This window comes from Cupriavidus sp. GW822-FHT02D05, assembly GCF_058802485.1.
In genome coordinates, this window is the sequence record NZ_JBXAOE010000008.1 from 1 (window position 1) to 57,671 (window position 57,671).

Sequence of the window (57,671 nt, forward strand, 5' to 3'; positions counted from 1 at the left end):
CAGCATCATCTCGGGCTCCATCGCCAGCGTGGTGGCGATCTCGAGCGCGCGCTTGCGGCCGTACGGCAGGTTGACCGTCACCGTCTGCGCCACATCGGTCAGCCCGACCTGCTCCAGCAGTTCCATGCCGCGCGCGTTCAGCGCGTCGAGCGTGGTTTCGCTGCGCCAGAAATGATAGGAGGTGCCAAGTTGCCGCTGCAGCCCGATGCGCACGTTCTCCAGCACCGTCAGGTGCGGGAACACGGCTGAGATCTGAAACGACCGGATCACCCCGCGCCGGGCGATCTGCGCCGGCTTTTCGCGGGTGATGTCGATGCCGTTGAACAGGATCGTGCCCGTGGTCGGCTCGAGGAACTTGGTCAGCAGGTTGAAGCAGGTGGTCTTGCCGGCGCCGTTGGGGCCGATCAAGGCATGGATGGAGCCGCGCCGCACCTTGAGGTTGACGTCGCTTACCGCGGTGAACCCCTTGAATTCCTTGGTGAGGTTCCGCGTTTCCAGGATCGTTTCTTGCTGATTCATGGTCTCCTGCCCGCCCTCTTGCAGCGGCGCCGGCTTCTGGTCGGCACCGCCAAATGGTCAGAACTGTGGTGCCAGTCGCACCACCACCGCACAGGTCGCGCCAATCCAGTTGCGCTCCCCGTGGCTGTTGCGGCTCTCGCGCCGCTTGTATTTGCTTGTATTTATTTGCTGCCTGTATTGCTGCCTGGATGTCCGCCGTGCGCGCCCGTCCCGGAACGCGCGACGCGCCCTTGTGGGGGCGCGCCAATGTGAGCGGTGCTGCACGGCATCTCGGCGTCTATTGTGTGCGTCTGCTGCGTCGCAAAACATCCGGGTTTGCACTGATTATGAAACATGAACCAGATGTCAGGTTGGTGTCAGGTTTGCCGCGCGTTTGCCGCGCGTTCGCGACAAGCGGCGTACTCAGGCCTGGGTTGTGGCCCCCGCTTTGCTGGCCAGCGAAGCTCCCGCCGGGGAAACAGCGCCGTGCGCACCCCCTTGCGCCACGCCGCTCGCGCGCCGGCGCCGGTCCTCGCGGATCATGTCGCTGGCGCGCTCCGCGATCATGATGGTCGGGGAGTTGGTGTTGCCCGAGGTGATCAGCGGCATGATCGATGCATCGACCACGCGCAAGCCATCGATGCCAATCACGCGCAGGCGCTGGTCCACCACGGCCTGCGGGTCATCGGGTCGGCCCATGCGGCAGGTGCCCACCGGATGGAAGATGGTGGTGCCGATCTCGCTCGCCGCCTGGGCCAGTTGCTCGTCGGTCTCGAACGCCGCGCCCGGCAGCCATTCCTGCGGCTTGTAGGGCGCGAGCGCGGGCGAGGCCACGATGCGCCGCGTCAGCCTCAGCGAATCCGCCGCGACCTTGCGGTCCGCGTCGGTCGTCAAATAGTTGGGCGCGATCACCGGCGCGTGGCGGAAATCCGGATCGGCGATGTGCACACTGCCGCGCGAGGTCGGGCGCAGGTTGCACACGCTGGCGGTGAACGCATTGAAGCGATGCAACGGATCGCCGAACTTGTCGAGCGATAGCGGCTGCACGTGGTACTCGAGGTTGGGCCGCGCATACGATGCATCCGAGCGCGCGAAGGCACCGAGCTGCGACGGCGCCATGCTCATCGGGCCGCTCTGGTTGACCGCGTACTGCAGGCCGATGCCAAGCTTGCCCCACCAGCTGCCCGCGCGCGTGTTGAGCGTGCGCACGCCCTCCACCTTGACCACGCTGCGCAGCTGCAAGTGGTCCTGCAGGTTTTCGCCCACGCCGGGCAACGCATGGCGCACCGCGATGCCCGCCGCCTGCAGCCGCTCGGGCTGGCCGATGCCGGACAGCTCCAGCAACTGCGGCGTATTGACCGCGCCCGCTGCCAGGATGACCTCCTCGCGCGCTGCCGCCGTGAATGGCTTGCCGCCGCCGAGATAGTCCACGCCGGTGCAGCGGCGTCCCTCGAACGTCAGCGCGCTCACCTGGGCGCCGGTGACGATCGTCAGGTTCGGCCGTTCCGCCGCGCGGCGCAGAAACGCCTTCGCGGTATTCCAGCGAATGCCGCGGCGCTGGTTGACCTCGAAATAGCCCACGCCAAAGTTGTCGCCGCGATTGAAGTCATCGGTACGCGGGATGCCGGCCTGCTCGGCGGCATCGATAAAGCGCTCCAGGATGTCCCAGCGCAAGCGCTGCCCTTCCACCCGCCATTCGCCACCTGCGCCGTGGAATTCGTCGCCGCCGCGATGATGGTCCTCGCTGCGCTTGAACAGCGGCAGCACATTGTCCCAGCGCCAGCCGTCGTCGCCCGTCAGGCGCGCCCAGTCGTCATAGTCTTCGCGCTGCCCACGCATGTAGATCATGCCGTTGATCGAGGACGAGCCACCCAGCACGCGGCCGCGCGGGTAGCCCAGCGAGCGGCCGCCCAGGCCGGCTTGCGCCACGGTGCGGTACATCCAGTCGGTGCGCGGGTTGCCGATGCAATACAGGTAGCCCACCGGGATGTGAATCCAGTGGTAGTCGTCGCGCCCGCCGGCTTCCAGCAGCAGCACGCTCACCTCAGGGTCCTGGGTCAGGCGGTTGGCCAGCACGCAGCCGGCCGATCCGGCGCCGACGATGATGTAGTCGTATGTCTCCATGCTTTCTCTTGTCAGGCCTTGCGCCACGTTTGGAAAGGTTGATGATGAGCCCGCGCGGGAATATCCCGCCAGGATGGCAAATGCGTGCGTCCATACGCGGCATGCCGAACTTGGGCCATGGCTGCGCGCAATGGTTCAGGTGATGGCAGCCAGGGACACATCATGCGCGCTCACGCCGCCTGCGGCTGCAGATGCTTGCGCAGCCAGCCGGTGAGCGCGGCCAGTACCTCGCCGCGCAGCGGCTGTGCCTCGTTGAAGATCTCGTGGTAGCCGGTGTCGAACCAGAGCGCGTCGCGCAGGTCGGGCGGCGCGTTGTCGAAGAAGCGGCGGCTGCCGGCCGGATCGACGATGCGATCGTCGCCCGCCACCAGCATCAGCATGGGTGCTTCCAGCAGGGGCGCGTCGGTTTGCGCCTGCGCCATGCCGCGCACAAAAGTCTCCAGCACGCCAGCGCTGATGGTGCCCTGCACCAGCGGATCGGCGCGATACTGCGCCACCACCGCGGCGTCGTGCGACAGGTAGCGCGCATCGATCGGGTTGGGCACGCGCAGGCGCGGCACCAGCGTCAGCAGCATACGGTGCAGGGCCAGCATCGGGGCGGACAGCCTCAAGGCCAGCGCCGGCGATGACAGCACGAGCGCGCGGATGGGCCGCACGCGCGCGGTGGCGAAGCACGCGGCCACCAGCCCGCCCATGCTGTGCCCCAGCAGGAACGGCAGCTCCTGCCACTGGCCCACCGCGGCGTCGTGGATTTCGGTGAGGTCTTCGACGAACACATCCGGATGCTCCGCCACCATGCGCGGACCGCCGCTGGCGCCATGGCCGCGCTGGTCGTAGGCGCGCACACGCAAGCCCAGGCCGCACAACAGCTCCGCCACGTGCTGGTAGCGCCCGCAATGCTCGGCCAGGCCGTGCACCAGCAATAGCGAACCGGCAGGTTCCGGGAACAGCTCGGGATCGGGCTGCCAGGTGCGCAGGAACAGTTCCGTGCCGTCGCGCATGCGCTGGCGGCTTTCGATGGGGGTGACGGGCCGCGCGGGGGCCGCCGCGGCAGGGCCGGCGCCATCGGCGCCGACGTCGGCCGGCTCGGCGCAAGCAGCGGTACTCGGTCGATCCATTCGGTTGATCTCCATCTGTGTTCCGCTACGATGCCGCCAGCCTTCCCTGACTAGGAGGCCGCGGTGCTGTCCTCGCCGTGACGATGGCAGGCCGGCACCGCGCCATCGTTGTTGCCGCCCGCATCCGCTTGCTCCGCCGCCAGGCCGAATCCTGCCTGCGCCATATCGGCCAGGATCGGGCAGTCGGGCCGCGCATCGCCGCTGCAGGCCTCGGCCAGCTGGCGCAGCGTGTCGCGCATGGCGGCAAGTTCGGCAATGCGCTGCTCCAGGTCCGCCACGTGGCGCAAGGTAAGCGCCTTGACGTCGGCGCTGGCCCGCGCGCGGTCGTGCCACAGCGACAGCAGCCCGCGTATCTCGTCCAGCGAGAACCCGAGATTACGGGCACGCCGCACGAAGCGCAAGGTGTGCACCGCGCGCTCGTCGTAGCGGCGGTAGCCGCCCTCGCTGCGCGGCGGTGGCGCCAGCAGGCCGATGGACTCGTAGTGCCGGATCATCTTCGCGGAGACGCCGGAAGCCTGTGCCGCTTCGCCGATATTCTTGCCGACATTCATGCTTGCTCTCCCGCCGGCTTCCAGCGCCGCAGCAGCAGCGCATTGCCGACCACGCTCACGCTGGAGAATGCCATGGCCGCGCCGGCCACTACCGGGTTGAGCAGGCCGGCCGCCGCCAGCGGGATGCCGATCACATTGTAGAAGAAGGCCCAGAACAGGTTCTCGCGAATCTTGCGCACGGTGCGGTGCGAAATCGCCAGTGCGTCGGCCACCAGCGCCGGGTCCCCGCGCATCAGCGTGATGCCGGCGGCATGCATGGCCACATCGGTGCCGGTCGACATGGCGATGCCGACATCCGCCGCGGCCAGGGCCGGCGCATCGTTGATGCCGTCGCCAACCATGGCCACCACGGTGCCGCCCGCCTTGAGCCCGTTCACGCGCTCGGCCTTGTCGGCCGGCAGTACTTCCGCCTGCACCTCGTCCAGCCCCAGCGTCTGGGCCACGCGCGCGGCGGCGCCCCGGTTGTCGCCGGACAGCATCACCGTGCGCACGCCGGCGGCGCGCAGCCGCTCGATCGCGCGCCGCGCGCCAGGCTTGATGGCGTCGCCAAAGGCAACCAGCCCCACCACGCGGTTTTGCGCGGGCGACGCATCCCGCGCCGCGCCCGTCTCGATCAGCCAGGACACGGTGCGGCCCGCTTGCTGCAGTGCCTGCGCCTGCGCTTCGAGCGTACCCGCCGCTGCGCCCAGCGAGGCACGCAGGCGCTCGCTGCCAAGCTGCAATGCCACGCCATCGACCTTGCCGGACAAGCCCATGCCGGGCAATGCACGCACATCGGTAGCCGTCGGCGCGTGGATGCCGCGCGCGCGGGCCGCTGCCAGCACCGCGTGCGCCAGCGGATGCTCGCTGCCGGCCTGCAGCGCGGCCAGACGCGCCAGCAAGCGTGGCTCTGCATCGTCATCGTCACCGGCACCTGCCGGCACCGCCAGCGCCACCACTTCCGGCTTACCCACCGTGAGCGTGCCAGTCTTGTCGAAGGCCACCACCTTGACCCGGTGCGCCACTTCCAGCGCCTCGGCGTCCTTGATCAGGATGCCGGCGCGCGCACCCGCGCCCGTGCCCGCCATGATCGCGGTCGGCGTGGCCAGGCCGAGCGCACACGGGCAGGCGATCACCAGCACCGCCACCGCGTTCAGCAAGGCTGCCTCCCAGTTGCCGCCGAACAGGCCCCAGCCTAGCAGCGTGACCAGCGCGATGCCCAGTACCACCGGCACGAACACCGAACTCACGCGGTCGACCATGCGCTGGATTGGCGCCTTGGCCGCTTGCGCGTGCTCGACCATGCGGATGATGCGCGCCAGCACCGTCTCCGCGCCCACCGCCACCGTGCGCGCCACCAGGCGGCCTTCGTAGTTGATGGCGCCGCCGGTCAGCAGCGCGCCGGGTGCCTTCGGTACCGGCAGGCTCTCGCCGGTCAGCATGGATTCGTCCGCATGGCTGCTGCCTTCGATCACCTTGGCATCCACGGGCACGCGTGCGCCCGGCAGCACCACGATCTCATCGCCGACCCGCACCGAGCCCAGCGGCACGCTCATCTCCGCGCCGTCGCGGCGCACGATCGCGCTATCGGGGCGCAGCGCGGCCAGCGCGCGGATGGCGTCCGCCGTCTGGCGCTTGGCGCGGGTTTCCAGCCACTTGCCCAGGCGCACCAGCGTGATGACCACTGCCGCGCTCTCGAAGTACAGGTGCGGCATATCGTCCGCGCCACGCCACATCAGCCACAAGGACAAGCCATAAGCCGCCGAGGTGCCGAGTGCGACCAGCAGATCCATGTTGCCCGCGCCCGCGCGCACCGCCTTGAAGCCAGCCTTGTAGAAACGCCAGCCAAACACGAACTGCACCGGCGTGGCCAGCAGCCACTGCACCCAGGCCGGCAGCATCCAGTGCACGCCGAACCATTCGGCCACCATGGGCGCCACCAGCGGCAACGATAGCGCCGCCGAGATCGCCACCGGCCATGGCCCAGACCAGAAGCCTTCGCCAGGCACCGCCCCAGCCGGCAATTCGCCGGTGACCGGCACCGCGCCATAACCGGCGCGCGCCACCGCAGCGGCCAGCGCATCGGCATCCACGGCACCACGCAGCACGGTCACCTCAGCCTGCTCCGTCGCCAGGTTGACCTGCGCATCCACCACGCCGGCCACGGCCTTCAGCGCACGCTCGACGCGGGCCACGCAGGAAGCGCACGTCATGTCGCTGATGGACAAGGTCATGGCCTGGTGCGGCACCTCGTAGCCGGCAGCCCTCACGGCCTCGGCGGCGGCCGGCAGCACGGCAGCGCTATCGGCCTGCAGCGTGGCTTCTTCGGTGGCGAGGTTGACGGCGACCTGGCGCACGCCAGGCACCTTGCCCAGCGCGGTCTCGACGCGCCGCACGCACGAGGCGCACGTCATGCCGCCGATCGGCAGCCGCCATTCGGAGGGCGGCGCGCCTGCTGCTGCGCCGGGTACGGGAAGGAGTTGGGTGTTAGCGGGCATGGCAGGGATCGGGTCCACAGTGATGACAACCACATCATGGACCTTACCATGTTGGGAAGGTCAAGCCCGCGTGCAAGCAACGCATTCATCACGTGCCGAACGCGAGAACGTCTGGAAAAGGCCTTGCGCTTCCCACGGTGGGAAGGTGCAAACTTCAGGGGTAGACCGAAGTCCGGCCCGGCCAGCGCAGCGACAGGTACGCTTTTTGGACGGCCGGATGCTCACCTTGATTCCTTACCCCAGGTACCAACAGGAGATTCCAGATGATCCAGTTCCAGGTTGAAGGCATGTCGTGCGGCCATTGCGTGGGCGCCATCACCCGCGCCGTGCAAGCACTCGATCCCGCCGCGAAGGTGTCGGCCGACATCCCCGCGCAGGCAGTCACGGTAGAAGCCACCGCCAGCGGCCAAGCGCTGCGCGAAGCCATCGAGGCTGCAGGCTATCCCGTCAAGGGCAGCACCCAGGCCGCGGGCTGAGCCAGAAGCGGCACAAAGCAAAACGGGCGCCAGCAATGGCGCCCGTTTTGTCGTCTGGCGAGCCGCTTAGAAGCGGTACCCGACGTTCAGGTAGGTCACGACCGGATCGATCTTGATCTTGGTATGCGACACCACGGTAGCATTGCCTGCCGCGCCCGCGTTCTGCGTGGTAAGCGTGGCCGTGCTGGATAGCGGCAGGTAGGACACCGACAGGCCAACGAACCAGTTATCGGTGATGGCGTAGTTCGCGCCGACATTGAACACCGGATTCCACGAGCTCTTGGCGCTCGCGGTCATCTTGGCGTTCGGACCAAACTCGGAGCGCACGAAAGTCTGGTTGTTGATGGTCTCGTCGGTGAACCACGTGTAGTTCACGCCAAGGCCCACGTAGGGGCGGAACTTGGTCTTCGCTTCCCCGAAGTAGTACTTCACCAATACCGCCGGGCTCCATTGCTTCACATTGCCCAGCGTGCCGTATTTGGCAAACGTGCCAGCGCCCTCTACATCGTGCTTCGGCGGAATTCCCGCCACAAATTCGCCTGCGATATTGTCGGTAAAGAAGTGCGTGAACGCGATGCCAAGCGTATCCGCGGACTTGATCTTGGCACTCGTGCCGGCTTCGGTCTGGTTGACGGGGAAGCCGCCGATGCTATCGACGACCAGCGCATCGGCCGAACTCGTCGGCATCACGCGGAACCAGCCCAGGCTGACAATATTGCTGCCGGCGCTCTGCGCTTGCGCGGCGCCAGCAATCAGCATGGCTACGCTGGCCAGCAGGATCTTCTTGGGGGACATGCCTCTTGCTCCTTATTAACTCTCTACCCGAGGCAGGCATTATCCCGTCTGGTGTGACCCGTCTGTTTCAAACGCTTAACACTTTTGTAGAAGCCCGCCCCTAAATCACGGGTTAACCATTAAAAAAGCGGGCAAACGAGCCAAATCGGTCGGCGAAACCGTATGCAATTTGCGACGCTCGCCGGACAAAAACCTACTGCACGGTATAGGCCTACTCGTGGCAAGGGAATTACGCTGTGCCGGCGCTCGCCAGCACGCACGCGGCCAGGTCCCACAGGGCGTAACCGACACTCTTGAAGACCAGCGGGCTGCCGCGGCGCGCGCGCAGTGCGTCCGCGACGAGGATCGCGTGCTCGAACGGCTGCACGGTGGACCAAGCGATGCCCGCCTGCAGCAGGTCGCCCGCCTCCTCCTCGATGCCGAACAAGGTGTCGGCCAGCAGCCGGCCGTGCGCCGAGGCCGCCTGGCAAAGCGCCGGCGGCAGCTCGCACATCTCCGGGCGGAACGCGCCCACCGCGGCGATGAAATGATCGTCGCGCCACAGCCCGCTATCCAGGTCCGGCAGCACCGGCACCAGGCTGGACGTCACCGTCACCACCATCGACACGCGCGGCAGGACCGTGCGCACGTCATCCACCGTCTGCGCCTCAACGCCCAGCGTGCGCGCATGCGCGGCGAGGGCTTCGGCCTTGGCGGCCGTGCGCGAATGCAGCCACACCCGGCGCGGCGAGAGGCCGGCGGCAAAGGCTTCCAGATGGGTCAGCGCCTGCACGCCAGCACCGACGATCAACAGCTCGCCAGCGGGATCCGGCGCGAAGCTCTGCGCCGCCAGCAATGACACGGCGGCGGTGCGCCGGCCCGTCACGGTGGGCCCGTCCAGCAGCGCCAGCCGGCGTCCCGTATGGGCGTCGGCCACCACCACCTCGCCGAGGATATTGGGCAGGCCGCGTTGCGGATTGCCGGGGTGCACGGTGATGTTCTTGGTCATCACCAGCTCCCGGTTGCGCGCCGGCATCACCAGCAGCGTGCCTTCCCCGCCGGCGGGGTCCCCAACAGGCAACGCAATGCGCGGCGGCGCCATGGCCGTGCCCGCGCGCAGCTCGGCCAGCATGGCGGCAATGGCGCCGGCCAGCGCGGGGTAAGGCAGGCGGGCCGCGGTCTGGGCGGCGTCTAGCAGGGCAACGGACATGACGGGTGACTCCGGAGGCGGTTCGCGATGCTGGATTATCGGCGAACTCGCCACCGGCCCCCCACGCTCCACAGGTTCAGCCGGTTCAGCGCGCCAGCAAGGACATCACCTGCCCCGGATAGCGCGTACCCGCTACTGCGTCTGCCGGGAACACGGCGTCGATGGCCGCCATGTCGGCCGCGTCCAGCACCACGTCCAGCGCGCCAAGGTTGTCGTCAAGGTTGGCCACGCGCCGCGTGCCGGGAATCGGCACCAGCATCTCGCCACGCGCCAGCACCCACGCCAGCGCCAGTTGCGCCGGGCTGCAGCCCTTGTCGCGCGCCAGCGCGTTCACTTTGTCGACCAGCGCCAGGTTGCGCGCGAAGTTCTCACCCATGAAACGCGGGCTGGAACGGCGGTAATCGTCCTGCGCGAAATCCTCAGGACTGCGGATGGCACCGGTCAGGAAGCCCCGGCCCAGCGGGCTGTACGGCACGAAGGCAATGCCGAGCCGCTGGCACGTAGCAAGAATGCTCTGGTCGCCACCCGCCTCCACGTCGCGCGTCCACAGCGAATACTCGCTTTGCAGCGCCGTGATGGGATGCACGGCATGCGCGCGCTCGATGGTCTGCGCGCCGGCCTCCGACAGTCCCAGCCAGCGTACCTTGCCCGCCTTCACCAGTTCCGCCATCGCGCCCACGGTTTCCTCGATGGGCACCTGCGGATCGACCCGGTGCTGGTAGTACAGGTCGATATGCTCCACCCCGAGCCGCTTGAGGCTGGCGTCGCAGCTGGCTCGCACATATTCGGGCCGGCCATCCACGCCGCGCGCCACCGGGTTGGCGGCGTCGCGCACGATGCCGAACTTGGTCGCAAGCACCACGCTGTCGCGGCGATCCGCGATGGCCCGGCCTACCAGGCTCTCGTTGGTGTACGGGCCATAAATATCAGCCGTATCGATAAAATTAACACCATTATCAATGGCGTAATTGATAGTGCGAATAGATTCGGCATCATCATGCGCGCCGTAGAACTCGCTCATGCCCATGCAGCCCAGGCCAAGCGGGAATACTTGTGGGCCATGCCGGCCCAGCTTGCGTAGTGCGGTCATGCGGAACTCCTTGGTTGAGGAACCTCGGCAGTATCGCCAAGGCCGGGGCGCGGAAACAGCCGGCTACGCTGCATGCGTCATGAAGCGCAGCTTCACAATCGGGCTACCCTCTTAAGCTGGACACCATGGGCGATGGGAAGGGCCATGGGCTCTCATCCCGGGTTCTCCCCGCGGGACAGGAAGTCAACCAGCACCCGCAGCTTAGGCAGCATGTGCCGGCTCGATGGCCACAGCATCCAGAAGGTGCCCTGCACCACGTTGAACGTGTCCAGCGCCGTCACCAGCCGCTGGTCGTGCAGCGCCTCCCGCGCCACGAAATCCGGCACGTAGCAAATGCCCAGGCCGCCGATCGCCGCGGCCAGCACGCCTTCGATGTTGTTCAAGGCGAACGTGCCCGGCAAACGCACTTCCTCGTCTTCGGCATCCTGCGTCAACACCCAATCCTGCAGTTTCCCGCTGGAGGGGAAACGATAGCGCAGGCAAACATGCTGCTCCAGGTCCTTCGGCCGCCTGGGCATGCCGCGCCGCGCAAAGTAGTCCGGCGCGGCGCACACCACCTGGCGAAAAGGCCGCAGGCGCCGCGCCATCAGCTGGGAATCCACCAACTCGCCGCTGCGGATCACCAGGTCGAAGCCCTCCTCCACCACGTCCACCATGCGGTCGCTGAAATCCAGGTCGAACTCGATCTCCGGATAGGCAGCGCAAAACGTGGCCAGCTCGGGCAGCAACAGGCGATAGCCGATCGCCGGGACGCTGATGCGCAGCCGGCCGCGCGGCGCCTCCTGCAGCCGCGACAACTCCAGTTCCGCGTCGTCGATTTCCTCGAGGATGCGGCGGCAGCGCTCGAAGAAAAGCGCGCCCTCTTCCGTCAGCCGGATCTGCCGCGTGCTGCGGTGAAACAGCCGGATGCCAAGCCTGGCCTCGAGCCGCATCACGCTCTTGCCGATGGCCGATGGCGAGACGCCGAGAAGCCGTCCCGCCGCGACGAAGCTCCGGGTCTGCGCCGCGCGCACAAAGGCGTACAGGCCACTAAGACTGTCCATGACGATCCATGACTATCTATACCGCTTCATTAGAGAATTTTTGTCCGCAAAACACGGAAATCCAGGTGCTTTAAGACGTATTAATGCCATCCTATCATTAGTCCACTTTCGCGATTGGCCACAGCCACGTGCTATCGGCGCCAGCAACGTGCGACGCCCGCCCCGCCCTCCAACCCGGACTCCCGATGCCCAAAGCTGCACCTGACGCCGCGCACACCACGGCGCAAAAACTATTGATCCTTGGCGCGGTCTGTCTCGCCGCGCTGGCCATGCCCCTGAGCTTCACCGGCCCGGCGGTGGCCTTGCCAGCGATCGCTGCCGATCTCGGCGGCAGCCCCATCGCGCTGAACTGGGTCACCAACGCCTTCATGCTGTGTTTTGGCAGTTGCCTGATGGCAGCCGGCGCGCTGGCCGACCGCTTCGGGCGCAAGCGCGTCTTCCTCGCCGGCATTGCCGGCTTTGCGCTTAGCTCGCTCGCCCTCACGGCAGCGCCCGACATCGCCTGGCTGGATGGCCTGCGCGCAGCGCAAGGGGTGGCTGGCGCCGCCGCCTTCGCCGGGGGCATGGCAGCGCTGGCGCAGGAGTTCGAGGGGCAGGCCGCCACCCGCGCGTTCAGCTTGCTGGGCACCACGTTCGGCGTGGGACTCGCTTTCGGGCCGGTGCTGGCGGGATGGCTGATCGAGCAAGCCAGCTGGCGCAGCGTCTTCCTGAGCGCGGCAGCGATCGCCATTTGCGCCGTGGTGCTGGGCGCGTGCTGCATGCGCGAGTCGCGCGACCCCGCCGCCAGCGGGCTCGACTGGCCAGGCGCGGGCACCTTTACCGGCGCGCTGAGCTTGTTCACCTATGCCGTGCTGCGCGCACCGGACAGCGGCTGGGGCAGCGTGCCGGTGGTCGTGCTGCTGGCCAGCGCCGCCGTGCTGATGCTGGCGTTCGTCATGATCGAGCAGCGCGTGCCTGCGCCTATGCTGGACCTGTCGCTGTTTCGCTATCCGCGCTTTGTCGGCGTGCAATTTCTGGCCGCCGCGCCCGCGTATTCGTACGTGGTGTTGCAAGTGCTGCTGCCGGTCCGCCTGATCGGCATCGAAGGCTACAGCGCGATCGAAGCCGGCCGCATGATGATTGCACTGTCCGCACCCATGCTGGTGGTGCCGCTGCTGGCCGGCCATCTGACCCGCTGGCTCTCGGCCGGCCTGATCTGCGGCCTGGGCTTGCTGGTGTGCGCCGGCGGCCTGCTATGGCTGGCCCAATGCGCACCGGGCCAGCCAAGCGCCAGGCTGGCGCTGCCCATGCTGGCGATTGGCCTTGGCATCAGCCTGCCCTGGGGCCTGATGGATGGCCTCGCCGTCAGCGTGGTACCCAAAGAGCGCGCGGGCATGGCCACCGGCATCTTCAGCACCACGCGGGTGGCGGGCGAAGGCATTGCCCTGGCCATCGTTGGCGCCATGCTTGCCGGGCTTGCCCAGTCCAGGCTGCACGCCATCGCCACTGCGCCCTCGGCCGCGCTGGCGCAAGCCGCGCACCGCCTCGCCATGGGCGACCTGCCCCGCGCCATGGCCCTGCTGCCGCAGGCGAGCGAGCAGGCACTGGTGCAAGGCTATGGCGATGCCTTCCGGCTCCTGCTGTATATCCTCGCAGCGATCACCGTTGCGTCGGCGGCATTGGTATTTGCCTTGCTCAGCCATTCACGGTTGCCGCATCTGTCAGTATCCGCGCCAGAAGCCTTGCGTTAGCGACGCGCCGCCGCATGCTTCGCGGCAAGGCGCGCCATGCTACTCTCGCCGCACCATGAAGCCTGACGTCTCCCTTGACCCCGACCTGCTGCCCGCCATGGCCGCCTTCGTCCGCGTGGCGCGCCTGGGCAGCTTCACCGCCGCCGCCGCCGCGCTGGCGGTCAGCCCATCGGCCATCTCGCAGACCATCCGCCAGCTTGAGCAGCGCCTGGGCGTACGCTTGCTGCAACGGACCACGCGCCGGGTCGGCCTGTCCGAAGCCGGCGCCGCGCTGCTGGCCCGCGTGGAGCCCGCGCTGACGGAGATCGGGGCTGCGGCCGACGACGCGCGCCAGCAGCGCGAAATGCCCGCCGGCACGTTGCGCATCACCACCTCATACTCGGCTGCGGCCACCGCGCTGCAACCGGTGCTGGTGGAGTTCATGCGGCTCTATCCGTCGATCTGCGTCGACGTGGCCGTCGACGACCGCTTTACCGACCTGATCGCGGAGGGCTTCGATGCAGGCCTGCGCCTGGGAGAAGCACTGCAGCGCGATATGGTGGCGATTCCCATCACCGGCCCGATGCGCATGGTGGTGGCCGGCACGCCGGACTACTTCGCGCGCCATGGCGAGCCCAAGCTGCCGCGCGACCTGCAGGCGCATGCCTGCCTGCACTACCGCTTCGGCCCCGCGGGCCAGGTCTATCGCTGGGAGTTCATGCACGCCGCGCGCCAGGCCACGGTCGATACCGGCGTCGCGCTGATCGCCAATGACAAGGCCCTGCTGCACCAGGCAGCGCTCGCCGGGCTCGGCCTGCTTTACGAGTTCGAGGCCTTGCTGCACGCGCCTCTCGCCTCGGGCCAGCTGGTCACGGTGCTGGACGACTGGCTGCCGCCGTTCGATGGCTTCTACCTCTACTACCCGGGCCGCCTGCTGATGCCGGCCAAGCTGCGCGTGTTCGTCGACTTCCTCAAGGCGCGCGCACCGCTCGCGCCAGCGTAATCAGCGGCGCGGCGCCTTGGCTACGGCGCCGCGCACTTCGATGCCGATACGGTCAACCACCTTGCCCGCGGCATCCAGCAACTCCACTTCGTGCCGGCCCGGCCAGGGCAGCCAGGAGAGCTGGCCGCCGCGCCCCAGCGGCTTGCCGTCGATGCGCCAGCTCACGCGTCGCGCGGTCTGTCCGCTGACGCCCTCGGCATGGAACCAGACGCGCTGCGCCGCCGGCGGGATATCGGGATCGAGCGCGAACACGGTGCCGTCGGCAGGGCTGGCGATGGCAGTGACGCGATCCTTGGTGGCACGCACGCTATCCGCGCTGGCAATGTTGACAACGCGCATGGCGGTACCCGCGAGGAAGACCTCATCGCGCGCGGGCTCGAGATCGTCGGCGAAGCGCAACGGCACACGCTCCACGCCGGCGGGCATGGCCGGCGCCACGCTCGGCACCGAGCGGTGCAGCGCCTCCATGATCTCGTGCCACACCGGCGCGGCGCCGGACACACCCGAGACCTCATGCATGCTTGCGCCGCTGGCGTTTCCCACCCACACGCCAACCGTGTAGCGCTGCGACCAGCCCACGCACCAGTTGTCGCGCATGTCCTTCGACGTGCCCGTCTTGACCGCGGTCCAGAAGCGCGTGGTCAGCGGGCTGTCCAGGCCAAACGTGCGCGCCCGCGCGTGGCGATCCGACAGCACGTCGGCAACCAGATAGCTTGCCGCAGGCGACATCACCGCGCGCACGGTCACTGGCGGTGCATCGGCGCGCAGCCGCACGCCCGCAAAACGCCCACCGTTGGCGAAGGCGCGATAGGCATTGGTAAGCGCGACCAGCGGCACATCGGCGCTGCCCAGCGCAAGGCTGTAGCCGTAGTAATCGCCGGCCTGCGCCAGCGGCAAGCCGAGCGCGGTCAGCCGCTGGTGAAAGCGATACGGCGTGACCATCACCAGCGTGCGCACCGCGGGCACGTTCAACGACGACGCCAGCGCGGCCCGCATGCTCACCCAGCCCGCATACTGCCGGTCATAGTTCTGCGGCACATAGAGGCCCCCGCCGCCGCCCGTGGGCAGGTTGACTGGCCGGTCGTCCAGCAACGACGCCGTGGTCAGCCGCCGCCCCTCCAGCGCCTGCTCATAGAGGAACGGCTTGAGCGTGGATCCGGCCTGGCGCGGCGCGGCCGCGTGGTCGACCTGCGCGGCCGCCGACAACGCGCCAGACGAACCCACATAGGCCAGCACGTCGCCACTCGCGTTGTCGATCACCACCACGGCGCCGTCTTCCACATTGCGCCCGGCAAGCTCGCGCAGATGTCGATCCAGGCTCGCCGTGGCGATGCGTTGCAGGCCGGCATCGAGCGTGGACGTGATGGTGGCAGGCACCGGGCCGGCGACGCGGGCTTGCGATACGAGCAAGCGCGCCAGATGCGGCGCGAGGTTCGGCGTGAGGTTCTGCGTCGATGCTGAGCCTGCGGTGCTGCCGCTGCTGCGCAGCAGCGCCAGTTGCGCGAAGCCGTCCAGCCCATCGCATGCCTTGGGCAATTGCTGCTCGCGCAGGATGCCGCACGCGCGCTGCGCCACCTGCGGCGCACGCGCGTTGGGCGCACGCACCAGCGCCACCGCCAGCGCCGCCTCGCGTGCGTCGAGGCCGCTCGGATACTTGCCGAACAGCGCCTGCGACAGCGCGGACAGGCCGACCAGCTCGCCACGAAACGGCACCAGGTTGAGATACGCCTCGAGGATCTGGTCCTTGCTCCAGTTGCGCTCCAGTGCCGTCGCACGCACGGCCTGCGCCATCTTCTGGCTCGCGCTGCGGCCGCCGTCGGCTCGCCGCAGGTCCTCGTCGAGCAAGCCGGCGAGCTGCATGGTCAGGGTGGAGGCGCCGCGTGTGCGCGTGTTCCACAGGTTGGCCCACGCGGCAGCGGCGACGCCCTGCCAGTCCACGCCGCTGTGCGCATAAAAGCGGCGGTCCTCCGACAGCACGATAGCGGTGCGCACCGCGGGCGATATCTCCGCCAGCGTGACCCAGTCGCCGCGGCGCGCACGGAAATCGTCGCGCACGCGGGACAGGGTTTCGCCATGACGGTCGAGCACCACCACATCCGCGCTGCGCCAGCTGGCGCGCACGCTGTCGAAGGACGCAAGCGCAAGCGCAAGCGCATGCGCGGGCGCACAGGCCACGCAGGCCATCACGGCTACCGCGCGCAGGCCCGCGTTCATTTGTCCCGCCCGGCCGCCACGCCGGCCACCAGCAGCACTTGTGCGGCCGCGTAGGTCCACCAGATGCCGAGCGCAAAGGTATCGAACGGCACGAGGAACCGGGCGGTGCCAAGCAAGCCGTCAGACACGGCGAAACACAGCGCACCGATTGCCGCCAGCGGCGTCGGCAGTTTCGCCAGCAACGCGGCGCAGGCCATCGCCGCGAGCGCGCCGACATAGACCGAGACCGGCACCGCCAACGTGCCCAGATTGGGCCAGAAGCGCGCGAGCATCACGCCGGCCGCGCCCACGACCACACCGCAAGCAATCAGGCGATGCGCGCGCCCGTCGCCCGCCATGGGCACGAACAAGCCGAGGTAAGCGAAGTGCGCGATCAGGAAAGCCCCAAGGCCGCCGATGAAGGAGAATGACAGCCACGGCATCGCCAACAGAAAGTCCCCCAGCGCGGAGAACAGCAGCGCCGCCATCAGCCAGCGCCGCTCGCGGCGCAAGGGATGGAAGTGCGCGGCGCGTACCAGCAGCAGCGCCATGGCAGTCTTCCACAAAGGCTGGAAGGCGATCTGCCCGTTCAACGGCGCGCCTGGCGGCGAGTCCATCGCGACGGTGACCAGCAGGCCGCCGTAGACCAGGCCGGCCATGGTGCCGGCCAGCCACCACTCGCGCACCCGCGCGGGCATCATCATTGCAAGCCAGCTCAAGGGCGTGCTCCTACGGTCAGTCTGGCATTGGGTTGCGCGCCGAATACATCCGGCGCGTACATCGCCTCGACCCGGGTGGGCGGCAAAGCGAACTCGCCGGCATTGTTCAGGCGCACGGTGTATTCCACCGTGGCACTGCCGCGCGGCATGTAGGCGTAATACTCACGGAAGGCCTGCGGCGTGCGCTCGGTGAACGCAGGCCATGCACCCTTGCGCCGCTCGCCGCGCGTGGCGATCTCCGAGTCGCGCCCGAGGCCGCTGCCGAGGATGGTGGCGCCGGCGGGCACCGGGTCGCTCACCACCACCCAGGTCATGTCGGCCTGCGCATCGATCTCCAGCTTCACGCGATACGTGTCGCCGCGCGACCACTTGCCGGCCACCGCCTGCTCCACCGCCGTCACGCTGCGCGTGATGCGGTAGCCCGCCGAGAGCGGCGCGGCCAGCGGCACCGCCGCCAGCGCGCGCACCGTGGCCCAGGGTTTGCCGGCGCCTTGCTGCACGGCCTGCAGCGTGGCGGACTCGCCCGCGCGTGGCCACGGCAGGCTGATGCTGCCGCTTGCCACGCCATCCACCTTCCCGGCGCGCGCCCAGTCGAAGCTGCGCGATGCATCGGGCACCCCCTCCAGCGTCACGCGCGTGGCGCCCGACACCGGCGTCTTCTCGAAGGCTTGCGCAAAGCGCGTGATCGCCAGCGAGCCCCAGGCGTTGGCCGTGGTCGTGCCCCAGGCGCCGCGCATCTGCCGGCCGAGCAAGCCGGTAGCGAGTTGCGCGCTTTCGTCCTTCCAGCCGGGCAGGTCGAGCGACAAGGCCAGCAGGCGCGCGGCGTTGAGATCGCCGCCGCTCATCAGCCACCACCAGTTGTCGTCGCGCTCGGTGGAAAACGCCAGCCGCGTGCCTTGCACGGTCAGCCGCGAGCGCAGGATCTGCTGCGCTTGCGCCAGGCGCTCGTCGCGCTGCGGGATATCCTGCACGCGCGACAGCACGGCAATCCAGTCGAGCAGCGCGGAGGTGGGCCACTGCGCCGGCAGGATCTGGATCGAACCCAGCATGCGCGCCTGCGCGTGCCCGCTGCGCGAGAGCGCCTCTAGCGCGGCCAGCTTGCGCACGTCCAGATCCTGCGTCGGTGCCCAGCGTTCGCGCTTGATGCGGCCTTCGATGAACGCGGCCAATCCGCTTTCCATGCGGGCCCGCGTTTCGTCGGGCAGGCGCAGCGGCAGCCCCGCGCGCACGGCTTCGTCGGACACCGCCAGCAGGTAGGCGGTCAGCACCTCGCTGCCGGCGTTGCCGTCGTTTTGCAGCGGGAAATACGAGGCCAGCCCGTCGTTGTCGAGATAGCCGGGCAGTTGCGTAGTCAGTGCATTCCACTGCGCCGCATCGCCCAGCCCGATCGCGCGCGAGGCACGCTGCTCCAGGCACGAGAACGGATAGTTGCGGAACCACTCGCGCACGCCCGGCATGCCGCCTGCCAGCGAGGCTTGCAGGTTCACCTGCAGGCCACCGCGAGGCTGGCCCGCGCCATCGGCCAGCGCGCCCTGCGGTGCGCGTACCGGCACCGACAGGTTTGGCGCGAGCTGCGCCAACGTGGCTTGCTGCACGGTGAGCGGCACCGCCGGCACCAGTTGCTGCGAGAGCTTGACGCGGTCGCTGGCGCCGCCCGTCTTGCCGGCCTCGGTCGCTTCCACCTCCCACTGCACCATGCCGTCCTGGGCCGACGAGCCCGCCGGCAACAGCGGCGCGGCCGCATCCCAGCCGACCTCGCGCGATTCGCCCGCGGGAAGCTCCACTGTCTGCGCGGCCAGCGCCTGCGGCTGCGCGGATTGTCCCGGCGGGCTCACACGCGCCACGGCCTGCACCGTCATCGCGCGCTGCGTGGTATTGCGCAGCGTAAACATGGCGCGATAGCGGTCTTCCTCGCGCACCAGCGGCGGCAGTCCCGAGATCAGCTGCAGGTCCTGCGTGGCAGCAATGGTGGCGCTGCCGTTGCCGAAGCGGCCCACGCCCAGGTCGGCCACGGCCACAATGCGGAATCGCGTGAGCGAATCGTTGAGCGGCACCGTCAGCGTGGCGCGCCCTTCGCTGTCGAGCTGCACGCGCGGATTCCACAGCAGCAAGGTATCGAACAGCTCGCGGGTCGGGCTCTTGCCGCCGCCGCCGCCCGCCGGCACGGCCTTGCGGCCATAGTGGCGCCGGCCGATGATTTCCATCTGCGCGGTGGCGGTCTCCACGCCATAGCTGCGCCGGCGCAGCATGGCGTCGAGCAGATCCCAGCTCGTGTTCGGCATCAGCTCCAGCAGGGCTTCATCCACCGCGGCAAGCGCGACTTCGCCATTGGCGGCAGGCTTGCCGTCGGGCAGCTTCACCTGCACCGCTACCTGCGCCTTTCCGCGCACGGGGTAGCTCGTCTTGTCGGGCGTCACCTTCACGTCGAGCTTGTAGCCCTCGTTGCCCACGCGGATCTCCGCCAGCCCGAGGCGGAATGCCGGCTTGGACAGGTCCACCAGCGCGCTCGGCGCGGCGTACTCGCGGCCCTCGCTGCGAAACGCCTGCCACCACTCGGTTGGCTGGCGCCAGCCCCAGGTGAAGAACGAATACCAGGGCACCTCGCGCAAGCGTCCACGCAACGCCAGCACCGACACATACACATTGGGGCCCCACTCCGGCCTTACCTTGACCCGCACCGTGGGATCGCGCCCGTTGAGCTCCACCACGCTGGTCTCCAGCACCCCCTCGCGCTCCACCGCCACCAGCGCGGTGGCGTGGCGGAACGGCATGCGCACCTGAAACACGGCGGTCTCGCCCGGCGCGTAGGCCTTCTTTTCGGGCAGCAGATCGATGCGGTCGTTGTTCTCGCCGCCGAACCACAGCTCGCCCTGGCGCGTCACCCAGACCGAGGTGGCGGCCTGCGATACACGTCCCGCGTTATCCCGAGCCTGCGCGATCAGTTCCACCTGGCCGGCCTCGGGCAGCGTCACGTCGCATTGCATGCGGCCTTGCGCATCCGTTCGGCCCTCGCACACGATGCCCAGGTCCTTGTTCTCGTTGCGGTTGTCGTAGCGATAGAAACCGCCCACCACGCGCTTGCGCACCGAGGTGGTGATGCGCACCTGCGCGCGCAGCGAGATCGGCACGTTGGCCTGCGGCCGCCCCTGCGGATCGAGCGCCACGGCATGCACGGGAAGCTTCTGCTTGACCGAGACCCAGCTCTCGGTGCGGATGCCTGCCACCACACCCGCCGGCCACATTGGCACGGTCTGGCGCAGCGTCTGGATCTCGCCATTGGGGTCGGCAAAGCCCGACTCCACCACCAGGTCCTTGGGTGCCTCGAGCCGCGGCATGTTCTTGAGGGTCAGCGTGCCGCCGCCGTTCTTGTCGAGCTTGAGCGGCAGCTTGTCGGCCACCAGCTTCTGCGCGTCGTCGCGCTGCGCATTGCCGTCCTCGCCCTCGTCCTCATCGCCGCTGCTGTCCTTTTGCGGCTTGCGCGGCGGGGCGAAGGCATAGCTGTCGTAGTCGGCAAAGCGCACGTACTTGTCGCGCAGCAGCGCCGACACCTGCACCGGCAAGCCTGCCGCGCCGCCACCCGACACGTAGTGCACTTCCAGGTTGAGCGGCACCTCGGGCGGCGCCACCAGCGCCCCGCCGCCGGCCTTGAGCGTGCCCGCCAGCACCGGCAGGCGGAAGGCCTCGACGCGGAAGCTGCCGCTGTCCAGCACACGGTCCTTCGCATCGCTGAACGACACCGTATAGACGCCCAGCTTCGCCGCCGCGGGAATCGCGAACGTGCTTTCGGCGCTGCGCCCACCGGTAGCAGTGCTGCGCCATTGCACCGGCTGCTCGTAAGTCTGGCCACTGCCTTCATGCTGGATGACCAGCTTCTCTGGCAAGGGATCGCCCGCGCCCGGCAATGCGAAGCCATTCGCAGTCTCGGTGCGGATCATGTGCTTCATCGACACGGTCTCGCCGGCACGCAGCAAGGTACGATCGAAGATGGTGTGGACGCGCACGTCCGGCACCGCGCTGGTGTCGGTCGGCACGTTGAAGCGCCAGCTCTCGATGCCCTGGTTCCAGTCGGACATCACGAAGGCCATGTCGGCCTGGCCGCGTGCCTGCGGATGGTCCGCGGCGATGCGTGCCGAAACGAAATAGCCGGACAGCCCGGTGTCGTCGCAACTGCGCTCGCGCACGTCGTCCAGGCCGTTGAAACTCGCCAGCCCGGCGGCATCGGTGCGGCCCGAGGCCAGCAGCTTGCCGCTGCAATCGCGCAGCGCCACCGCGGCGTTGGCCACCGGCTTGCCATCGTCGAGCGTAGTGACCCACGCCAGCGCGGTCATCTTGCCGGGGCCTCGCGCGAGCTTGGAATGCACGCCGAGGTTGGTCACCAGCGCGGCGGTGCGCACGTACATGGGCGCCGGCTTGCCGAGCAGCGCCTCGCCCAGCATCGGCGAAGCGATCTCCACCACATGAAAGCCGGCTTCGGGCAGGGGAATGCCGACCACCTCGAACGGGCGTGGCGCCTTGCCGCCCGGCTCAACCAGTTGCGGAATGGCGAGCTTGCGCGCACCGGCCACGCCATCGAGCAGCGAGATGGAGCGGGTCTCGATGGAAGGCGCATTGCGCGGGTTGTTGACCGCGGACGGCGAGCGGCCGGCGAGAATGGCATCAAGCTCGCCGCGCGTCCAGCTGCCTTCGTGCAGCCGGCGAACCAGCCCGTACCAGCGCAGTACCGCGCCATCGTCGTCCACCTTCAGGCGGCGTACCGTGCCGGCTTGCGCGCGCACGCCTTGCACCGGCAGGTCGGCCTCGACATTGCGCAGCGTCACCGGCAGCAGCGCCGGATAATCGGCCGCTGGCTTGCCCTTGGGCAGCTCGCCAAAACGCTCGAGCACGCCGAACGGCGCGGCCGAGAATTTCGCCAGCGGCGGCATCGCGGCCATGCCCACCTTGAGCGGGAAGAGCTCGGCATTGGACAGCACGCGGCCGCTGTCGTCCTTCAGGCCAGCGGGTACAGACAACGTGAACTCGGCCTTCTCGGCAAAGGGTGGCTTGAAGCTGACACTGCTGACGGGCGCGTCGCGCGCCGCTTCCGGCTCGAACTGCGGGGCGCGCGGGCCTTTCGGCGTATTGAGCAGGATATGCTCGGCGTCCTTGCGCGAGATCGGCGCGGAGAACGACAGCGAGATCGGCCGCAATGGCGTGCAGGGCGACTGCGCGCGCTCTCGCTCGCAGGTAAAGCTCGCGGTGAAGGGCTCGCGCACGGTGTAGTCGAAGCGCCGTTCGTCGCGCGTGGCCAGCCCCGAAGGCGTGGCGACGCCGCTGCCCAGCACCAGCTGCATGCGTGCGCCGGACGGCAGGCGCTGCTGGCAGGCCAGCAGGTGGACGGCATCCACCTCGTCGGCCTTCAGCTTCCAGTGCAGCGCGCCCAGCACGGCGTCGCGCTCCTTGCCGGCGACGAGACGCACGGGAATGCGCTCGCCCAGGCCTTGCGCCTGGCACCAGGTGGCGTTGCGCACCGAGTCGGCGGTGGCCGGGCCGTTGAAGCGCAGCGCAAAGACCTGGTCCTCTTCGATCTCACCGCCGCCGGGACGCGCGGAGACCACGGTGGGCCCGCCGGTCTCGAAGCGATACTCCGGCTTGCCGGTGTATGCCTTGCCGGCCTCGCTCTTGAGGCCGGCCACCATGCGCACCGTGCATTTGACGCCTGGCGGCAGGTCGCGCGCAAAATCGAATGCCCAGTTCTTCGCGTCGATCCAGCGTGCCTGTCCGGTGATCGCGCTGCCTTTGCAGGACACCGTGGCGGGCGGGCTCGCCTGCAGGTCGCCCAGCGGCACCATGGCTTCGTCGAAGCGGATCGCCACCTGCCGCACGCGAGCGACCTCGCCCTCCGGCGAGAAGCGGACCACCTGCGCTGCCTGGCCGGAGCCCGGCATCGTCGCCAACACTGCCTGCAGGCAGGCCGCGGCGGCCCACCAGTACCCACGTATCTCACGTCTCTCACGCTTGTCCATCCGCGCGACGATCTGCGTCATCCTGCCCCCTCCCGATTACGGCACCCGGCGAGGGTGACATGCGCCGATGGCAAGCGCAAGCCCGCGCGCGCTGCGAGCGGCCCGCCGGCTAGCGCAAATGCGACAGTGGCAACGGCCCGTCGCGCTTGAGCGCGGTCAGCACGATGTTGGAACGCACGCTTTCCACACCCGGCACGCGCATGAGCTTCTTCATCGTGAATTCAGCCAGCGTCGGCAGGTCGGGCACCATGATGCGCAGCAGGTAGTCGGCCTCGCCCGCCACGGAGTAGCACTCCTGCACTTCTTCCAGCAGCAGGATGTCCTCGCGGAAGCGCTCGACAATGGTGTCGCCGTGATGGGCCAGCTTGACGCTGGTGAACACCAGCACGCCAAGCCCGAGCGATGGCGGCGAGAGCACCACGCGGTAGCCGGTGATCACGCCGTCGGCCTCCAGCCGCGCGAGCCGACGCCCGATCTGGCTGGGTGAGAGATGAATGCGCTCGGCGAGCTGCTGGTGGGTGGAGCGGCCGTCGGTCTGCAACGCCGCCAGCAGCGCGAGGTCGAATGGGTCGAGATTGATCATGGTCATGTCGCTTCGGTCGCTTCGGTCGCTTCGGTCGCCTTGGACACGTTCGACGCGTTAGTCGAGTCGGAATCGCTTCTTGTTGTGCACCAGGCCTGCGGGTAGGAATGCTACCCCCGCCGCCGCCTGTCGGCACGCCGATTGTCACTGGCAGCGCACCCGCGCATATTTCCCGCAAACAATACCAAATTTTTGCGTACTTGATGCATCACCTGACGAAACCAAGCCGCTTTTGCGGGCCATTCGCGTCACCTCCTCGCTAAACTGTGCGGTAAATCTGCAGGAGATAAAACATCATGGACGCAATGGCTACCGCCACCCACGCTGGCGACGCCCAGGCCAGCTTTTCCGGCACCCTGACCGACAAGCTCAAGGAACAATTCGACGCCGGCCTGCTGTCCGGCCAGGAATTGCGCCCCGATTTCACCATCGCGCAGCCACTGGACCGCTATACGGACACCGACCACGCGGTGTGGGCCAAGCTCTATGACCGACAGGCCTCGATGCTGCGCGGCCGCGTCTGCGATGAGTTCCTGCAAGGCCTGTCCACGCTGGGCATGGGGCGCGACCGCGTGCCCAGCTTCGACCAGCTCAACGAAACCCTGATGCGCGCCACTGGCTGGCAGGTGGTGGCGGTGCCCGGCCTGGTGCCGGATGCCGTGTTCTTCGAGCACCTGGCCAACCGCCGCTTTCCCGCCAGCTGGTGGATGCGCAAGCCCGAGCAGCTCGATTACCTGCAGGAGCCCGACTGCTTCCACGATGTGTTCGGCCATGTGCCGCTGCTGATCAACCCGGTCTTTGCCAACTACATGGAGGCCTACGGCAAGGGCGGGCTCAAGGCCGCCTCGCTGGGCGCGCTCGACATGCTGGCGCGGCTGTACTGGTACACCGTGGAATTCGGCCTGATCCGCACGCCGGAAGGCCTGCGCATCTACGGCGCGGGCATCCTGTCGAGCCAGGGCGAATCGATCTACAGCCTGGACTCGGCCAGCCCCAACCGCATCGGCTTCGATGTGCGGCGCATCATGCGCACGCGCTACCGCATCGACACTTTCCAGAAGACGTACTTCGTGATCGACAGCTTCGATCAACTGTTCGACGCCACCCGCCCCGACTTTGCGCCGCTGTATGAGGAACTGCGCACACAGCCCACGCTGGGCGCGGGCGACGTGGGGCAATCCGACCTCGTGCTCCAGCGCGGCTCGCGCGAAGGCTGGGCCGACAGCGGCGACGTCTGACACGCGCTACCCTCGCTACCCGCGCGCGCCCTTTGTGAAACAATGACGGCGTGCCCGCTCCGCCTCCGCCTCAATGCACATCGCAAGGGCCGGGAGGCCGAGCCGGCGGGCCGGCATTGACCCTTGCCAACTTCCTTTTCGACCATCGAGCCCATCATGTCCCCTGCGCCTGTCGTGCCCCTAACGCTTGAAGAACGTGCACCGCTGCTGGCCAGCCTGCCCGGCTGGAGCACCGTCGATGACCGCGATGCGATCCACAAGCGCTTTACCTTTGCCGACTTCAACGCTGCCTTCGCCTTCATGACGCGCGTGGCGCTGGCCGCGGAAAAGGCCGACCACCATCCGGAGTGGTTCAACGTCTACAACCGGGTCGACGTCACCCTGTCCACCCATGACGCCAACGGCCTGACCCGGCGCGACACCGACCTGGCCGCCTTCATGGACCGCGCGGCTGCTTCGCTGGCGAAAGCCTGAGTACGCATGCGGCAAGGCGGGACACGCTGGAGACTGTAGGCAAACCGAAAGCTCGCTGGCGGTCGTGCGCTGTACAATCGGTGGCTGACCGTTTGTAACTTTCGTTACTCTCCCGATCCCTTTCCAGCCTCCCAGCCTGCCACCATGCGTATCCTTCTGATCGAGGACGACCGTCAGATCGCCAGTGGCGTCGAAGCCGGCTTGGCCCAAGCCGGCCATCAGGTGCGCGTGGTGCACGATGGCGTCTACGCCACCGAGCACCTGCTGCGCGAACAACACGACCTGGTGATCCTCGACCTGGGCCTGCCCGGCATCGACGGCATGACCCTGCTGGCGCGCTACCGCGCCCGCAACCGCACCACGCCGGTCATCATCCTGACCGCGCGCGACGAACTCGAAGACAAGCTCTCCGGCCTGAACGCCGGCGCCGACGACTACCTGGTCAAGCCCTTCGCCCTGCCCGAGCTGGAGGCGCGCGTGCGCGTCTTGCTGCGCCGCAGCCAGCACGGCGAGGCCGCGCCCGAGCGCGACGTGCGGCTCGGCCGGCTACGCCTGTCGGGCAACGACCGCCGCATGTTCATCGATGGCAAGCCGCTGGAGCTCTCGCCGCGCGAATTCGCCGTGCTGGAGCTGCTGCTGCAGCGCCAGGGCCGTGTGGTCAGCAAGGCGCAGCTGCAGGACCACCTCGCCACTTTCGCCCATCCCGCAGGGGAAGGCGGCGACACGGTCGGCGATACCGCCATCGAGGTCTACGTGCACCGCGTGCGCAAGAAGCTTGAAGAATGCGACGTGGAGATCGTGACCGTGCGCGGCTTCGGCTACCTGTTGCAGATCCGCGCCGGCACCTGACGCCGCGCCCAGGGAGAAGCCCGCCATGTGGCTGCGCCCACGTCCTACCCAGCCTCCCAAGGCCCTGACCGATGCCACCAGCGGCGCATCCGGCAAAGCCCCAACGGCCGCCGCGACGCCATCCGCACGCTCGGCCTCCACGCAAAGCCTGCGCGTGCACTTGCTGCGCGCGCTGGCCACGCCACTGTTCGCGCTGGTGCTGACCAGCGGCTCGCTCTCCTACTGGCTGGCGGCGCACTACACCACGCAGGTATTCGACCGCGCGCTGTATGGCGTGGCCAACAATATCGCCCAGCAGATCCGCATTGCCGGCCCCCGGCTGGAGCAAGACATCCCGATGATTGCGCAGACGCTGGTCGAGGCCGAAGGCACCGACCGCATCTATTGGCGCATCCACGGCCCCGACGGGCTGATCGGCGGCATGGATACCTGGCTGGGCTACGGCACCGGGCAAACCTCGCTGCACGATGCGCGGCTCTTCTACGCCTGGTTCAGCGGGCGCCAGGTGCGCGCCGTGCGGCTGCCGGTCAACCTGCCCAGCCCAGCCTCGGATGAACTGGCCACCAGCGAGGCCGGGCGCGTCCCGCGCGGGCCCATCGTGGTGGAAGTGGCCGAGCTGCTGGACCGGCGCGAGACCGCCGCCAACGAGATCCTGCTTTCGGTCTCGGTGCCGCTGATCCTGCTGCTGGTGGTAGGCAGCCTGATCCTCTCGCACGTGCTCAAGGAAGAGCTGGTGCCGCTGCAGATCCTCACCGACAAGCTCAATCGCCAGACGGCGCGCTCGCTGGCGCCGCTCGATGAAACCCAGGTGCCGGCCGAAGTGGAGCCGCTGATCCGCGCGCTCAACGCACTGCTGGCCAGGCTGCGCGATGCCCTGGACGCGCAGCGCAAGTTCATCGCCGATGCCGCGCACCAGTTGCGCACGCCGCTGACCGCCGTCAAGCTGCATGCCGACCGCGCGGTGCAGTCGGTGGATCCCGCAGTGACGGACCACGCGCTGCGCGAGCTGCAATCGGCGGCGGACCGCGCGGTGCGCTTGTCCAACCAGCTGCTCTCGCTGGCCCGTGCGGAGCCCGGACTATCGCTGGAGCGGCTGGGCCCGATCGAGCATTTCGACTTGGCCACGCTGGCCTTCGAGACCGGCGCCGAGTGGGTGCCGCAGGCGCTGGCCCGCCAGATCGACCTGGGCTTCGAGACCTTGCCCGGCCCCACCTTTACCGGCGCGGCGCCCTCGACGGTGCGCGGCAACCGCCTGCTGATGCGCGAAGCGCTCAGCAACCTGATCGACAATGCCGTGAAATATGTGCCGCCTGGCGGGCGCATCACCGTGCGCGCCGGCGGCGAGGCGCTCGGCCATCGCGGCATGGCGGTGGTGATGGTGGAAGACAACGGGCCCGGCATTGCGCTGGCGCGCCGCGAGGAAGTCTTCAAGCGCTTCTTCCGCGGCGACCATACGCCGGGGCCCAATGCACCGGCGCAACCGCCCGGCGGCGCGGGCCTGGGGCTGGCGATCGTGCATGAGATCATCGGCCTGCATCAGGGCACCATCCGCATCGAGGATGTGCCCGCCTCCGGGGAGGAGGCCGAGGTGCGCGGCATGCGCTTTGTAATCCGCATCCCGTGCGAGGCCGCGGGGACGGCCTGAGGCAGGACAAGCCGCGAAGCGGCTCGCCCCTCTCTTTTCCAGCGCTCTACCTGGCCTTTTTTTCCTTCGGCGCCAGCATGGTGCCGCGGCATTTCGGGCTGCCGCAACGGCACTCGAATTCCTTCTTGAGCTTCTTGGTGTAGCGCGCGTCGATCACCAGCCCATAGTCATAGAACAGCTCCTCACCGCCGGCGATGTCGCGCAGCGCGTGGATGAACACCCGCCCCTTCTTCTCGCGCGCCTCGCAATTGGGCTCGCAGGCGTGGTTGATCCAGCGCGCGCGGTTGCCGCCGAACTTGGCGTCGATCACGTCGCCGTCTTCCAGGCTGAAGTAAAAGGTATGGTTGGGATCCGCCGGATCATGCGGATGGCGCTTGAGCGCTTCCTTCCAAGAAATGTGCTCGCCCTTGTATTCGATGATGCGCTCGCCCTCGGCAATCGGCGCGTTCGCATAGACGCCCTTGCCATGCACCCCCGAGCGGCGCACTTCAACGCGGTCGGACGCGGTCTTGCGCTTGCCTTCCTTCGGACTCTTGACGCGCTTGGCGTCTTTCGCCTCAGTCTCTTCCTGCTTCAATTCCTCTTGCTTTGCCTGTTCCGCCATGTGCCATCCCGTATAGATCCGCCTGCCTGCCACCCCGCGTGGCTGCGCGCCGCCCGGGCGCGATGGCGATGATACCTGCCCATATTGACCGCGGCATCCCCTTGCCGGCAAATAGCCGTATACGCGCAGCCCGCCTGAACCTGCACACACCGAGCCAGGTATACGACGCACTGGTTTACGGGGAGGCCCATCATCAAAAACAGCCTCAATCAGCGCTTCGGCGTTTACGTATACAACCGAAACCCCGTCGATCGCCTGTGGATAACCCGGCAAAAATCTGGGGATAAAGACATGCAATTCATGTGGGCTGCCTGGGGTTGGCATGGGGATGCATCAGGCATAAGTCGGAGGGTTGCGCCCGACCCCCTCCACCAAAAGGCTAAGTCATCCACGTCCGCCAACACCGGGTCCCACCACTTCTGCTTCTTACAACACACTGATTTTAAAATCGTTTACTGAGTTATCCACAGAAAGGGCCGCCGTTTACCTACTACTACTATCTGTATACATTAAAGAAAGAAGTAAACAGAAAGGACTGCGTCCTGCTATCGGCGAGCAAAGAGAACCAGGCAAAAAATAAATGGCTGAAGAGCCGCTTCAGACGTGGTTTCTTTTTTGAGCAGAAGGAATTTGCTGGCCGAGGCACGGTTTACTGGCCCGCTCCCATGTTTTTTTGACGAGAAAGAGTGCGTATACGTCCCGTCGCCATGCTAGGCGCGGACGTCGTATACGTGCCGCTTGGTCGCGGTATACGTCCGCGCCGCCTGGCGCGTAAACGCGCACCGTTTGCCCCCCGGTCGGCGCATGCATGACGCGAATAGCCCCGGGATGCCGGCCGCGCTTGCCTATCGAGCACCATGCACAATAGTGCATATCTTGCCTGGAAGCCCCTTGAGCCTCGTTGCTACGCTGCGGTGGGTGCGCAGTCCCCGCAGCTCGGCTCCAGCGAAAGAATCGCCCACAGCGCCTGCCAGGCCCCTTCACGGGCCGGGATAGTCGCTGCGCGCCGGCCAACTGCCGCTGGCACACGCCCGAGGCCCGGGCATCAGAGCGATTTCGCCCTATACGCACCGGACTGCGCTTCTGCGATGCAATGCCCCTGAGAGGGCCTACAAGGCGATTTGAGCCGTTTTTCAGGCGTGGATGCCCTCTGGGACACCTGGGCGTGTTAACTCGCCTGAGGCGCATCCTGACGCCGGTGAAGGCCCTGCCTATCCCCGCGAATCCCCACAAAGCCCCAGCCAGCGCGGCCTGGAGCAGGATGCGCTGTAACAATCTGTTCCCGGTTGGCATGGCCCGACACGGTATGATGTGGCCCGCGGCGCCTTTGCCGGCGCCGGTGCGCAGTGCGCCGGCCCAGCCAGGCGTCCTTGTTTTATCAACTCGACACGGAGTGAAGCATGACGAAAACCGAACTGATCGACGCCATCGCGGCCGGCGTGGACGGCCTGACCAAAGCCAAGGCAGAACAAGCGCTGAACGTGACGCTTGGCGCCATCATGGAGGCCGTGGCCAAGGGCGACACCCTGAGCCTGATCGGCTTTGGCACCTTCAGCCAGGGCGAGCGCGGCGAACGCATGGCGCGCAACCCCCGCACCGGCGAAGAAATCAAGGTCGAAGCCGCCAAGACCGTCAAGTTCAAGGCTGGCCAGAAGTTCAAGGACGCAGTGAACCAGTGAGTCCCGCGGGCGGTTTCGTGCCAGCCCCGTTGGATCAACCCCGCCGTGCCGCCACCAGTTGCCTGATGGCATGGGTGAGCGCCAGGCGGGGCGCGTTATCCACAGTGTTTGACCCGCGGTTATCCTGCCGCTTCGCCGTATACGCCGCACCCTCCGCCAGCCCGGTAAGATCGTGCCCTATCGGCGCCTTCTCTCTGTAAATACAAGGGTCTAGGGCGTCCTGCTCAGTAGGCCTCTCATGCACCTTCGTTCGCCGCGCGGCAGATTTCCACAGCTTTATTCACAACGTTTCCCACAAAATTTTCCACAGGCACGAGGGCTTGGCCTGCGCCTGCTGATGGCGCTCGCGCTGGTCTCGGGTTGCACCACGCCTTCTCCGCCCGCCCGGCCTCAGGCGACCCCCCTCCCCGATACGGAGAGACCCGTGACAACGTCCGGCGCCACGCAGCGCCAGCGCATCGTCGAGATCGCCTGGCAGGAGTGGCAGCGCTGGGGTGGCCAGACCGTGCGCCTGGGCCGCGACGACACCGCGTGCGTGGCCGACAGCCCGCTACCGGCGCCTGTATTGCCCGGCATGCCGGTGGCGGGGGCCAATGAGGATGGTGTGGATGCCGCGGACCGCTCCGCCGATCGCGAGGAAGAGGATGGCAGCGAGTCAGCCTGCCTGCGCTTTCCCGATGGCACCGGCATGGAGGCCACGCCCCAGGGTTGCAAGCTCGCCCAACGCTATTGGGCCATCGTGGGCAAGGCTGTCACCTGCCGCCAGATCACCCAGGGAAACTGGGCCTGGTCTGCTGTGTTTATTTCCTGGGTGATGCGCAAGGCCGGCCTGGACGACCGCCAGTTCCTGACCGGCGATTCGCACTCGATGTACGTGGTGGACGCGCGCGACGGCATTTTGCCCGCGCCGGCGTTCCGCATCGAGCCGTTGCCCGCCATGCCCCGCCCGGGCGATGTGATCTGCGCCGCGCGCGGGCGCGACAAGTACCTCGACAGCGTGGCCGAGATCGGCTTTGGCACCACGCCCATGCACTGCGACATCGTGGTCGAGGTCGACCCGGCGGCACGCCTGGTCAAGGCCATCGGCGGCAATGTCCAGCAATCGGTGTCGATGGAGCTGATCGAGCTCGGTGACTCCGGCATGATCGACAGCGTGACCAACTCGCACATGCCGTGGCTGCTGATCATGCGCAACACGCTGCCTTGAGGCTGAGGCGTTGCTGGTTGCCCGGCCGTCAGGCCGGCGCACGCGGGTAGCCCCCGGCTTGACCAGTCCTGCAAAATCATTAACATGGTAATCAATCGGGCAGCGGCATGGTTTTTCCCGCGCTAGCATCCTGGCCCGACCCCACCTGAACCGCATTCCGGAAGCGCGCGCACCGACGCCGCAAGCAACGCGAGAGGAGACCTGCATGGCTGTTGCCAACTGTCATCCGGCGGAATGGGAGGCGCGCGTCAAGCTCGCCGCCTGCTACCGCATCTTCGACCGGCTGGGCTGGACCGAGCTGATCTACAACCACATCACCTTGCGCTTGCCGCCGGAGGCTGGCGGCGATGGCAGCAATCCCCATTTCCTGATCAATCCCTTCGGCCTGCGCTATGCGGAGGTGACCGCTTCCAACCTGGTGAAGATCGATCTGGCGGGGCAGGTCATCGGCGAGAGCCGCTGGCCGGTCAACCCGGCCGGCTTCACTGTGCATGCGGCCATCCACGCCGGCATCCCGGGCGCGCATTGCGTCATGCACACGCACACCACGGCGGGCATGGCGGTCGCCTGTTCGGCGCAGGGCCTGTCGATGAGCAACTTTTACGCAGCGCAATTGTTCGACAAGGTGGCCTACCATCCGTTTGAGGGCATCACCGTGCACGAAGACGAAGGGCCGCGCCTGGTGCGCAATATCGGCGACAAGCCCGCTGTGATCCTGCGCAATCATGGCCTGCTGGCCTGGGGTGACAGCATTGCGCGTACCTTTTCCACGCTCTGGCTGCTCAACCGCGCCTGCGAGATCCAGCTGGCCACGCTGGCCATGGGGGCGGCGCTGCCGGTGCCCGAAGAGGTCCAGCGCAAGTGCACGCGCGACTCGCTGCAATTCAATCCCAAGTTCGGCGCGGGCGAAGATGTGTTCGCAGCACTGACCCGTGAAATTGATCGCATCGATGAATCGTATCGTGATTAGCAATCATTGATTCGTTGCGAGAATAAACTTACAGAAACAAGGCAGTCATGACATCCCTATGCATCGTCGGCGCAGGCGCCGTCGGCGGCTTTATCGGCGCGCGGCTCGCCCGTTCCGGCCAGGCGCTGAACGCACTGGCGCGCGGCCAGACGCTGGAGGCGCTGCGCTCGCAAGGCCTGACCCTGATCGAGGGCGAGCGCACCGAGACGTTTCCGGTCAATGCGCAAGGCGATCCCGCAGCGCTAGGTACGCAAGATGTGGTGATCCTGGCGGTGAAAGCCCCGGCATTGCCGCAGCTGGCGCAGACCATCGGGCCACTGATCGGCCCTGATACGGTGGTGGTGACAGCGATGAACGGCGTGCCGTGGTGGTTCTTCGAGCGGCCCGGCCCGCATGCCGGATTGTCGCTGCGCACCGTGGATCCGCAAGGTGCCATTGCGCGCGCCATCCTGGCCGCGCAGGTGATCGGCTGCGTGGTGCACCTGACCGCCTCCACGCCGGCCCCGGCCACTGTGCGCCACGGCTTTGGCGCGCGCCTGATCCTGGGCGCCGCGGGTGGCGCTACGGGCATGGCAGCCGGCAAGCTCGAGGCCGTGGCCAGCCTGCTCGCCAGTGGTGGCCTGGAGGTCGAGCGCAGCGCCGCGATCCAGCAGGACATCTGGTTCAAGCTGTGGGGCAATATGACGATGAACCCGGTCTCCGTGCTGACCGGTGCCACCTGCGACCGCATCCTCGACGATCCGCTGGTCAATCGTTTCTGCCTGGCGGTGATGGAAGAAGCCAGCAAGATCGGCGCGGTCATCGGTTGCCCGATTGCGCAGAGCGGCGAGGAGCGCAGCCAGGTCACGCGCAAGCTGGGCGCTTTCAAGACTTCGATGCTGCAGGATGCGCAGGCCGGGCGGCCAGTGGAGATCGATGCGCTGGTGGCATCGGTGCGGGAAATCGGCGAGCACGTCGGGATCGCGACCCCCAACATCGATGCGCTGCTGGGGCTGGTACGGCTACATGCGCAGGTGCGTGGGCTTTATTGACGGGGTGTGTCCGGGTAACGGAGTTGGGTATTCATGCTACTAATCAAGATGGCCTATCTATTTTGTGATCAATAGATCGTAAGAATTATTTTGACCTGAATTGCCAAGACTTGGCCCACTGATCGTTGAGTGGATTGCCTTGAAGACACGAAAATTATCTACGTGAGAAATATTTTATATTAATAATCGGTCTAGTTCATTGTTGGCGAAAATATAAAGGGGCCTCCATGAGGCCCCTTTTTCACCCTTGCGTCGCCAGCTTCGCGCGCTGGCGCCCCGCCCATATCCCCTCGACCGCATAAACAAGCAGCGATATCCAGATCATCGCGAAGCCGATCTGCTTGCTGGCCGGGAACGGCTCGTTCCAGAGCCATACGCCGAGCAGCAGCTGCAGCGTCGGGCCGGTGTACTGCAGCAGCCCCAGCAAGGACAGCGGGATACGCCGCGCGCCGGCCGCAAACAGCAGCAAGGGGACGGCGGTGACCGGCCCGGCAAGCAGCGCCAGCAACTGCACCCCGCCGCCCACCTCGGTGAAGTCGGCTTGCCCCGTCGCGAACAGGTACGCCAGGGCGCTTGCCGCCAGCGGGAACAGCAGCATGGTCTCCAGCGAGAGGCCTTCCAGCGCACCCAGCGTAGCGGTCTTGCGCAGCAGCCCGTAGCCGCCGAAGGTGGCGGCCAGCGCCAGCGCAATCCATGGCAACTGGCCTGCTGCCACGGTCAGCCAGATTACGCCTGCCGCAGCCAGCGCAATGGAGGCCCACTGGCCGGGACGCAGCCGCTCGTGCAGGAACAGCACGCCCAGCAGTACATTGAACAGCGGGTTGATGAAGTAGCCCAGGCTGGCGTCGACCACCCGGCCGTTCGATACCGACCAGATGTAGAGAAACCAGTTTCCGCTCAGCAGCAGCGCACTGGCGACGAAGCCGGCCAGCAGGCGCGGATTGGTCCAGACGCCGCGCAGCCAGCCCCAGTGGCGCCGCCAGGTCAGCACCAGCCCCAGGAACACCAGCGACCACACCATGCGGTGCAGCAGGATCTCCATAGGCGCGATGCCGTGGAGGGATTTGATATAGAGCGGCAGCAAGCCCCAGATGATGTAGGCGAGCAACGCGTAGAAGATGCCGGTTTGCATGAAGAGTCCCAAGGAATCGGGGGATTCTACCGGCGTAAAAAAGCCCGTGCCGGGCACGGGCTTTTGGCTGGCTTGCGCCACCTCGCATGGATGGCGGCAGCACGCTTACAGCTTGCGCGCGAAGCTGAACTGCGAAAATGCTTGCTCGGCCACGTTGAACCACGCTGCTTCGTTGTTGCGGAAGACGCGCCAGTCGTCGTAGATCTTCTTGAACGACGGGTTCTTGGCGGTTTCCTCGGCGTAGGCGTCCTGGGTGGCCTTGAAGCAGGCCTCCATGATTTCCTTGGAGAACGGACGCAGCTTCACGCCGTTTTCCAGCAGGCGGGCCAGCGCTTGCGGATTGACCGCGTCGTACTTGGCCATCATGTTGGTGTGGACTTCGATCGTGGCCGTTTCCAGCGCGCGCTTGTACAGCGCGGGCAGCTTCTCGTACTCGGTTGCCGACGAATAGAAGGATAGCTGCGCGCTGCCTTCCCACCAGCCCGGGTAGTAGTAGTACGGAGCGACCTTGTAGAAGCCGAGCTTCTCGTCATCGTACGGGCCAACCCATTCCGCCGCATCGATGGTGCCCTTTTCCAGCGCGGGATAGATGTCGCCGCCAGCGATCTGCTGCGGCACCACGCCCAGGCGCGACAGCACCACGCCAGCGAAACCTGCGATCCGGTACTTCAGGCCCTGCAGGTCGGCAACCGTCTTGATCTCCTTGCGGAACCAGCCGCCCATCTGCGCGTTGGTATTGCCGCCCAGGAAGTTGACGACGTTGTATTCCTTGAAGAATTCGCGCATCAGCTTCATGCCGTTGCCCTGCATCATCCAGGCGTTTTGCTGGCGCGAGGTCAGGCCGAACGGGACGGTGGTGTCGAAGCACAGCGTCGGGTTCTTGCCGAAGTAGTAGTAGCCGGCGGTGTGGCCGATCTGGACGGTGTTGTTCTGCACCGCGTCCAGCACCTGCAGGCCCGGCACGAGTTCGCCGGCGGCGAAGACCTTGATGTTGAATTTGCCGTCGGTCAGTTCCTTGACCCGTTGCGACAGCAGCTCGGCGCCACCGTAGATGGTGTCAAGAGACTTGGGGAAGCTCGAAGCCAGGCGCCATTCCACGGCCGGATTGCTGCCGATCACGGCCGGCGCGCTGGCACCGGCGGCGGCCGGCGCGGCGGCCTTTTCTTCCTTGCCGCACGCGGCCAGCGCACCCGTGGCGGCCACGGCCGATGCCTTCAACAGAAAGGAACGACGTTCCATGACTTCTCCTCTTTTATAGATTTTTAGTGCGGCAGCAGGGGGTAGGCACGCCCGCGTCATGCGCGGGCATTGCGCTCTGTACCAAGACGCGCAAGCAGCCAGGGTAAGGCCACCGCGCAACAATGAGCCTGTTACGGAGACACGCCAGGAATGTGGCGTATCCTGGCATGCCTTCGTAACAGGCTCGGGGGCGCCGGTCCGTACCCGTCGGACAGGCCCGATGATTATAGCGGTGGCCCTTTCGCCACGGGGGGCCGCGCAAGTCCGGGTTTTCGCTAGGAAAGTGCAGATTTAGGGGCGGCCGTACATCGTCCTGTCATCCCGCTCCGCTCCCATTGGCATGACCGCGCCATCGCGTGCCAGATGCCGCAAGCGACGTATTCCATATGGTGAGAAGGACGCCCCGCCGCGGATTTTGTAACCCCGCTTGCGGTCCAATCGGTCGACTGTTAAAAAATCACGCCTTACTGGTCCTGCCCTATGTTGTTTGCCGTTTCGCCCGCCTCCGGCCGCCTGCCGGCGCTCCGCTCGCGTTGCCTCGCCGTTGCCGTGCTGGCCGCCTGGGGATTGAACGCGTGCGCGCAGACCGGGCCTGACCTGGCGGCAGCCGATGTGCCGGCCACGCCCACGGCGGCACAGCGTGCGGCGACCCCGCCTGAGGCTGATCCGCTGGCAGCGCTGATTTCGAATGAACAAGCGGCCGCGGCCCCGATAGCCGGCGACGCCCCTGCCGCGGCTATCGCGCCGGAAGCGCCCAAAGCCGCCGCCGCTGATGGTGCTTCGCCCGCCACCAGCACCGCCACCCCCCCCGCCCTGCCTGAGCCGCCTCCGCCTGCTACCTGGGCCAATGCCGGGCTGGATGACAACGGTATCGAGCTCGCCGGCCCGCCCGATCCACCTTTGCCCCCGGAGCCGGTTGTTGCGCCTCCCCCGCCCGTGGTGCTCTTTCCCAAGCGCCTTGGCGAGTTCGTGGCGGACGCCATGCCGAAGGCTGCCACGCCCGCCGAGGGCGAGGATGCCGATACGCCGGCGCTGGCCGGCGAAAGCTATGCGCTGGTGTCCCAGCTGCCCGCCGATGATCCTGCCGGCGAGCAGGTCTGGCGGCTTGGCTACAGCGGGCGCGCCGCGTATGACGATCGCACCACCGCCACCCGTGCCTGCGCTGGCGGTGGCACCTTGTCGACCGGCATCGGCGGCGGACTCGCGTGCCGCAGCACCGGCGAGGTCAAGGTCAAGGAGTCCCTGTTCTCGCTCGACGGCGGCGCGCAGGTGCAGCTGGTGGCGCAGGCCAAGGGGACCGATGCCACGTCGATCAATGGCCGCCCGGCCGCGGTCGATCCCTATGCCCTGCTGCCGCAGATCTATACCTCGGTCAGCGGGCTGTCGGTGCTGGACGGCGCCACGATGTGGGCCGGCCGGCGCGAGAGCTCATCGTTCCTGATGTCGTCGGGACTGCTGCCGCCTACATCGCCGGCGATGCGTTTCGGCGTGGATAACGCCCGCTTTGGCGACATCGCGCTCAACTACCAGTACACCGCGCGCAATGACCTGAACGGCGCCAACCTGCCGAGCTATCACTCGCTGCGCACCGCGCCCATCGCCACCAATGAGAAAGGCTCGGTGCAACTGGGCTATACGCGGGTGGAAGCGCAGCCGCTGATCCAGCAGACCGGCAGTGCGTGGTGGGTGTCGGCCATGCACGAGCAGCAAGGCGTGCTCGCCGGCACCAACCGCTTCGGCATGCAGTTTGGCGAGGGCAGCCGTAACGCGTTGACCGGCTACACCGGCATGGGGCCCGCCTTGTCGCGGGTACGCGTGGCCGAATCGATGGAGTGGAAGCAACGCTCGGGGCTGGGCCTGGCGGGCTCGGTTGAGTCCAGCATGCAGTTCGACCGCTCGCCGGTGGGCACGCTGCAATGGATGGCCACGCGCGTGCGCCCCGCCTATATCGCCAGCGACCAGTTCAAGCTGACCTTCGAAGTGGCGCACGACCAGATCTCTTCGGGCTTCGGCGCCAGCGGACAGCGCACTGCGGTGACCGTGGCGCCTACCTTCACGCTTGGCAAGGCGGCCGGCAATGCCAACCTGCGCGCCTTCTACACCTACAGCAAGGCCAACGACGTGGACGGCATCGCCTTTGCCTCACCCACCGATACCTGGGCTTCGCAGACCTCGGGCTCAATCTTCGGCGTACAGCTCAATCGCCGCTGGTAGGCGCGATAGCGGCTGCAGCCGCTGCTCGCCATGGCGCCTTGCGCGTGAGCGGCGCGCGGCCCGGCAGCACCGCGGGTGCTCGCAGCAGCCAGTGGAAGACCAGCGCGGCGCTCAGCCCGCCCGCTAGCTGCGCTAGCACGAAGCCCGGCACATCGATGGCGCGAATGCCGGTGAAGGTTGCCGTCAGCGCGCACGCAAGGGTCAGCGCCGGGTTGGCGAATGACGTCGATGCCGTGAACCAGTACCCTGCAGTGATATAGCCCGCCACTGCGAACGGCACCAGCCCGGGCCGGCTGCGCCCGGTGCCAATCGCTATGCCGACGAGGCCAAAGGTGGCAACAAACTCGCTCCACCACATCGATGGCCCGGTACGGCTTTGCGCCGACCAGGCCAGCGTCGGCTCGCCAAACATCGCATGCGCGCAGGCGACCCCTGCGATGGCGCCGCCCATCTGCACCAGTCCGTAGCGCCAGGCATCGCGCGCCGGCAGCGCGCCGCGCACCATCGCGCAGAGCGTGACGACCGGGTTGAAGTGCCCACCCGAGACCGGTCCCAGCGCGAGCAACAATGCAATCAGCCCGCCGCCCGTGGCCAGCGAGTTCGCCAGCAAGGCCAGCGCGACATTGCCGCCGGCCAGCTGCTGCGCACGAATGCCCGAGCCCACCACCACCGCTACCAGCAGCGCCGTGCCGAGTCCTTCCGCGACCAGGCGCTGGCAGAGCGTGCTCGCAGCCGCAGGTACGCTTGCGCTGTGTGGTTCGGCAGCGTGGGCCGGGTCGGCCATGGTTTCGGGGGAAGGCGCGTGCATCGGGTTTGCAGTGATGGGCGGGAGCGCGCAGTGTTTCGTCTTTCGCCTCGCAGCGTCAATGCATGCTTGGGTTGTTTTGAATGAACCGGTGGTATCGAATGCTTGGCGTGCTTGGCTGAATCGCTATCGGGATGGCATGGATGGTGGCATGACATCGCGAAAATCGGAGGTCAGGATCAAATGCGAAAAGCGGATTTTGGGGGTAATTGGCGCAATGCCGATAATCGCGGACGCGATGGCACTGGACGGACGAATTCGTGCCTAAACATTAGGCGGTGGCAGGCGATATAGCAAGGGTTTGCGCGCGTGCGGCGAGGCCGCAGCAGCAGAGGCGATAGCCGCGTCCAGGCCGTGTTCTAAGTGGCCAAATGCGTGTGGATGGGGGGAGGGTCTAGCGCCCAGGGCCGCGCCTCTGAGACGCGCCGGAAGAAGGCCTGCAAGGCAGCGATGAAACGATGGCCACAATGAAAAAAGCCCAAGACCTTTTCAGACCTTGGGCTTTTTCGTAATGCTGGTGGCCTGGGACGGAATCGAACCGCCGACACAAGGATTTTCAATCCTCTGCTCTACCGACTGAGCTACCGGGCCAAAGAAGCGAAACTATAACAGCGCTTTTCGACCCGGTCAAGAGCTGCGTGCATCACCGCATCATTGTTCCGCAGGTTCCGGCTTGTTGCGGCCGAGTTCCACGCCAAGCTGCTTGAGCTTGCGGTACAAGTGGGTGCGTTCGAGGCCGGTTTTCTCTGCGACGCGGGTCATGCTGCCGTGCTCGCGCAGCAAGTGGTATTCGAAGTAAGCGCGCTCGAACAGGTCGCGTGCTTCGCGCAGCGGCATGTCGAAAGAGAAATGCATCTCGGCTTCTGGCAAGCGTTGCGGGCTGCCATTGGCGGTCTCGGCGGCGCTTTCCGCGGCAATCGCCGCCGTGCCCTCGCCATTGCCGTTCGCGGGCAGCGCCGCGCCTGCGGCCACGCCCGAGCGCGGACGCTCGATGCCACGCGCCAGGCCCTGCTCGACTGCCGAAAGCAGCTTTTGCAAGGCAATTGGCTTCTCGAGGAAATTGAGCGCGCCAATCTTGGTTGCCTCCACCGCGGTATCGATGGTTGCGTGTCCCGACATCATGATGACGGGCATGGAGAGCAAGCCTTGGGCCGACCACTCCTTGAGCAGCGTGACGCCGTCGGTATCGGGCATCCAGATGTCAAGCAGCACCAGGTCTGGCGTATTGCCGGCACGGTACTCGCGCGCTTTCTGCGCGTTTTCTGCCACTTCGACCACATGGCCTTCGTCGCTGAGGATTTCCGAGAGCAACTCCCGGATACCCATTTCGTCGTCGACTACGAGGATGGTTGCCATACTTCCCCTCTTGACCCCACCGCGGCTTGCCGGGTTCGGGGCCGCACATTGACTATGCCAGTTTAACGAACAGGATGGAGATCTGCGCCCCGATGATGTCGGAGCCCTCCATGCGATTGCGCAACTCGATGCGTGCGCCGTGTTCGTCAATGATCTTCTTCACCATTGCAAGACCCAGGCCTGTTCCTTTGGCCTTGGTGGTCACATACGGCTCGAACGCGCGACTAAGGATACGCGGAGCGAAACCGGGACCGTTATCCGCAATGGTGAGCTTGACGGCCTGCCGGTCTTCGCCGGCAGAATCTTTGTATTCTACAGTCTCGGTGTGCAGAGCGATATGGGGCGCCGCCCTAGCCGCGCCGAGGTTGTCCGCCACCGCATCCTGCGCGTTTTGCAGCAGGTTGTGAATCACCTGGCGCAGCTGGGTCGGATCGCCCTTGATTTCGGGCAGGCAGGCCGCCAGCGACGGATGGATCACGGCGTGCTCGTACGTGCCGGTGTCGTCGATGCCGTAGAGATGCAGCACTTCGGCGACCAGGCCGTTGAGCTGTAGTGACTGCAACAGCGCTGGCGGCGTGCGGGCGTAATCGCGGAAGTCGTCGACCATGCGCTTCATGGCCTGCACCTGGTTGACGATGGTGGTGGCGCCGCGCTTGAGCACGTCGACGTCGGTGCCCTCCAGTTTGGGCGAGAGCTTCATCTGCAGGCGCTCGGCCGAGAGCTGGATCGGGGTCAGCGGGTTCTTGATTTCATGCGCGAGGCGCCGTGCCACTTCGCCCCACGCCACCGAGCGTTGAGCGGAAATCACATCGGAAATGTCGTCGAATACCACCACGTAGCCGGGTTCGTCGCGCTCGTCGCCGCGCCCGCCCGGCAGGCGCGCGCCGCGCACCAGCAGCGTAAGCGCTTGTTCCTCGTCGCTCTGCGGCAGCTCGATCTGCTTTTGCCAGTGCTGCGCGCCGCCCAGCATTTCACTGGTGCTCTGCTCGGAGAAGGCCTGCCGCACGATGTCGCCGAACTCGCCGAGGACCGGGATGCTGTCGATGGGCTGGCCCAGAGCGCCGGAAAACGGCTGACGGAAGATGCGCTCGGCCCCGGGATTGGCGGTGATCAGCACAAAGCGGCGATCGAACACGAACACGCCGGCGGTGAGGTTCTGCAGCACGCTCTCGAGATACGCCGTCGATTTCTCGAGCGCGCTGCGGTTCTGCTCCACCGCGATGCGCGCTTCCGACAGCTGGCGCGTCATCATGTTGAACTGCTGCGTCAGCATGCCGAGCTCGTCGCGGCTCTTGAGCTCGCGCTTGGGCGAGAGGTCGCCCTCGGCCACTTCCTTGGTCCCTTGCAGCAACATCAGCAGCGGCCGCGCCAGCTGCCCGCCGAGCAACAGCGCCAGCATCACGGCAATGAACACCGCGAGGAACAGCGTGAGCGTCAGCGTGCCGATATACATCTTGCGCAGGCCGGTGCGGCCGAGCGCCTTTTCCTGGTACTCCTGGTAGGCGCGCTGGACTTCGTCGGCATTGCGCGCCAACGCTGCCGGCACCGGATGCACGACCTGCAGGTAGCGCTCCTCGCGCACCGTGTCGCCCACCAGCCCGAACCCGGACGATGCGGCGTCCTCGGGTCGGCGCTCGACCGACAGCCCCGACCCGGCCCAGCGGCCGGCAGCATTGAGGGCCGGCTTGCCCGCGGGCCGGCTGGCGCTATCCGCGGTTGGGGGTGCTTCGGTTTGCGCGGTGGGCGCTGGGCCCAGCGGCACGATGACGCGCAGCCGGTACAGGTGGGCGCCATCGGTACGCTCGGGCTGGTGATGGCTATCGACCGATGGATCGGTGCCCCCTTCCACCGCGGCATAGCCGCCGGCCAGCCGGGCCTGCTCGGCCAGCACGCCAGAGGGCAGGTCCGGCACCAGCGACGCATAGTTGCTCGACGCCGTGGCGATCACGCGGCCGCTGCCGGTAAAGATGGCGGCTTCCTGCACGCCGTATTGCTCGCGCAGCCGGTTGAGCTGCAGCGAGGTGGCAACGTTGGGCGAGCTGGTGAGCTGGTCGGCCATCAGCCGCGCCTTGCCTTGCAGGTCCGACAACGAGCTGTCGATGGTGGAGCGGCCAAGGTTGAGGCCGGCCTCGAGCGCGGTCTCGACGCGAACGTCGAACCAGGACTCGATGCTGCGCGAGACGAACTGCAGCGACACCAGGTAGATCAGCACGCCGGGCAGCACGCCCACCACGCCAAAGAACACGGCGAGCTTGGTCATCAGCCGCGTGCCGAACTTGCCGCGGCGGTAGCGCAGCCACAGGGTCAGCGCCAGCGCGCCGATGATCAGCACCAGCAGGATGCCGATCACCAGGTTGATCTTGAACAGCAGCGTGAAGTACCGATCGAAGAATTCGGTATTGGCCGAGGCGCCGGCGAGCAGTGCCACCAGCACCAGCGCCAGGAACACGATGATGCCCGCCACGACGCGGTAAAGCACGCGCCGGAACCGGCTGTCCCACAGGCTGGGTGGGGCGCTCATGGCTGGCCCGCGGCCGGCTGCACCAGGGTGGTGGGAGAGAGCACGGTCGATACGGTCTGCGCGAACGGCACCGCACGCGTTTCGCCGGCCACCGCGGCGGACGCGGCAGACGCCGGCGCCGGTGTCGGCACGGGCACCAGTTGTGGCGGTGGCGTGGGCGCGGGCGGCGGCGGGAATTCGCTCGGCACGGTGAAGCTGAAGCGCCGCCATTCCGATGCCAGGTTCCACTCGCGGGTGTTGACGGCGTTGATCTGGAACGGCTTGGGCAGTTGCGTCAGGTCCAGGCGCATGCGCGCTTCGGCCTGGTAGGTCTCGCCCGGCTTGACCATGCTGCGCTCGAACACGCGCCAGCCACGCACGCGCTGGATGAACTGCAGCGCGCCCTTCAGGCGCATGAACGGCAATTGCAGGCCGCCGGTGGACACGCGGTACTGGCGCGTGAGCGGATGGTAGGACAGCCGCACGCTGCGGCTGGCATTGACGGGTTTTTCATCGAACCAGTACCAGCGTGGGCGGGAAAGCTGGAAATCGACGACGAAATACAGCGAGATGCCTTTGTTGAGCGCGTCTTCAAGCGGCGGCGGCAGATCGAAATCGAAACTCGCGGCCAGATCGAAGCCGCCATCCTGGTACTCGATGCGGGCCTCGTTGACTTCAATGCCGTCGGCGCGCGCCGTGCCCGGCAGCGCGACCAGCGTCATCAGGATACCGAGCATGATCGTCGCCGCGAGCCACCACGACGCCAGCCGCGCGCGCGCGCCGCATAGCGGGCCGGCGCCGGCTACTGAACCAGCTGCCCGGGCTGCAGCAAGGGACACGCACGCACTGTCGTCTGGGACGCGAAGGACGAACAAGCGAAGCGGGTTCGGCATTGGGATCGATTGGGATCGGTCAGGGTCGTTTCTGGAAACGGGCGTAGAAGAAGCCATCGTGATCGGTGGGCAGGCCTTCCTGGCTGCCATTTCCGCCACCGGCCAACTGATCCTTGCTGCCCGGCAGCATCTGGCCGGGCGCTTGCAATCGTATCGCATCTGGTAGCTGTGCACCAAACCAGCGCGCCTGCTCTTCGTTCTCCGTTGGGAAAATAGAACAGGTGACATAGACCAGGATGCCGCCCGGCTTGAGCAGGCTCCAGAGCTGTGACACGATGCGCCGCTGCTCGGTGACCAGCCGGGGGATATCCACCTCGCGGCGCAGCCAGCGGATGTCCGGGTGGCGGCGCACGATGCCCGAGGCCGAGCACGGTACGTCGGCCAGGATGCGGTCGTACTGGCGGTTGTCCCACCAGTCCTGCGGGCGGCTTGCGTCGCCTACCACCACGGTGGCTTGCTGGCCCAGGCGCGCGAGGTTCTCGTCGATGCGGGTGGCGCGCTGCGCGTCGCTCTCCAGCGCGGTGACTTCCACGTTGGCGAGTTCAAGGATGTGGCCGGTCTTGCCGCCGGGCGCAGCGCACGCATCGAGCACGCGCTGGCCGTCGGCCAGGTCCAGAAGCGCAGCGGCCAGTTGCGCGCCGGCGTCCTGCACCGAGACATCGCCCTCGGCAAACCCGGGGATCTGCGACACGGGAAACGCGCGCACCAGCCGCACGGCCTGCGGGCCGATGGCCACGCCCGCCATGCCGGCATTGAGCACGCGCTTGAGGTAGTCGGGCACCGAGACCCGCGCCGTATTGACGCGCAGGGTCATGGGCGGGCGCACATTGGCGCTCTCGGCCAGCGCGGTCCACTGGTCCGGGTACGCCTTGCGCAGCGCATCCAGCCACCATGCGGGCAGGTTCCAGCGCGCTTCGTCGTCCTGGCGCACCTCGGCCAGCAGTGCCTTGCGTTCACGCAGGAAACGGCGCAGCACGGCGTTCACCAACCCGCGTGCGTGCGCGGTCTTGGGCTCGGAGGCTGCCGCGCTGACGGCCTGGTCGACCACGGTGAACTCGGTATAGCCCCCTTCCCCCTGCTCGTCCTCGACCAGCAGCGCCAGCGCCACGGCCAGCAGTGAGTCCACCAGCGCGCCGGGCGGCCGGGTCACCAGCTTGGTGACCAGCGCGCGCGCCGTGCCGAACTGGCGCATGGTGCGATAGGCCAGGTCCTGCAGGGCGCCACGCGTGGCGGCGTCGCGCACGCGGTCCAGGCGGTACTGGGCAGCGGCGTTCTCGATGGCCAGCGGCAGCGCGCTGCCTTCGTTGACGCCGCGTACGGCAGCCGCGGCGGCGAGCATCTGGAAGGCGAGGGATTCGTGTTGCAGGCGCATGACAGTGGGGCAGTGAGACGGTAAGACGGGGTGGCAGGGGGCAAGCCGCAAGCGGCGAGGACTGGCGGCAAGGCCGGGCGAGGCCAAAAAAACACTGCCCGCCGCTTCCGGGGAAGCACGGCGGGCAGTTTACCCTGTATGTGGCGGGGACCGGCGATTTTGCGCCTGGCTGGCCGCGGCGAGGGGGTAGCGCGGCGGCTTGGACCGTGCTTGGGCCGCGCTTACACCGGATAGACGCCCGTCTGTGCCATCTGCATCAGCCGCGCCACCCGTTCCTCGGTGGCCGGGTGGGTCGAGAACAGGTTGGCGATGCCGCTGCCCGAGAGCGGGTTCATGATCATCATCTGCGCCGTGGCCGGGTGCTGCTCCGCGGTCGGGAACGGAATCCCCTGCGCATAGCGATGGATCTTGTCGAGCGCCATCGCCAGCGCCTGCGGGTCGCCGCTGATGGTGGCGCCGCCGCGATCCGCCTCGAATTCCCGGGCGCGGGAGATCGCCATCTGGATCAGCGAGGCTGCCAGCGGGGCAAGGATTGCCACCGCGATACTGGCAATGGGGTTGGAGCGGTTGCCGTTCTCGTCGCGCCCGCCAAAGAACATGGCGAAGTTGGCCAGCGCGGCGATGGCGCCGGCCATGGTGGCGGCGATGGTCGAGATCAGGATGTCGCGGTGCTGCACGTGAGCCAGCTCGTGGGCCATCACGCCGCGCAGCTCGCGCTCCGATAGCACCCGCAGGATGCCCGTGGTGGCCGCAACGGCGGCATGCTCCGGATCGCGGCCGGTGGCAAAGGCGTTGGGCGCATCCTCGTTGATCAGGTACACGCGCGGCATCGGCAGCTGGGCGCGCTGCGCCAGCTCCTGCACCATGCCGTAGAACTGCGGTGCCGTGCTCGCGTCGACTTCCTGCGCGTTGTACATGCGCAGGACCATCTTGTCCGAGAACCAGTAAGAGAAGAAGTTCATGCCCAGCGCCATGATCAGCGCGAACATCATGCCGCTGCGGCCGCCGATCATGCCGCCAATGACGATGAACAGCGCCGTGATGGCGGCCATCAGCATGAAGGTCTTGACCCAGTTGAACATTGTCGTGATCTCCGAAAAAATCATCCTCGCGCGCGCACCCGGTGGCCGGGCTGGCCGTGCTACGGAAAGCGTGACGCGGTGCTGTTTAGATAGTACCCCGCCCCGGAAATTCAACCGTCACCTGCCTAAAAAAAGGGCAGCCGGTGCCGGCGGCCATTCGTTGCGCCAGCAGGTTCGGCAACGGTTCCTAGCGTTGGGCGAAGGCCAGGCGCGCACCCAGCCCGATGAATGCAATACCCACAATGCGATCCATCCAGCACTTGAGGCGCGGCACCTCGCTGGCGCGGCGGGTCAGGGTGCCCGCCATCCATGCCACCAGGCTGTTCCATAGCGTCGACATCGCCACCATGACGCCGCCCAGGGCCAGGAATGCCAGGGCCTGATGCTCGGCGTTGCGATCCACGAACTGCGGGAAGAAGGAAATGAAGAACAGGATCACCTTTGGATTCAGCACATTGGTGAGAAAGCCCTGCATGAACAAAGCGCGCAGGCCGCGCGTGCCCGGCTGGGCAGCGGGGGCCGCGTCCGCGCCGGGGGGCGCGGATCGCTGCCAGATCAGGCGCAGCCCAAGCCACACCAGATAGGCAGCGCCGGCAAACTTGATCAGGGTAAAGGCGGTGGCCGATGCCGCCAGCAAGGCAGTCAGGCCGAAGGCGATGGCCAGCGAGTGCACGCAGCATCCGGCACTGACCCCGAGCGCCGAGACCACGCCTGCCGCCCTGCCCTGCGCCACGCTGCGCCCGACGATATAGGCGGTATCCGGGCCAGGCGTCACATTGAGCAGGAACACCGCGCCGACGAACAAGGGAAGGTCAGTAATGCCGAGCATGGTTGGCTGCCGGTGGATGAGCTACAGAAATGGGGCGCGCAGCGCGCTGCGGCAAGTCAGCCACCGTGGCTTTGCCGCTAGCGCAGGGCGATTATGCCGTGCCGCCAGGCACGGCGCAGCAGGTACCCGGCGGCAGCGGCATGCTCTGCAGGAATTGCTGGGCCGGCACGCGGCGCCCGCCCGGCTTTTGCAACTCGGTCACGCGCAGCGCGCCTTCGCCGCAGGCGATCACCACGCCATCGGCATCCGCCGCGAGCACGGTGCCCGGCGCCTGCGGGTGGCTGGCCGTGGACGCCAGGGGCTGGGCCTGCCAGCACTTGATGACGGTCTCGCCGACCTGCACGGTGGCGCCGGGAAACGGATTGAAGGCGCGCACCTGGGCGGCCAGCGCCGCAGCCGGGCGGCGCAGGTCCAGCGGGGCTTCTTCCTTGGCGATCTTCTCGGCATAGGTCACGCCCTCGGCCGGCTGCGGCGTGCCGGTGAGCGGCTGGCCCGCGGCGAGGCGGCGCAGCGCCTCCACCACCATGCGCCCGCCCAGCGCGGCTAGCGCATCGTGCAGGGTGCCGGTGGTGTCGCCGGGGCCGATCGGCACGGTTTCGCCCTGGATCATCGCGCCCGTATCCAGCCCTTCGTCCATCTGCATCAGCGTGATGCCGGTCTGCGCGTCGCCAGCCTCGATGGCGCGGTGGATGGGCGCGGCGCCCCGCCAGCGCGGCAGCAGCGAGGCATGGATGTTCAGGCAGCCGTAGCGCGGCAACGCCAGCACCTCGGCCGGCAGGATCAGGCCGTAGGCGGCCACCACCATGACATCCGGGGCGATCTGCGCCAGCGCGTCCACGGCGGCACCGGCCTCTTCAGGATACTTGCCGTTGCGGCGCAGCGAGCGTGGCTGCAGCACCGGGCCCAGGCTTTGCTCCAGCGCGTACTGCTTGACCGGGCTGGCCTGCAGCTGCAAGCCGCGGCCGGCTGGCCGGTCGGGCTGGCTGAGCACCGCCACCACCGGGAAACCGGCGGCGTGGATGGCTTCGAGCGCCACGCGGGCAAATTCGGGCGTGCCGGCAAAGGCAACGCGCAGCGCTTGGGATGGGCTTGCGGCTTGGGACATGGCACGCTCCGGCATAAAGCGGCACCGGCCGCATCAGCGGCCGGTAACTTGATTCATCGGGAAGGCAATACGATAGCAGACCGCTAGCTGGCCGGTAGCAGGCCAGTGCCGGCGCGCGGCCGGCCGCGGCTGCCTTACATGCGGGTGCGTTCGCGCTTGTGCAGCTTGACCAGCTTGGACTTGATGCGCTGAAGCTTCAGTGGCGACAGGTACTCGACGAAGACCTTGCCCTTGAGGTGGTCCATCTCGTGCTGGATGCACACGGCCAGCAGCTCGTCGGCTTCGATCTCGAAGGGCTCGCCCTTCTCGTTCAGGGCACGCACGCGCACATGGTCCGGGCGCTCGACCCGGTCGTAGACCTCGGGCACCGACAGGCAGCCCTCTTCCGCCACCTTGCGGGTGTCGCTGGACCAGACGATCTCCGGGTTGATGAAGACCTGCAGTGCGTCACGGGTCTCGGAGATATCGATCACCACCACCTGTTCGTGCACGTCCACCTGGGTCGCGGCCAGTCCGATGCCGGGGGCTTCGTACATGGTCTCGGCCATGTCCTCTACCAGCTTGCGAATGCGGTCGTCCACCACGGCAACCGGTTTTGCCACGGTATGCAGGCGGGGATCGGGGTAGGTCAGGATATCGAGTTTAGCCATGATGCTGGGGCGCAACGCCTGCCGCTCACACATGTGACCCGCGCGTTGCGGCTACGGGTGTTTACATGCAGAATCGGGGCGCAAGTACAAAAATTCAAGGCGCGCCGCAACAGGCACGCTCTCCAGGGTCAATCCGGCTGTTCTGCCAGCCGGTTCGAGAAAATGCGCGATCTTACCAAAGAACACCAGGCGGCGCCGGGCCGCAGGCCGTACGCGTTTGCCCGTTGGATGTTGTGTGCGGCCGGAATCACTGCCGTCACAGGGGCGCCAGTACATGCCGCCGATCTTACCGTCACCCCGGCCCAGCGGGCCCAGGCCGCCGTTACCGCGCAGCAAGGCATTGCCGCTGCTGACCTGGCTTCGGACGCGCCCCAGCAGTATGTCGTGCGAGGGGGTGACACGCTTTGGGGGATCTCCGGGCGCTTCCTGCGCCAGCCCTGGCGCTGGCCCGAGCTGTGGGGGATGAACCAGCAGCAGATCCGCAATCCACACCTGATCTATCCCGGCCAGGTCCTGTACCTGATTCAGCGCGACGGCCGCGCCTGGCTTTCCACCAGCCCCGATGCTGGCGGCACGGTGCGGCTCACGCCAAGCGTGCGCAGCGAAGGCGGGCCCGATGGCGCCATCGCCAGCATTCCCGCCAAGGACATCGAGCCGTTCCTGATCCGCCCGCTGGTGGTGGACCAGGGCACGCTGGAGACCTCGGCGCGCATCATCGCCCTGCCCGAGTCGCGGGTCTACCTGGGCATGGGCGACACAGCCTATGCGCGCGGCATTTCCCCGCCCGAGGCGGTGGTCGGCAGCGACTGGCAGGCCTTCAAGCCGGTCAAGCCGGTCAAGGACCCGGTTACCGGGCGCGTGCTGGGCTATGAAGCCGAGTACCAGGGCAATGTCCGTGTGTCGCGCCCGCCGGAAGGCTTCGACGCGGTAACTACCGTCAAGGTCACGGCGGCCCAGCAGGAAATGGGCTCTGGCACCTTGCTGATGCCCCAGCCGGCGCGCGAGCCGGTGCGCTATGTGCCCCGCGCGCCGGATGTCATGCTCGATGGCCGCATCGCGGCGGTCTACGGCGGCGTGCAGTTCGGCGGCGCCAAGCAGGTGGTCGTGCTCAATATCGGCACCGCCGCGGGCCTCGAGCCCGGCCATGTGCTCGCGCTGTCCCGCGCCGGCCAGGTGGTGCGCGATCGCACGGATGGCAACCGCGCCATCCAGTTGCCCGACGAGCGCTATGGCCTGGCCTTCGTGTTCCGCGTGTTTCCCGGCGTGGCCTATGCCCTGGTCACCGATGCCTCGAACGCGATCGAGGTGGGCGACCGCGTGACTTCGCCGCGTTGACCGGGCTGGCAGCAACCGGCGCCAACCCGGCGCCGGTGCCCACCACCCGCAGCGCTGCCGATATCGAGGCGTGGCTGCGGCTGACCGGTGCCCGTGGCCTGGGCACAGGAGCCTTGCGCCAGTTGCTGGCCACCTTCGGGCTGCCGCACCAGCTGCTGGCGCAGACCGTCAGCGCACTGGCGGCGGTCATCCCCGAGAAGCAAGCCCGGGCGCTGTTGGCACCGCCCGATGCTGTCACCATGGCGCTGGTCGAGCGCACCGTGGCCTGGGCCGCCGAGCCGGGCAACCATGTGGTGACGCTGGCCGATGCCGCCTATCCCCGTGCCTTGCTGGATCTGTCCGACCCGCCGCTGGTGCTGTACGTCAAAGGCCAGCTGGGTGCGCTTGGCGGCCCGGCCATTGCCATGGTCGGTGCGCGCAGCGCCACCGTGCAGGGCACGGAGGATGCGCGACGCTTTGCCCGCGTGTTGTCCGGCGCCGGGCTGACGGTGGTGTCGGGGCTTGCGCTGGGCATCGATGGCGCAGCGCACGAGGGGGCTCTGGAAGGCGCTCTGGAAGGTGCTGGCGGCACCGTGGCGGTGATCGGCACCGGTGCCGACCTGGTCTACCCCGCTCGCCATCGCGACCTGGCCCACCGCATCGCGGCCCATGGCGCCATCGTCAGCGAGTTTGCGCTTGGCATGCCCGGGCGCAGCCACCACTTTCCCCAGCGCAACCGCATCATCGCGGCGCTCGCGCGCGGCGTGCTGGTGGTGGAGGCGGCGGCGCGATCGGGGTCGCTCATTACCGCGCGGCTGGCAGCCGAGATGGGACGGGAGGTCTATGCCATTCCCGGCTCGATCCATGCGCCGCTGTCCAAGGGTTGCCACCTGCTGATCCGCCAGGGCGCCAAGCTGGTGGAAACCGCGCAGGATGTGCTCGAGGAACTCGGCATGGCCGGGGATGCCGCCCGGCCGGTGGCGCCTGCGCCCATGCCGGCGCTGGACGATGTCCTGGGCCTGACGCTCACCCACGACCCCGTCACGCTGGACGCGCTGTGTGCGCGCACTGCCCTGCCGCCCGAGCAAGTGGTGGCCAGCCTGCTGACATTGGAACTGGCGGGCTCGGTGGAGCGGCTGCCGGGCAATGTCTATCGCCGGGTAAGCTAGTGAGCGACCCTGGTACCGCCGGCCGAAATACGGATTTCCTGGCGACCGCTACAATCAAACGATTTCCCGTGCCTGAAAAGGCTCATGTTTCCCCCATCATGACCGTTTACTTTCCGGAGCAGGACTCGGGCGCAATCGCCCAGGTGTTGGCAGCGCGTCCGCAAGGCCGCCTGGTAGCCTGCCTGTGCGCAGCCTGGTGCGGCACCTGCGGGACCTACCAGGAGGCGTTCGCGGCGCTTGCCGTCCGGTTTCCCGGCGATTGCTTCGTCTGGATCGATATCGAAACCCATGCCGACCAGCTGGGTGATCTCGATATCGATAATTTTCCGACGCTGCTGGTGCAGCCCGCGGCGGGCGGCGCGCCGCAGTTCTACGGCACGCTGCTGCCGCATATTGAAGTGCTCGAGCGCATGCTGGCGCGCGGCGCGGCGATGGTGCCAACGGCCGGCGCAGCGGTGCCGAACGTGCTGGAGTGGCTGGCGCCGCACGCTAACGACGACTAACCCCGGTCATCGGCGTCCGGCGCAAGCCAGGAGCATGAGCGCCGGATCGCAGTCAAAAAACGAAGTGGGCGGTGGCTGTTCAGGGCCGGCCCACATGCCAGCAGCGCCTGTTTGACGGCGACGGCGACGGCAGCTTGCTTGCACCGCCGTCGGAACCGCGCTTATTATTGGCGCCTCAAAGCCCCAAGCTCGCTGTTTACATATAGTGCAGAGCCCTTAGTGGCAACAATTCGCAGGCCGCCAGAGTGCGGCCAGCAAGGACCCGATCCATGTCAAAAGCCCTCATCATCGCGGAAAAGCCATCGGTTGCTGCCGATATAGCCCGTGCCCTCGGGGGCTTTACCAAGCATGACGAATACTTCGAAAGTGACGATTACGTTCTTTCGTCGGCCGTCGGCCACCTGGTTGAAATCGCCGCCCCGGACGAATACGAAGTCAAGCGAGGCAAGTGGAGCTTCGCCAACCTGCCGGTGATTCCCCCCCACTTCGACCTGCGCCCCATCGCCAAGACCGAGTCGCGGCTGAAGGTGCTCAACCGCCTGATCAAGCGCAAGGACGTTACCGGTCTGGTGAACGCCTGCGACGCGGGGCGCGAAGGGGAACTGATCTTCCGCCTGATCCAGCAGCATGCCAAGGCCAAGCAACCGGTGCAGCGCCTGTGGCTGCAGTCGATGACGCCGCAGGCGATCCGCGACGGCTTTGCCCGCCTGCGCGACGATGCCGACATGCTGCCGCTGGCGGACGCCGCGCGCTGCCGCTCGGAAGCCGACTGGCTGGTGGGCATCAACGGCACGCGCGCCATGACCGCGTTCAACAGCAAGGGCGGCGGCTTCTTCCTGACCACGGTTGGCCGGGTGCAGACCCCCACGCTGTCGATCGTCGTAGAGCGCGAAGAGAAGATCAAGAAGTTCGTCCCGCGCGACTACTGGGAAGTGCGCGCCGAGTTCATCGCCGCCGCCGGCCTTTACGAAGGCCGCTGGTTCGACCCCAAGTTCAAGAAGAGCGAGTTCGATCCCGAGACGCGCGAGTCGCGCCTGTGGAGCGAGGCCGAGGCCAAGAGCATCGTGGCGGCCTGCCGTGACAAGACCGGCACCGTCACCGAAGAGTCCAAGCCGTCCACGCAGCAGTCGCCGGCGCTGTTCGACCTGACCACGCTGCAGCGCGAGGCCAACTCGCGCTTCGGCTTCTCGGCCAAGAACACCCTCGGCCTGGCCCAGGCGCTGTACGAAAAGCACAAGGTGCTGACTTACCCGCGTACCGACGCGCGCGCGCTGCCCGAGGACTACATGGACACGGTCAAGCAGACCATGGACATGCTGGCCGAGAGCTCGCCCAACTACCTGCCGCATGCCAAGAAGGTGCTGGCCAGCGGGTGGATCAAGCCCAACAAGAAGATCTTCGACAACAGCAAGATCAGCGATCACTTCGCTATCATCCCGACGCTGCAAGCCCCGAAGAACCTCTCGGAGCCGGAGCAGAAGCTGTACGACCTGGTGGTGCGCCGCTTCCTGGCGGTGTTCTTCCCGGCGGCCGAGTTCCAGGTCACCACTCGTGTCACCGAGGTGGCGGGCCATCATTTCAAGACCGAAGGCAAGGTCCTGGTCAATCCCGGCTGGCTGGTGGTCTACGGGCGTGAAGCCCAGGGCGACGATGCCAACCTGGTGGCGGTGGCCAAGGACGAGCGCGTCAAGGTCGACAAGGTCGACGGCGTGATGCTGACCACCAAGCCGCCCGCACGCTACAACGAAGCCACATTGCTGTCCGCCATGGAAGGCGCGGGCAAGCTGGTGGACGACGACGCGCTGCGCGAGGCCATGGCCGGCAAGGGCCTGGGCACGCCAGCCACGCGCGCGGCCATCATCGAAGGGCTGCTCGCCGAGAAATACCTGGTGCGCGAAGGCCGTGAGCTGATTCCCACCGCCAAGGCCTTCCAGCTGATGACGCTGCTGCGCGGCCTGGGCGTGCAGGAACTGACCCAGGCCGAGCTGACCGGCGAATGGGAGCACAAGCTGTCGCAGATCGAGCGCGGTGGCCTGAAGCGCGACGAGTTCATGCGCGAGATCGCGCAGATGACGCAGCAGATCGTCAAGCGCGCCAAGGAATACGACAGCGACACCATCCCGGGCGACTACGCCACGCTGGCCACGCCGTGCCCGCAGTGCGGCAGCCAGGTCAAGGAGAACTACCGCCGCTTTGCCTGCACCGCGTGCGAGTTCTCGATCAGCAAGATCCCGGGTGGGCGCCAGTTCGAGATCGACGAAGTCGAAGAACTGCTGCTGAAGAAGGAAATCGGTCCGCTGCAGGGTTTCCGCAGCAAGATGGGCCGGCCGTTTGCCGCCATCCTGAAGCTGGGCAAGGACGACGAAGGCCACTACAAGATGGAATTCGACTTCGGCCAGAATGACGACGACAACGACGGCGAGCCGGTCGACTTCAGCGGCCAGGAAGCGGTTGGCGCTTGTCCGAAGTGCGGTGGCTCGGTCTACGAGCACGGCATGAAGTACGTGTGCGAGAACAGCGTGGCCGTGCCCAAGAGCTGCGACTTCACCACGGGCAAGATCATCCTGCAGCAGGAGATCTCGCGCGAGCAGATCGGCAAGCTGCTGGGCGCGGGCCGTACGGATCTGCTGACCGGCTTCAAGTCATCGCGCACCGGGCGCAACTTCAAGGCCTTCCTGGCCAAGCAGCCGGACGGCAAGATCGGCTTCGAGTTCGAGGCACGCGAGCCCAAGGCGGGCGCCAAGACGGCGGCCAAGGGCGCCGCGGCCAAGACCGCGTCCGCCAAGGCTGGCGACGAGGATCAGGCTGGCGAAACGGTGAGCAAGGCCAAGGCGCCGGCCAAGAAGGTGGCGGCCAAGAAAGCTCCAGCCGCCAAGAAGGCCCCCGCAGCGAAGAAAGCCGCGGCCAAGACGCCAGCAGCCAAGCGCGCTACCGGCAAGTCCCGCGCCGACGACGAAGCCACGGCCGACGCCGAGGAAGAGTGAGTTGCTCGCGGAGCCGGCAGGACGCCGGCTCCGCGCTTCCCTTCCCCCCCTTTAGTAGCCCTCGATCCTGCGGTCCCCTTATTGGTTGTCGTTGCGGATCTTGCCCTCTTCGAGCAGGAAATCGATAAAGGCGCGGACCTTGGTCGGCAGGAACTTGCGGCTGGGATAGACCACGCTGACATCGCGCTTCGGCAGTCGGTATTGCTGGAGGATGTGCGTCAACCGCCCCGCTTCAATATTCGGCCGCGCCAGATAGGCAGACAGCATCGCCACACCCATGTCGGCCAGCGCCGCCTGGTGCGCCAACTCGGCATTGCTGCACAGCAGGCCCGGGCGGATCGGCACCGTTACCTCGCCCTCCGGGCCCGACAGCGTCCATTCATGCTCAGCGGTGGGGATGCGCATCGCAATGCAGCGGTGGTTGGTCAGTTCGTGCGCTTGGCGCAGCGGCGGGTGCTGGCGCAGGTAGCCTGGCGAGGCGCACAGGATGATCTCTGCCGAGATCAGCGGGCGCGCCACCAGGTGCGAGCCCAGCCCCAGGTCGGACAACACCACGCCTACGTCGCGCCCCTCTTCGACGATATCGACGATACGGTCCGATAACAGCACGTCGAACACCACCTCGGGATACAGGGCCTGGAAACGTGCCAGCGTGGCGGGCAGCAGGTGCAGGCCGAACATCACCGGCGCCACCAGCCGCAGTGTGCCCGAGAGCGACTGGCTGCGCGCCGTCACTACCGATTCGGCCTCCTCCACATCTTCCAGGATCTGCTGGCAACGCTGCAGGTAGGTCTCCCCGGCGTCAGTCAGCGACAGGCTGCGGGTGGTGCGGTTCAGCAACCGCGTGCCAAGGTGGCTCTCCAGGTCGGCTACGTAGCGCGTGACTACCGCATTGGACATTTCCAATTGTTGCGCTGCACGAGCAAAGCTGCCCAGTTCGACCACTTTGGAAAAGACGCGCATCGATTGCAACCGGTCCATGACATAGTCTCCAGTCTTGCCCGCGAACTTTTACGGAAAGTGGGTTATTTATTGTTGAAACTACAACTAATCATTGTCGGGGGCAATGTTTATTCATATCAGGGAAATACCTAATATGGAGCCATCGGATGCCGCATTGCAGCGAAGGCTGCTGAGAAGACTAGGTGTCCTGCCTGTGGAAAGGATTCAATCATGAAAAGCCAACGTTTCGCCCTGATCGCCGCTGCCACCACGCTCGCAGCCGCCCTGACCGCCGCCCCCGCCTTTGCCAAGGCCGGCAAGTTCGACCCCTACACCGATGGCGCCCGCGCCACCCAGACCTCGGTCTATAGCAACGGCGGCAAGGCTGGCAAGTTCGACAGCTTCACCGACGGCGCCCGTGCCGGCAAGTTCGACCCGTTCACGGACGGTGCCCGCGTTGGCAAGTTCGACCCGTACACCGACGGCGCCAAGGCCGGCAAGTTCGACGTATTTACCGACGGCGCCGCTGCCCTGTAATTCAGGCGGCCTGTCGGCGGGAACCGCGTCCTATGGCGGTTTCGCCCCTTTCGGCTGATCTCCACAGGCCGACGGGGAGGGTGCGAAAGCGCCTTCTCCGTACTAACTGGAGGACACGCCCGTACCACGCCGGTACGGGCGTGTTTGCTTTTGGGGCACCGCTTTGTTGTACACGCTTGTCGGTGTCGGGTGATGCATGATACCTCCGGCGAGGTTTTCGGGCCGCAGCGACATAAATCACGGCATAAAAAAACGGGCCAGTCATGGCCCGTTCTTGTTGCCGGCATCGCAGGCCGGCTGCCGGCGGGCGGGGGATGATCCCCGCCTGCGCCAGCCAGATCAGTCGTCGTGATGGTGGTGGCCACGGCCGTGCTTGCGCTTGTAGCCGCTGCGGTAGTAGCGGTCGTCGCGATAGCCACGGCCGCGCTCGTCCGCGTAGGAGTTGCTGCGCGAGACGTTGCCGCCCAGCGCGGCGCCCGCACCGCCGCCAACCGCTGCACCCAGCAGGCCGCCGGTGCGCCCGCCCATGGCGTTGCCCGCTGCCGTGCCTGCGCCACCGCCCAGCGCGCCGCCGATGATGGCGCCAGTGCGCTCGCGGCGGTTGGACGTGACCGCACCGCCTGCGCCGCCGCCAACCGCGCCGCCGATCACCGCACCGGTCGAGCCGCCGAGCGCGCCACCGACCGCCGCGCCGGCGACACCGCCGAGTGCGCCGCCGAGGGCATTATTCATATCGCCCGCAAACACCGGCAGCGCGGATGCCGCCAGGGCGATGGCCAGGGTGAAACTGCGAACGGGATGCCGAGACATGTTCTTCTTCCTTGGGTTGAGCAACTGTGACGCAAGTGTAGAGATGTAGCCGCGAGCTTGCTGTAACCACGTGTAAGGCCCTGTAACCGCTGCAGAAACGTAAAACGGGCCGCCAGAATTGGCGGCCCGTTCTTTAACGGCGTGAAGCGCGGAGTTACTACGGGGTTAGGACTGTTGTGCGGCTACGCGCACTCGCATTCCCCCCCTGAGCGAACCGCGTGCCACGTGCAGATCAGCAACATTTTCCCTGCCCCCCGCCGTAGCGGGCCTCCTGCCGTTCGCGAAAGAACGCCTCGTAGGTCATGGGCTCGCGGTCGGGATGGGTGGCCTCCATGTGCGCCACATAGGTCTGGTAATCCGGCAAACCCACCATCAGGCGCAGGGACTGGCCCAGGTAGCGTCCCATGGTTCCAAGTTGCTCAAGCATGATGGATCTCCTGTTTCCAAATCCAATTCCAATCCCGACATCGGGTGAGCGCTGGCCGGTGGCCAGCGCACGCACTCAATGCTGTGCCGAAGCCGAAGCCGGCATCGGTTCAAACGGGGTTTCGCGGTCGGTCGGCCGGTTTTCCGCGCGGGCCTTCATCGCGGTCTTGAAACCGTAGAACACGATCGACAGCACCACGAACATGAACAGCGCGCACAGCCCGGCATCCAGGTAGTCGTTGAAGACGATGCGGTGCATCTGCTCCATCGACTTGGCCGGGGCCAGTACCTTGCCCTGGGCGATGGCGTCGCTGAACTTGGCCGCGTGGGTCAGGAAGCTGACCTTGGGATCGGCGTCGAACAGCTTTTGCCAGCCGGCGGTCAGCGTGCAGATCAGTAGCCAGATGGTGGGCACCAGGGTGACCCAGGCGTATTGCCCGCGCTTCATCTTCACCAGCACGCAGGTACCGAGCACCAGCGCCACCGCGGCCAGCATCTGGTTGGAGATGCCGAACAGCGGCCACAGCGTGTTGATGCCGCCA

General features: G+C 67.0%; 46 protein-coding genes and 1 tRNA gene (1 of these 47 running past the window's edge). 17 read left to right on the forward strand and 30 right to left on the reverse strand.

Going from position 1 to position 57,671, the window contains the following annotated elements:
* The 5 genes from AC1RQK_RS12260 to AC1RQK_RS12280 form a co-directional block, all read right to left on the reverse strand.
* Positions 1-519 (reverse strand): ABC transporter ATP-binding protein (locus AC1RQK_RS12260; RefSeq protein WP_492809200.1); only part of this gene is annotated, 519 nt, incomplete at its 3' end.
* 402 nt (positions 520-921) lie between these two features.
* On the reverse strand, positions 922-2,622 hold the full coding sequence (locus tag AC1RQK_RS12265) for a GMC family oxidoreductase (protein WP_492375429.1): 1,701 nt from the start codon (positions 2,620-2,622) through the stop codon (positions 922-924).
* Positions 2,623-2,792: 170 nt separating this feature from the next.
* Positions 2,793-3,740 carry an alpha/beta hydrolase gene (locus tag AC1RQK_RS12270; RefSeq protein WP_492375428.1) on the reverse strand — a complete coding sequence of 316 codons (948 nt, stop codon included), beginning with the start codon at positions 3,738-3,740 and terminating at the stop codon, positions 2,793-2,795.
* Positions 3,741-3,790: 50 nt separating this feature from the next.
* Positions 3,791-4,291 (reverse strand): Cu(I)-responsive transcriptional regulator, encoded by a 501-nt coding sequence (gene cueR, locus AC1RQK_RS12275; protein WP_492375427.1) that lies wholly within the window; start codon positions 4,289-4,291, stop codon positions 3,791-3,793.
* Complete coding sequence (locus AC1RQK_RS12280; RefSeq protein ID WP_492375426.1) at positions 4,288-6,768, reverse strand: heavy metal translocating P-type ATPase; 2,481 nt, start codon at positions 6,766-6,768, stop codon at positions 4,288-4,290. The genes cueR and AC1RQK_RS12280 overlap by 4 nt, the downstream gene beginning before the upstream one ends.
* A 263-nt stretch (positions 6,769-7,031) precedes the next feature.
* On the opposite strand from AC1RQK_RS12280, the gene AC1RQK_RS12285 reads away from it, so the two are divergent.
* A complete protein-coding gene (locus tag AC1RQK_RS12285; RefSeq protein WP_043350852.1) occupies positions 7,032-7,244 on the forward strand; it encodes a heavy-metal-associated domain-containing protein in 213 nt (70 codons plus the stop codon).
* 66 nt (positions 7,245-7,310) lie between these two features.
* Here AC1RQK_RS12285 and AC1RQK_RS12290 read toward each other — a convergent pair whose 3' ends face one another.
* The 4 genes from AC1RQK_RS12290 to AC1RQK_RS12305 all read right to left on the reverse strand — a co-directional run bounded on the left by AC1RQK_RS12290 (position 7,311) and on the right by AC1RQK_RS12305 (position 11,361).
* The gene (locus tag AC1RQK_RS12290; protein WP_492375425.1) at positions 7,311-8,039 is read right to left on the reverse strand and encodes an OmpW/AlkL family protein; all 729 of its coding nucleotides are present in this window, start codon (positions 8,037-8,039) and stop codon (positions 7,311-7,313) included.
* Positions 8,040-8,268: 229 nt separating this feature from the next.
* The gene (locus AC1RQK_RS12295; protein ID WP_492375424.1) at positions 8,269-9,228 is read right to left on the reverse strand and encodes a delta(1)-pyrroline-2-carboxylate reductase family protein; all 960 of its coding nucleotides are present in this window, start codon (positions 9,226-9,228) and stop codon (positions 8,269-8,271) included.
* A gap of 85 nt (positions 9,229-9,313) precedes the next feature.
* A complete protein-coding gene (locus tag AC1RQK_RS12300) occupies positions 9,314-10,318 on the reverse strand; it encodes an aldo/keto reductase (protein ID WP_492375423.1) in 1,005 nt (334 codons plus the stop codon).
* Between the two features lie 152 nt (positions 10,319-10,470).
* Positions 10,471-11,361, reverse strand: coding sequence for a LysR family transcriptional regulator (locus tag AC1RQK_RS12305; RefSeq protein ID WP_492375422.1), 891 nt, complete (start codon positions 11,359-11,361; stop codon positions 10,471-10,473).
* 185 nt (positions 11,362-11,546) lie between these two features.
* Here AC1RQK_RS12305 and AC1RQK_RS12310 point away from each other — a divergent pair, with 185 nt between their 5' ends.
* Positions 11,547-13,091, forward strand: coding sequence for an MFS transporter (locus tag AC1RQK_RS12310; RefSeq protein ID WP_492375421.1), 1,545 nt, complete (start codon positions 11,547-11,549; stop codon positions 13,089-13,091).
* A gap of 55 nt (positions 13,092-13,146) precedes the next feature.
* Positions 13,147-14,073: a LysR family transcriptional regulator gene (locus AC1RQK_RS12315; RefSeq protein WP_492809201.1), complete on the forward strand. Its 927-nt coding sequence runs from the start codon at positions 13,147-13,149 to the stop codon at positions 14,071-14,073.
* Here AC1RQK_RS12315 and pbpC read toward each other — a convergent pair whose 3' ends face one another.
* The 4 genes from pbpC to AC1RQK_RS12335 form a co-directional block, all read right to left on the reverse strand.
* On the reverse strand, positions 14,074-16,287 hold the full coding sequence (pbpC, locus tag AC1RQK_RS12320) for a penicillin-binding protein 1C (protein ID WP_492809202.1): 2,214 nt from the start codon (positions 16,285-16,287) through the stop codon (positions 14,074-14,076).
* Positions 16,284-16,985 (reverse strand): lysoplasmalogenase, encoded by a 702-nt coding sequence (locus tag AC1RQK_RS12325; RefSeq protein WP_441635822.1) that lies wholly within the window; start codon positions 16,983-16,985, stop codon positions 16,284-16,286. The genes pbpC and AC1RQK_RS12325 overlap by 4 nt, the downstream gene beginning before the upstream one ends.
* Positions 16,982-22,987, reverse strand: coding sequence for an alpha-2-macroglobulin family protein (locus AC1RQK_RS12330; RefSeq protein WP_492809322.1), 6,006 nt, complete (start codon positions 22,985-22,987; stop codon positions 16,982-16,984). Before AC1RQK_RS12330 ends, AC1RQK_RS12325 begins: the two co-directional genes overlap by 4 nt.
* A 109-nt stretch (positions 22,988-23,096) precedes the next feature.
* A complete protein-coding gene (locus AC1RQK_RS12335; protein WP_150987569.1) occupies positions 23,097-23,576 on the reverse strand; it encodes an Lrp/AsnC family transcriptional regulator in 480 nt (159 codons plus the stop codon).
* 299 nt (positions 23,577-23,875) lie between these two features.
* On the opposite strand from AC1RQK_RS12335, the gene phhA reads away from it, so the two are divergent.
* From phhA to AC1RQK_RS12355, 4 genes are all read left to right on the forward strand, one after another.
* Entirely contained in the window at positions 23,876-24,808 is a 933-nt protein-coding gene (phhA, locus tag AC1RQK_RS12340; RefSeq protein WP_492809323.1) for a phenylalanine 4-monooxygenase, read from the forward strand.
* 156 nt (positions 24,809-24,964) lie between these two features.
* Complete coding sequence (locus AC1RQK_RS12345; protein WP_253929198.1) at positions 24,965-25,282, forward strand: 4a-hydroxytetrahydrobiopterin dehydratase; 318 nt, start codon at positions 24,965-24,967, stop codon at positions 25,280-25,282.
* A 144-nt stretch (positions 25,283-25,426) separates the two neighbouring features.
* Positions 25,427-26,131 (forward strand): response regulator transcription factor, encoded by a 705-nt coding sequence (locus tag AC1RQK_RS12350; protein WP_043350877.1) that lies wholly within the window; start codon positions 25,427-25,429, stop codon positions 26,129-26,131.
* A 25-nt stretch (positions 26,132-26,156) separates the two neighbouring features.
* Positions 26,157-27,776 (forward strand): sensor histidine kinase, encoded by a 1,620-nt coding sequence (locus tag AC1RQK_RS12355; RefSeq protein ID WP_492375418.1) that lies wholly within the window; start codon positions 26,157-26,159, stop codon positions 27,774-27,776.
* A 46-nt stretch (positions 27,777-27,822) separates the two neighbouring features.
* Here the strand turns inward: AC1RQK_RS12355 and AC1RQK_RS12360 are convergent, their stop codons facing one another.
* Complete coding sequence (locus tag AC1RQK_RS12360; protein ID WP_492375431.1) at positions 27,823-28,380, reverse strand: SET domain-containing protein; 558 nt, start codon at positions 28,378-28,380, stop codon at positions 27,823-27,825.
* Between the two features lie 1,400 nt (positions 28,381-29,780).
* On the opposite strand from AC1RQK_RS12360, the gene AC1RQK_RS12365 reads away from it, so the two are divergent.
* The 4 genes from AC1RQK_RS12365 to AC1RQK_RS12380 all read left to right on the forward strand — a co-directional run bounded on the left by AC1RQK_RS12365 (position 29,781) and on the right by AC1RQK_RS12380 (position 33,267).
* Positions 29,781-30,059, forward strand: coding sequence for an HU family DNA-binding protein (locus AC1RQK_RS12365; protein ID WP_006162250.1), 279 nt, complete (start codon positions 29,781-29,783; stop codon positions 30,057-30,059).
* Between the two features lie 238 nt (positions 30,060-30,297).
* The gene (locus AC1RQK_RS12370) at positions 30,298-31,266 is read left to right on the forward strand and encodes a DUF2272 domain-containing protein (RefSeq protein ID WP_492809203.1); all 969 of its coding nucleotides are present in this window, start codon (positions 30,298-30,300) and stop codon (positions 31,264-31,266) included.
* 205 nt (positions 31,267-31,471) lie between these two features.
* On the forward strand, positions 31,472-32,236 hold the full coding sequence (locus AC1RQK_RS12375) for a class II aldolase/adducin family protein (protein ID WP_492809204.1): 765 nt from the start codon (positions 31,472-31,474) through the stop codon (positions 32,234-32,236).
* Positions 32,237-32,283: 47 nt separating this feature from the next.
* Complete coding sequence (locus AC1RQK_RS12380) at positions 32,284-33,267, forward strand: 2-dehydropantoate 2-reductase (protein ID WP_492809205.1); 984 nt, start codon at positions 32,284-32,286, stop codon at positions 33,265-33,267.
* A gap of 241 nt (positions 33,268-33,508) precedes the next feature.
* Here the strand turns inward: AC1RQK_RS12380 and rarD are convergent, their stop codons facing one another.
* Together rarD and AC1RQK_RS12390 are read right to left on the reverse strand one after the other, a co-directional pair.
* Positions 33,509-34,399 (reverse strand): EamA family transporter RarD, encoded by an 891-nt coding sequence (rarD, locus tag AC1RQK_RS12385; RefSeq protein WP_492375414.1) that lies wholly within the window; start codon positions 34,397-34,399, stop codon positions 33,509-33,511.
* A 105-nt stretch (positions 34,400-34,504) separates the two neighbouring features.
* Positions 34,505-35,638 carry a TRAP transporter substrate-binding protein gene (locus AC1RQK_RS12390; RefSeq protein WP_174424353.1) on the reverse strand — a complete coding sequence of 378 codons (1,134 nt, stop codon included), beginning with the start codon at positions 35,636-35,638 and terminating at the stop codon, positions 34,505-34,507.
* Positions 35,639-36,118: 480 nt separating this feature from the next.
* Between AC1RQK_RS12390 and AC1RQK_RS12395 the strand changes: the two genes are divergently transcribed.
* Positions 36,119-37,852, forward strand: a complete 1,734-nt coding sequence (locus tag AC1RQK_RS12395) for a carbohydrate porin (protein WP_492809206.1) — start codon at positions 36,119-36,121, stop codon at positions 37,850-37,852.
* Here AC1RQK_RS12395 and AC1RQK_RS12400 read toward each other — a convergent pair.
* From AC1RQK_RS12400 to def, 10 genes are all read right to left on the reverse strand, one after another.
* Positions 37,836-38,636 carry an aquaporin gene (locus AC1RQK_RS12400; RefSeq protein WP_492376174.1) on the reverse strand — a complete coding sequence of 267 codons (801 nt, stop codon included), beginning with the start codon at positions 38,634-38,636 and terminating at the stop codon, positions 37,836-37,838. The genes AC1RQK_RS12395 and AC1RQK_RS12400 overlap by 17 nt on opposite strands.
* Before the next feature lie 536 nt (positions 38,637-39,172).
* Positions 39,173-39,248, reverse strand: a tRNA-Phe gene (locus AC1RQK_RS12405).
* 60 nt (positions 39,249-39,308) lie between these two features.
* Positions 39,309-40,013 carry a response regulator gene (locus AC1RQK_RS12410; protein ID WP_043350899.1) on the reverse strand — a complete coding sequence of 235 codons (705 nt, stop codon included), beginning with the start codon at positions 40,011-40,013 and terminating at the stop codon, positions 39,309-39,311.
* Positions 40,014-40,065: 52 nt separating this feature from the next.
* On the reverse strand, positions 40,066-42,534 hold the full coding sequence (locus AC1RQK_RS12415) for a sensor histidine kinase (protein WP_492376165.1): 2,469 nt from the start codon (positions 42,532-42,534) through the stop codon (positions 40,066-40,068).
* Positions 42,531-43,250, reverse strand: coding sequence for a DUF4390 domain-containing protein (locus AC1RQK_RS12420; protein WP_150987592.1), 720 nt, complete (start codon positions 43,248-43,250; stop codon positions 42,531-42,533). Before AC1RQK_RS12420 ends, AC1RQK_RS12415 begins: the two co-directional genes overlap by 4 nt.
* 175 nt (positions 43,251-43,425) lie before the next feature.
* A complete protein-coding gene (gene rsmB, locus AC1RQK_RS12425) occupies positions 43,426-44,778 on the reverse strand; it encodes a 16S rRNA (cytosine(967)-C(5))-methyltransferase RsmB (RefSeq protein ID WP_492809207.1) in 1,353 nt (450 codons plus the stop codon).
* 221 nt (positions 44,779-44,999) lie between these two features.
* A complete protein-coding gene (gene htpX, locus AC1RQK_RS12430; RefSeq protein ID WP_174424359.1) occupies positions 45,000-45,860 on the reverse strand; it encodes a zinc metalloprotease HtpX in 861 nt (286 codons plus the stop codon).
* Between the two features lie 187 nt (positions 45,861-46,047).
* Positions 46,048-46,689, reverse strand: coding sequence for a LysE family translocator (locus AC1RQK_RS12435; protein WP_492809208.1), 642 nt, complete (start codon positions 46,687-46,689; stop codon positions 46,048-46,050).
* 91 nt (positions 46,690-46,780) lie between these two features.
* Positions 46,781-47,794 carry a methionyl-tRNA formyltransferase gene (fmt, locus tag AC1RQK_RS12440; RefSeq protein WP_492376168.1) on the reverse strand — a complete coding sequence of 338 codons (1,014 nt, stop codon included), beginning with the start codon at positions 47,792-47,794 and terminating at the stop codon, positions 46,781-46,783.
* Positions 47,795-47,928: 134 nt separating this feature from the next.
* Positions 47,929-48,444 carry a peptide deformylase gene (gene def / locus AC1RQK_RS12445; RefSeq protein WP_492376169.1) on the reverse strand — a complete coding sequence of 172 codons (516 nt, stop codon included), beginning with the start codon at positions 48,442-48,444 and terminating at the stop codon, positions 47,929-47,931.
* Between the two features lie 162 nt (positions 48,445-48,606).
* Here def and AC1RQK_RS12450 point away from each other — a divergent pair, with 162 nt between their 5' ends.
* From AC1RQK_RS12450 to AC1RQK_RS12465, 4 genes are all read left to right on the forward strand, one after another.
* Positions 48,607-49,779: a LysM peptidoglycan-binding domain-containing protein gene (locus AC1RQK_RS12450; protein WP_492376170.1), complete on the forward strand. Its 1,173-nt coding sequence runs from the start codon at positions 48,607-48,609 to the stop codon at positions 49,777-49,779.
* Positions 49,776-50,927 carry a DNA-processing protein DprA gene (dprA, locus tag AC1RQK_RS12455; protein WP_492809209.1) on the forward strand — a complete coding sequence of 384 codons (1,152 nt, stop codon included), beginning with the start codon at positions 49,776-49,778 and terminating at the stop codon, positions 50,925-50,927. The genes AC1RQK_RS12450 and dprA overlap by 4 nt, the downstream gene beginning before the upstream one ends.
* Before the next feature lie 98 nt (positions 50,928-51,025).
* Positions 51,026-51,430, forward strand: a complete 405-nt coding sequence (locus AC1RQK_RS12460; RefSeq protein ID WP_492376172.1) for a thioredoxin family protein — start codon at positions 51,026-51,028, stop codon at positions 51,428-51,430.
* Between the two features lie 269 nt (positions 51,431-51,699).
* Positions 51,700-54,414: a DNA topoisomerase III gene (locus AC1RQK_RS12465; RefSeq protein ID WP_492376173.1), complete on the forward strand. Its 2,715-nt coding sequence runs from the start codon at positions 51,700-51,702 to the stop codon at positions 54,412-54,414.
* A 78-nt stretch (positions 54,415-54,492) separates the two neighbouring features.
* Here the strand turns inward: AC1RQK_RS12465 and AC1RQK_RS12470 are convergent, their stop codons facing one another.
* Positions 54,493-55,395 (reverse strand): LysR family transcriptional regulator, encoded by a 903-nt coding sequence (locus AC1RQK_RS12470; protein ID WP_150987609.1) that lies wholly within the window; start codon positions 55,393-55,395, stop codon positions 54,493-54,495.
* 192 nt (positions 55,396-55,587) lie between these two features.
* Here AC1RQK_RS12470 and AC1RQK_RS12475 point away from each other — a divergent pair, with 192 nt between their 5' ends.
* Positions 55,588-55,893 (forward strand): hypothetical protein, encoded by a 306-nt coding sequence (locus tag AC1RQK_RS12475; protein WP_150987611.1) that lies wholly within the window; start codon positions 55,588-55,590, stop codon positions 55,891-55,893.
* 339 nt (positions 55,894-56,232) lie between these two features.
* Here the strand turns inward: AC1RQK_RS12475 and AC1RQK_RS12480 are convergent, their stop codons facing one another.
* From AC1RQK_RS12480 to AC1RQK_RS12490, 3 genes are all read right to left on the reverse strand, one after another.
* Positions 56,233-56,703, reverse strand: a complete 471-nt coding sequence (locus AC1RQK_RS12480) for a hypothetical protein (RefSeq protein WP_043350936.1) — start codon at positions 56,701-56,703, stop codon at positions 56,233-56,235.
* A gap of 232 nt (positions 56,704-56,935) precedes the next feature.
* Complete coding sequence (locus AC1RQK_RS12485) at positions 56,936-57,130, reverse strand: YbdD/YjiX family protein (RefSeq protein WP_006162283.1); 195 nt, start codon at positions 57,128-57,130, stop codon at positions 56,936-56,938.
* A gap of 75 nt (positions 57,131-57,205) precedes the next feature.
* Positions 57,206-57,671, reverse strand: the 3' portion of a protein-coding gene (locus AC1RQK_RS12490) for a carbon starvation CstA family protein (RefSeq protein WP_183035997.1). It continues 1,607 nt past the right edge of the window; only the last 466 of its 2,073 coding nucleotides appear in the window; the start codon falls outside the window, past its right edge — the gene reads right to left on this strand; its stop codon occupies positions 57,206-57,208.

Excerpts from the sequence above, each read along its gene's own strand:
- AC1RQK_RS12265 (WP_492375429.1), bottom strand. The coding sequence starts at position 2,622 with ATGGAGACATACGACTACATCATCGTCGGCGCCGGATCGGCCGGCTGC.
- AC1RQK_RS12270 (WP_492375428.1), bottom strand. The coding sequence starts at position 3,740 with ATGGATCGACCGAGTACCGCTGCTTGCGCCGAGCCGGCCGACGTCGGC.
- cueR (WP_492375427.1), bottom strand. The coding sequence starts at position 4,291 with ATGAATGTCGGCAAGAATATCGGCGAAGCGGCACAGGCTTCCGGCGTC.
- AC1RQK_RS12280 (WP_492375426.1), bottom strand. The coding sequence starts at position 6,768 with ATGCCCGCTAACACCCAACTCCTTCCCGTACCCGGCGCAGCAGCAGGC.
- AC1RQK_RS12285 (WP_043350852.1), top strand. The coding sequence starts at position 7,032 with ATGATCCAGTTCCAGGTTGAAGGCATGTCGTGCGGCCATTGCGTGGGC.
- AC1RQK_RS12290 (WP_492375425.1), bottom strand. The coding sequence starts at position 8,039 with ATGTCCCCCAAGAAGATCCTGCTGGCCAGCGTAGCCATGCTGATTGCT.
- AC1RQK_RS12295 (WP_492375424.1), bottom strand. The coding sequence starts at position 9,228 with ATGTCCGTTGCCCTGCTAGACGCCGCCCAGACCGCGGCCCGCCTGCCT.
- AC1RQK_RS12300 (WP_492375423.1), bottom strand. The coding sequence starts at position 10,318 with ATGACCGCACTACGCAAGCTGGGCCGGCATGGCCCACAAGTATTCCCG.
- AC1RQK_RS12305 (WP_492375422.1), bottom strand. The coding sequence starts at position 11,361 with ATGGACAGTCTTAGTGGCCTGTACGCCTTTGTGCGCGCGGCGCAGACC.
- AC1RQK_RS12310 (WP_492375421.1), top strand. The coding sequence starts at position 11,547 with ATGCCCAAAGCTGCACCTGACGCCGCGCACACCACGGCGCAAAAACTA.
- AC1RQK_RS12315 (WP_492809201.1), top strand. The coding sequence starts at position 13,147 with ATGAAGCCTGACGTCTCCCTTGACCCCGACCTGCTGCCCGCCATGGCC.
- pbpC (WP_492809202.1), bottom strand. The coding sequence starts at position 16,287 with ATGAACGCGGGCCTGCGCGCGGTAGCCGTGATGGCCTGCGTGGCCTGT.
- AC1RQK_RS12330 (WP_492809322.1), bottom strand. The coding sequence starts at position 22,987 with ATGGACAAGCGTGAGAGACGTGAGATACGTGGGTACTGGTGGGCCGCC.
- AC1RQK_RS12335 (WP_150987569.1), bottom strand. The coding sequence starts at position 23,576 with ATGACCATGATCAATCTCGACCCATTCGACCTCGCGCTGCTGGCGGCG.
- phhA (WP_492809323.1), top strand. The coding sequence starts at position 23,876 with ATGGCTACCGCCACCCACGCTGGCGACGCCCAGGCCAGCTTTTCCGGC.
- AC1RQK_RS12345 (WP_253929198.1), top strand. The coding sequence starts at position 24,965 with ATGTCCCCTGCGCCTGTCGTGCCCCTAACGCTTGAAGAACGTGCACCG.
- AC1RQK_RS12350 (WP_043350877.1), top strand. The coding sequence starts at position 25,427 with ATGCGTATCCTTCTGATCGAGGACGACCGTCAGATCGCCAGTGGCGTC.
- AC1RQK_RS12355 (WP_492375418.1), top strand. The coding sequence starts at position 26,157 with ATGTGGCTGCGCCCACGTCCTACCCAGCCTCCCAAGGCCCTGACCGAT.
- AC1RQK_RS12360 (WP_492375431.1), bottom strand. The coding sequence starts at position 28,380 with ATGGCGGAACAGGCAAAGCAAGAGGAATTGAAGCAGGAAGAGACTGAG.
- AC1RQK_RS12365 (WP_006162250.1), top strand. The coding sequence starts at position 29,781 with ATGACGAAAACCGAACTGATCGACGCCATCGCGGCCGGCGTGGACGGC.
- AC1RQK_RS12370 (WP_492809203.1), top strand. The coding sequence starts at position 30,298 with ATGCACCTTCGTTCGCCGCGCGGCAGATTTCCACAGCTTTATTCACAA.
- AC1RQK_RS12375 (WP_492809204.1), top strand. The coding sequence starts at position 31,472 with ATGGCTGTTGCCAACTGTCATCCGGCGGAATGGGAGGCGCGCGTCAAG.
- AC1RQK_RS12380 (WP_492809205.1), top strand. The coding sequence starts at position 32,284 with ATGACATCCCTATGCATCGTCGGCGCAGGCGCCGTCGGCGGCTTTATC.
- rarD (WP_492375414.1), bottom strand. The coding sequence starts at position 34,399 with ATGCAAACCGGCATCTTCTACGCGTTGCTCGCCTACATCATCTGGGGC.
- AC1RQK_RS12390 (WP_174424353.1), bottom strand. The coding sequence starts at position 35,638 with ATGGAACGTCGTTCCTTTCTGTTGAAGGCATCGGCCGTGGCCGCCACG.
- AC1RQK_RS12395 (WP_492809206.1), top strand. The coding sequence starts at position 36,119 with ATGTTGTTTGCCGTTTCGCCCGCCTCCGGCCGCCTGCCGGCGCTCCGC.
- AC1RQK_RS12400 (WP_492376174.1), bottom strand. The coding sequence starts at position 38,636 with ATGGCCGACCCGGCCCACGCTGCCGAACCACACAGCGCAAGCGTACCT.
- AC1RQK_RS12410 (WP_043350899.1), bottom strand. The coding sequence starts at position 40,013 with ATGGCAACCATCCTCGTAGTCGACGACGAAATGGGTATCCGGGAGTTG.
- AC1RQK_RS12415 (WP_492376165.1), bottom strand. The coding sequence starts at position 42,534 with ATGAGCGCCCCACCCAGCCTGTGGGACAGCCGGTTCCGGCGCGTGCTT.
- AC1RQK_RS12420 (WP_150987592.1), bottom strand. The coding sequence starts at position 43,250 with ATGCTCGGTATCCTGATGACGCTGGTCGCGCTGCCGGGCACGGCGCGC.
- rsmB (WP_492809207.1), bottom strand. The coding sequence starts at position 44,778 with ATGCGCCTGCAACACGAATCCCTCGCCTTCCAGATGCTCGCCGCCGCG.
- htpX (WP_174424359.1), bottom strand. The coding sequence starts at position 45,860 with ATGTTCAACTGGGTCAAGACCTTCATGCTGATGGCCGCCATCACGGCG.
- AC1RQK_RS12435 (WP_492809208.1), bottom strand. The coding sequence starts at position 46,689 with ATGCTCGGCATTACTGACCTTCCCTTGTTCGTCGGCGCGGTGTTCCTG.
- fmt (WP_492376168.1), bottom strand. The coding sequence starts at position 47,794 with ATGTCCCAAGCCGCAAGCCCATCCCAAGCGCTGCGCGTTGCCTTTGCC.
- def (WP_492376169.1), bottom strand. The coding sequence starts at position 48,444 with ATGGCTAAACTCGATATCCTGACCTACCCCGATCCCCGCCTGCATACC.
- AC1RQK_RS12450 (WP_492376170.1), top strand. The coding sequence starts at position 48,607 with ATGCGCGATCTTACCAAAGAACACCAGGCGGCGCCGGGCCGCAGGCCG.
- AC1RQK_RS12460 (WP_492376172.1), top strand. The coding sequence starts at position 51,026 with ATGACCGTTTACTTTCCGGAGCAGGACTCGGGCGCAATCGCCCAGGTG.
- AC1RQK_RS12465 (WP_492376173.1), top strand. The coding sequence starts at position 51,700 with ATGTCAAAAGCCCTCATCATCGCGGAAAAGCCATCGGTTGCTGCCGAT.
- AC1RQK_RS12470 (WP_150987609.1), bottom strand. The coding sequence starts at position 55,395 with ATGGACCGGTTGCAATCGATGCGCGTCTTTTCCAAAGTGGTCGAACTG.
- AC1RQK_RS12475 (WP_150987611.1), top strand. The coding sequence starts at position 55,588 with ATGAAAAGCCAACGTTTCGCCCTGATCGCCGCTGCCACCACGCTCGCA.
- AC1RQK_RS12480 (WP_043350936.1), bottom strand. The coding sequence starts at position 56,703 with ATGTCTCGGCATCCCGTTCGCAGTTTCACCCTGGCCATCGCCCTGGCG.
- AC1RQK_RS12485 (WP_006162283.1), bottom strand. The coding sequence starts at position 57,130 with ATGCTTGAGCAACTTGGAACCATGGGACGCTACCTGGGCCAGTCCCTG.